The following is a 55,549-nucleotide window of genomic DNA, read 5'->3' as shown; positions in this document are numbered from 1 at the left end:
GCTGCAGCAGCTTCGCCGCGAGCGAGTTGGACCAGCCGGCGGGGGCGAGCCACGCCACGAACGCGTCCAGGCGTTCGCGCACGGCCGGCACGTCGAACGCCCGGTCGATGACCTCGTGCATGCGCCGTTCGAACGCCTCGTCGGGCGCGGTCCAGTGCGTCGACACGGATGCCTCGCGCGACGCCTTGTCGGCGTAGGCGTGCGCCCGTTCGCGCTCGAGCGGCCACGCTCCGACGATCGCCTGCCAGAGCAGGGCGTCGAAGGGGCCGTCGCCGGTGGAACCGGCCGTCGCGCGCAGCCCGTCGAGTTCGAGCGACCAGCGTTCCGGGATCTCGGCGAGCACGTCGATGCGGGCGCGGACGTCTTCGCCGCGCTTCGTGTCGTGGGTCGAAAGGGTCGTCATCGAGTCCGGCCACGCCGCGTGCCGCCGCACCTGGCGGGCGTGGAAGGCCGCGACGTCGATCGCGAACTCCGACGGGTCGCCGCCGACCTCGGTGAGCGATCCGAGGCGCGTGAAGCGGTAGAACGCCGTGTCCTCCACGCCCTTCGCCATGACCATGCCACTCGTCTGCTGGAACCGGACGGCGACCGGATGGGTCGGGTCGGCGAGCACGGGCAGCAGCGCATCGACGGATGCCGCGAGGTCGGGCCGGTGCTCGCGCGCGAGCCGCGCGGCCTCGTCGAGGTGCTCGCGGCCGGCCGGGAGGTACGAGCGGTAGACCGGGAAGCACGCCAGGAGCTCCGCGAGCGCGTCGGCGGCATCGGCCGCTCGGGGGTCGGGCAGCATCCGCTCGAGCCGGAGCACCTCGCTGCGGAGGATGCCGTCGGCGATACCGCGCTTGGTGCCGTGGATCAGCTCGTGCCAGTCGGTCGGGCCGTCGATGCCGGTCTCGGCGCGGAGGCGGGCGTCGAGGGCGTCGAGCGCGGCCTCCCCCGCCGGGTCGACCAGGACCCGGTCGACGTCGGCGAGGGCGTCGTAGCCGGTCGTGCCGTCGGTGCGCCAGTGCGGCGGCAACGGCTCGTCGCCCTCGAGGATCTTCTCGACGAGCACGTAGGCGTCGTCGGTCGCGTCGGCCAGTCGGTCGAGGTAGTCCCCCGGCGCGGCCAGTCCGTCGGGGTGATCGACCCGCAGCCCGTCGGCGAGGCCCTCGCGCACCCAGCGGACGATTTCGGCGTGCGTGCCGTCGAACACGTCGGGGCGTTCCACGCGGAGGCCGGCGAGCTCGTTCACCGCGAAGAAGCGCCGGTAGTTGAGTTCGGCGTCGGCGCGCTGCCAGTTCACGAGCTCGTAGTGCTGTCGCCCGTGCACGGTCAGCGCGTCGGCGCCGTCATCGGCCGAGCCGGGCGCGAGCGGGAACCGGTGCTCGAAGTACCGCAGCTCGCCGTGCTCCACCCGCAGGTCGCCCGCGGCGGCCGCCTCCTCGACCGTGCCGCCGAGCACCGGCAGGCGCACCCGGCCGCCCGTCAGCGCCCAGTCGACGTCGAACGTGTCGGCGTGGGGCGACTCGGGCCCGTGCTGCAGCAGGCTCCACCAGGCCGGGTTCTGCGCGGCATCCGCGACGCCCACGTGGTTCGGGACGATGTCGACCAGGATGCCGCGGCCGCGAGCGTGCGCGGCATCCGCCACCGCCTCGAGGCCCGCCTCGCCGCCGCGCGCCGGGTCGACCCGGTCGTGCGCGACGACGTCGTAGCCGTGGTCGGAGCCCGCGCGCGAGGGCAGGATCGGCGACAGGTAGACCCAGTCGGCGCCGAGGGCGTCGAGGTAGTCGACGACGGATGCCGCGTCGTGCAGGTCGAACGACGGCCTCACCTGCAGCCGGTACGTCGAGCGCGGCGCGCGCCGCGGCGCCCGGCTCACGCGCCGGCCTCGGCCTTCGGGGGCGACCCCTCGCTGGTGGCGGCACCGGCCATCGCCGACAGCGACGCCGCGACCGAGTGGTCGACCTCGTCCGGCTCCGGGTCGCGCTGGCAGAGCACCATCATCGACCGCTGCTCGAGCGCGATCGCCTCGCCCGGCTCGATCGGCCCCGCATCGGCCCGCTTGCCGGCGGTGTCGATGACGACCTCCCACTCCGGCGAGAACTCGTGCATCGGGATCCGGAACTCGACCGTGTCGTCGTGGGCGTTGAAGAGCACGATGAAGTGGCGGTCGACGATCCGTTCGCCGCGCCGGTCGCGCTCGCGGATCCCCTCGCCGTTCAGGAACACCCCGATGGCCTTGCCGAACCCGGCATCCCAGTCCTCGGGCTCCATGGTCGAGCCGTCGGGACGCAGCCAGACGATGTCGGGCACGGGGTCGCCCTCGCCGCGCCGGACGGGCCGGCCGTCGAAGAACCGGCTGCGCCGGAACGTCGGGTGCTCGGCGCGGAGCTTCGCGACCGCCGCGGTGAACTCGACCAGCGGCTGGTCGGCGTGCTCCCAGTCGATCCAGCTCAGCTCGTTGTCCTGCGCGTACACGTTGTTGTTGCCCTGCTGGGTTCGCCCGAGCTCGTCGCCGTGCAGGAGCATCGGCACGCCCTGCGACAGCAGCAGCGTCGTGATGAGGTTGCGCTGCTGCCGCGCGCGGAGGGTGAGGATCTCGGGATCGTCGGTCGGCCCCTCGACGCCGAGGTTGTACGACCGGTTGTGCGATTCGCCGTCGTTGTTGTCCTCGCCGTTGGCCTCGTTGTGCTTCTCGTTGTACGAGACGAGGTCGCGCAGCGTGAACCCGTCGTGCGCGGTGACGAAGTTGATGGATGCCACGGGTCGGCGCCCCGAGTGCTCGTACAGGTCGGCGGAGCCGGTGAACCGCGAGGCGAACTCCCCGAGGGTGGCGGGTTCGCCGCGCCAGAAGTCGCGCACGGTGTCGCGGTACTTGCCGTTCCACTCGGTCCACTGCGGCGGGAAGTTGCCCACCTGGTATCCGCCGGGACCGACGTCCCACGGCTCGGCGATGAGCTTGACCTGCGAGACCACCGGGTCCTGCTGCACGAGCTCGAAGAAGGTCGACAGCTTGTCGACCTCGTAGAACTCGCGGGCGAGGGTCGAGGCGAGGTCGAAGCGGAAGCCGTCGACGTGCATCTCGAGCACCCAGTAGCGCAGCGAGTCCATGATCAGCTGCAGCGAGTGCGGGTGGCCGACGTTCAGCGAGTTGCCGGTGCCGGTGTAGTCCATGTAGTACCGCTTGTCGTCGTCGACGAGGCGGTAGTAGGCGGCGTTGTCGATGCCGCGCATCGAGAGGGTCGGGCCGAGGTGGTTGCCCTCGGCGGTGTGGTTGTAGACCACGTCGAGGATGACCTCGATGCCCGCCGCGTGGAGCGACTTCACCATCCCCTTGAACTCCTGCACCTGCTCGCCGCGCTGCCCGGTCGAGGCGTAGGCGTTGTGCGGCGCGAAGAACGCGATGGTGTTGTAGCCCCAGTAGTTCGACAGGCCCTTCTCCTGGAGGGTGCCGTCGTTCACGAACTGGTGCACCGGCATCAGCTCGATCGCCGTCACGCCGATCTTGACGAGGTGGTCGATGACGGCGGGGTGCCCGATGCCGGCGTACGTGCCGCGGAGCTCGTCGGGGATGCCGGGGAGCGTCTCGGTGAGGCCCTTCACGTGCGCCTCGTAGATGAAGGATGCGGCGTACGGGGTGCGCGGGTGACGGTCGCCGGTCCAGTCGAAGAACGGGTTGGTCACGACGCCGAGCATCATGCTCTTCGCGGAGTCGTCGTCGTTGCGCTTCTCGGGCTTGCCGAACTGGTACCCGAACAGGGACTGGTTCCAGTCCAGCTCGCCGTCGACCGCCTTGGCGTAGGGGTCGAGCAGCAGCTTGTTCGGGTTGCAGCGCAGCCCCTGGCCGGGGTCGTTCGGTCCGTGCACGCGGTAGCCGTACCGCTGGCCGGGCTGCACCTGCGGGAGGTAGGCGTGCCAGATGTAGGCGTCGACATCGATGAGCTCGACCCGCGTCTCGCGACGGCGGTCGTCGAACAGGCACAGTTCGACCTTCTCGGCGACCTCGCTGAAGAGCGCGAAGTTCGTGCCGTTGCCGTCGAACGTCGCCCCCAGCGGGTAGGTGGAACCGGGCCAGGTGTGCATGCATCCCCCAACGGTCAGCTTCAGGTCATCGTAGGCGCCAGCGCGCGGTGCATCGTACGGCGCCGAAACCGGATGATCCGGTTCGGGCAGCGCCGAGACGACGGGACGGCGCGGGCCGGGTGTCGATGCGGTATCGCACCCGGCCCGCGCCGGTCGTGGTTCGCGGATCGGCTAGCGGTCCTCGCCGCAGACGGCCGTGACCTCGCCGGCCGCCTCCTGGACGGCGGTCTGGCGCTCGGCGAGCTCCTCCGGGTCCTGCTCGATCGCGGTGACCGACGGGTCATCCTCGGTCGGTGCCTCCGTGAGGCCGCCCGCGTACTCGCCGACCGCGTCGAGCTCGCTCTTGAAGTCCTCGACGGCGGACTTCAGGTCGTCGTCGTCGCCCGCCTCCTCGACGGCGGCGTCGACCCGCGACTGCGCGTCGCTCAGGTAGGACTCGATCTCGTCGGTCGACGACGCGGATGCGAGCGTGTTCTGCACGCCGTTCGAGACGTCGCGCACCTCGCTCGCGACCGTGGTGCAGGTGTCGCCGCTCGAGCCGGCGGTGTCTCCGCCGCCCTCGGCTGCGCAACCCGACAGGGCCAGGGCACCGGCGAAGACCAGTGCGGCAGGCATGGCGATGCGTCGCATGCGTATTCCTCCGTGTTCTCGTGAAACAGATGGAGTCTACTCAGCGGCACCGACAGGGCCCGGGGGGTTGCGCCCGACGGCCCCGAGCCGTGCGGATACGACGAAGGCCGCCCCTCGGGGCGGCCTCTCATCGAGCGGAGACGGCGGGATTTGAACCCGCGGTCCCCTTACGGGGACTCCACCTTAGCAGGGTGGTGCACTCGACCGGACTATGCGACGTCTCCATGCGCGAACCCGAAGGCGCACGCGACTGCCATCATAACCGGCATCCGCTGCGTTGGCGATTCGGGCACGGATGCCGCGTGGCGGCCTACTGGTCGGCGAGCGTGCGACCGGCCGAGCAGCGGGTCTCGGCGGCGGTCTGGCCGGTGACGTCGGAGGGCAGGGCCTGCTCGGCGGGCTCGGGCGCGGCCGCGCCGGTCTCGCCCGTCTCGGCCTCACCCGTCGCCGCGTCACCGGTCTCGGTCGCGGTCTCGGGCGCAGCCTCGGGCGCGGGCGCGTTCGGGTCGCCGACCGACGCGTACGAGTTGTCCTCGAGCGCGGTCGGGTCGAGCACGATCGGCACGTCCTGCTGGAGGGCGAGGTTGACGGCCTCGGCCGAGTCGGTCGGCATCACCGCGCTCCAGTCCTCGGAGTATGCGGTCGGGTACTGCACGAACGCGATCTTGGCGAGGTCGATGTCCTTCGCCGCCTTGGCGATCGAGACCATCTTGGTCGGTTCGGCGAGCGAGTTGGACAGCTGCATGTTGTCGAGCGCCGCCTTGGCGATCGAGTACATCTTCGCCGGATCGGTGAGCGTGCCGTTCGACTGCAGCTCGCGGGCGAGCGCCGACATGAAGACCTGCTGGTTGGAGATGCGGCCGAGGTCGGACCCGTCGCCGACGCCGTAGCGCGTGCGGAGGAACTGCAGCGCCTGCAGGCCCTTCAGCTCGTGCGAGCCGGCAGCGAGGTAGAGGTCGGTGTGCTCGTCCTCGATGGGCTCCGCCACGCACACCTCGACACCGCCGACGGCCTCCGAGATGGCCGCCGCGCCCATGAACTGCACGATGCCGGCGAACGGCACCGTGACGCCGGTCAGGTCCTCGACGGTCTTCACGACGCACGGCATCCCGCCGTAGTCGAGCACCGAGTTGAGCTTGACGCCGTACTGCTCCCACAGTTCCTCACCCGTCTCGGGGTCGGTGCAGCCCGCGGGCACGTCGACGAGCATGTCGCGCGGGAAGCTCACGACGGACGCGTGCGTGTGGTCCTGCGAGATGTGGAGCAGCAGGTTGACGTCGTTGAGCACGCTCGTCTCGAGGTCGGGGTCGCCGAATCCGTCGCCCTGGCCCTCGCGGCTGTCGCTGCCGATGATGAGCAGGTTCACGCCGCCCTCGATGGCGCCGACGTCGGGGATGCCGTCGAGTGCCGACTCGTTGCCGAGCTCGATCGTCGGCTTGGCGGTCGCGGCGAGGTCGAACGCGGCGTACGCGGCGACGGCCGTGCCCGAGGCGAGGACGACGGCGAGCACCGAGGCGGTCGCCTTCGCGACCGTGCCCCAGACGCCGTTCCGGCGCAGACGGCCGTGGCGGGCGATCGCCGGCGCGTCGTCGGCGCCACGAGTGGTTCGCGGGCGGCTCACTCCGGGGATCTCCTCTCGGCTCGTCGAAGTCGTTGCTGATCAGGGTCTCGTAGTGCGGAGGGCGTGGGATTCGAACCCACGAGGCATTGCTGCCCACCGGTTTTCAAGACCGGCTCCATCGGCCGCTCGGACAGCCCTCCTCGCCGCGCATCGGCGCCCGCTGGGCGGTGCCGAGTGGCGGACAGGCCCCGATTCTAGCCGACGCGCACTTCCGAAAGCCTGCCACGGCGTGCCTGTGGGAGCGCTGAAACGGATGGCGCGCCGCGCCGATCCGGTCGGATCAGCCGGGATTCGCCGTGGCGCAGCGCTCCTCGGCCGCGGTGAGGCCGGTCACGTCCTGCGGCAGCTGCTCCGCGGCGGGCACGGTCGCGGGAACCGTGGGCACGGGCGTGTCGACGGGGTCCGATGCGGGCGGCTGGTTCGCGGCATCCGTCGGCGGCGCGTTCGGGTCGGCCGTGCCGTACGACGCCTCGCTCGTGGCGTTCGGGTCGAACACCACGGGTTCGTCCTGCTGCAGCGCCCGGTTCACGATGTCGGCGGACGACGTCGGCTCGACGGCCGAGAAGTCCCATGTGTAGGCGGTCGGGTACTGGATGAAGGCGATCTTCTCGAGGTCGACGTCGGCGAGCGTGCGCGCGACCGAGATGAGCCGGCCCGGGTCCTGCAGGGACGTCGACAGCGTCATGTTCTGCAGGACGGCCTGCGCGATGCCGTAGAGCTTGACCGGGTCTCGGAGCGTGCCGCTCGACTGCAGGGTCCGGGCCAGCGACGCCAGGAAGGTCTGCTGCACCGAGATGCGGCCGAGGTCGCTGCCGTCGCCGACGCCGTGGCGGGTGCGGAGGAAGGCCAGCGCGTCGTAGCCGGAGATCGTGTGGCGCCCGGCGTCGAGCTTGAGCCCGGAGCGCGGGTCGTCGATCGGGTCGACGAGGCACACCTCGACGCCGCCGACCGCCTCGGACAGCGCCGCCACGCCCTTGAACTGCACGATGCCGCCGACGGGGATGGTGATGCCCGTGAGCTGCTCGACGGTCTTCGCCACGCAGGGCAGGCCGCCCCAGGAGAGCACCTGGTTGAGCTTCACGTCGTAGCCCGCGGGGAGCGTGCTCGAGGCGTCGGCCGGGTCGGTGCACTCGGGCACGTCGACCAGCATGTCGCGCGGGAAGCTCACCACCTCGACGTGCGAGTGGTCCTGGGAGATGTGCAGCAGCATCGTGACGTCGTTGAGCTCGGCCGAATCGATCTCGGGGTCGCCGAACGACCCGTCGGCGGGTCGCTTGTCGCTGCCGACGAGGAGGAAGTTGAGGCCGCCCTCCATCGCGCCGATGTCGGGCACGTCGGCGAGGATCTCCTCGCTCTCGAACACGACGCCGGGCTGCACGCCGCGCACCAGGTTGCCGACGGCGTACGCGCCCACCGCCGTCGCGCTCACGGCGACCACGGCGACCGCGGCGCCGACGACCTTCGCGACCGTGCGCACCGTCGAACGACGGGTGAGACGCCCGTGACGGGCCGGCGGCACGTCGGCCTCGCCGAGCACCGGGGTGCCGGTGTGCGTCCGCGAGGGCGCGGGCGGCACGGGCGTGTCGATCAGCCCGTCACCGGCGGGCGCATCGGGCGCGGGCGCATCGTCGATCGGCGCATCGTCGGTCGCCGTATCGGTCTCGGGCGCATCCGTCGCCGCGTCGCCGTTCGTCGCCGGCGCCGCGCCGTCGCGTTCCGCATCACGCGGACCCGGATCCTCATCGCCCATTCGCGTGTCCCCCACCGTCGATCCTACTCGCGGCGGGGCGGCACGGCCGTCAGGGCAGGGAGTCGAGAACCGCCGCGAGTCCGGCGTCGTCGATCGTGCCGGTCGCCTCGCTCGCGGCCGCCAGCACCTCGTCGGGCGCCTGCCCCATGGCCACGGCGCGGCCCGCCGCCTTCGCCCAGTGGAACATCTCGATGTCGTTGCGTCCGTCGCCGACCGCGATGACCCGGCGCAGGGGCACGTCGAGCCAGCCGCGCACGCGCTCGAGCGCCGTCGCCTTGTTCACGCCGTCGGGGGCGATGTCGAGCCAGGCCGTCCAGCCGACGGCGTAGCTGACGTGGTTGAGGCCCATCTCGTCGACGATCTCGAAGAACTCGTCGAGCTCGTGGTCGATCGACGTCGCGACGACGCGGATGGCGGGCTGGCCGAGCAGTTCGTCGAACTCGACCTTGCGGGCGCGCTCGAGGTTCCAGTCGGTCATGCCCTCGGTGAAGAGCCGGTAGCCGTCGGCCAGCTCGACGAGGAAGCGGCCGCTCGGCAGGACCTCGCGGATCTGCCGCAGCACCGGCGTGGCGTCGAACGTCTCGACGTGCGCCTGCACCCAGCCGTCGGGCGAAGAGGGGTCGCGCCGCATGGTCATGGCGCCGTTCGCGCACACCACGTACTCCGGGTCGAGCTCGAGGTGCTCGAGCACGGGCCTCGTGGTCGACCACGAGCGGCCGGTCGCGAGGGTGACGCGGTGGCCGCGGGCGACGGCGGATGCCACGGAGTCGGCCACGCGCGCGTCGATCGACTCGTCCTCGTGCATGATCGTGCCGTCGACATCGAGCGCCACGAACCAGCGGTCGGCCTCGGTCGCGGGGGCGGGGACGACTCGTCGATCCGCGCTGCGCGGCATCCGCTCGCTCATCGCTCGACGGGGCGGAGCACCTCGAGGCCGCCGAGGTAGCTGCGGAGGGCCTCGGGCACGACGACCGAGCCGTCCTCCTGCTGGTGCGTCTCGAGGATCGCGACGATCCACCGGGTCGTGGCGAGCGTGCCGTTGAGGGTCGCGACGGGCGCCGTCTTCCCGCTCTCGGTGCGGTGGCGGATGTCGAGGCGCCGGGCCTGGAACGTCGTGCAGTTCGACGTGGAGGTGAGCTCGCGGTACGCCTGCTGCGTCGGCACCCAGGCCTCGACGTCGAACTTCCGCGCCGCGCTCGAGCCGAGGTCACCGGCGGCGACGTCGATCACGCGGTACGCCAGGCCGAGCGCCTGCAGCATCTCCTCCTGCCATCCGAGGAGCCGCTCGTGCTCGACCTCGGCGTCGGCCGGGTCGACGTAGGAGAACATCTCGAGCTTGTCGAACTGGTGGACCCGGATGATGCCGCGCGTGTCCTTGCCGTGGCTGCCCGCCTCGCGGCGATAGCAGGTCGACCAGCCGGCGTAGCGGATGGGGCCGTTCGACAGGTCGAGGATCTCGTCGGCGTGGTACCCGGCGAGCGCGACCTCGCTCGTGCCCGTGAGGTAGAGGTCGTCGGCCGGCAGGTGGTAGACCTCCTCGGCGTGCGCGCCGAGGAAGCCGGTGCCCCGCATGATCTCGGGCCGGACGAGCGTGGGCGTGATGAGCGGGGTGAAGCCGTTCGCGACCGCCTTGTCGAGTCCCATGTTCATGAGCCCGAGCTGAAGGCGGGCACCCACGCCCTTGAGGAAGTGGAAGCGCGCGCCCGACACCTTGGCGCCGCGGGCCATGTCGATGCCGTCGAGAAGCTCGCCGATCTCGAGGTGGTCGCGCGGCTCGAAGCCGAACGCGGGGATCTGGCCCACCTCGCGCAGGATGTCGAAGTCCTCCTCGCCGCCGGCCGGCACGCCCTCGATGACGACGTTGCCGATGCGCTGGACGGCCGCACCGAAGGCCTCCTCGGCGGCGCTCGCGTCGGCGTTGGCCTGCTTGACCTTCGCCGCGAGCTCCTGCGCCTGCGCGACCAGGGCGGCCTTCTCCTCCTTCGGCGCCTTCGCGACCTGCTTGCCGAACGCGTTCTGCTCGGCGCGGAGGGTCTCGAACGACGCGATGGCGGCGCGGCGCGCGGCATCCGCGGCCACCGCCTCGTCGACGAGGGCGGCAGACTCGCCGCGCGCCTCCTGCGAGCGCTTGACCAGGTCTGGGTTCTCGCGGAGCAGCAGCGGGTCGATCACCCGTGCAAGTGTAGTCGCGGCATCCGGCGGCACCCCGCGCGGTCAAGCCCCAGGCGCGAAGACGGTCGCACGACTCGCTCGCGGCGACCATGCCCTAGATTCAACCCATGAGGGCTGGCGACGAACAGGTGACGGATGCCGCGGGCGGCAGCAAGCGCGCCGCGGTGATCTTCAACCCGATCAAGGAGGGCGTGGAGGAACTGCGCGCCGTGGTGACCGAGGTCGAGCGCGAGCACGGCTTCGGCCCCACCCTGTGGCTCGAGACGACACCGGAGGACCCGGGCACCGGGCAGGCGCGGGAGGCCGTCGAGGAGGGCGTCGACCTCGTCATCGCCGCCGGCGGCGACGGCACGGTGCGTGCGGCCGTCGAGGGCCTCGAGGACTCGGGCATCCCGGTCGGGCTGATCCCGCTCGGGACCGGCAACCTCTTCGCCCGCAACCTCGACATCCCGGTGAACGACATCCCCGCCGCGGCCGCACTCGCGTTCACGGGCGTCGATCGCGCCGTCGACGTCCTCCGTGCACGCGTGCGGCGACCCGACGGCACCACCGACACCGAGGTCTCGCTCGTCATGAGCGGCATCGGGTTCGACGCCGCGATGATCGCCAACACCGACCCCGACCTGAAGAAGCGCGTCGGCTGGCTGGCGTACGTCGACGCGGGCATCCGCGCCATCCCGAACTCGGCGCCGTTCCGCGTGGCGCACCGCATGGACGACGGCCGCACGCACCGGTCGCGCGTGGCCAGCGTGCTCATCGCCAACCTGGGATACCTCCCCGGCAACATCGAGCTCATCCCCGAGGCGGCCATCGACGACGGCCGGCTCGACGTCGTCCGCCTGCAGCCGCGCAACGTGTGGGGCTGGCTCATGGTGTGGCGGAAGGTCGCGTGGGAGAACCGTGTGCTGCGCAAGACCGCGCTCGGCCGCCAGCTCATCGACCTGACCGGCGGCAACAAGCGTCGCGAGGTGGTCTACGCCAGCGGTCGCACGGTCGACATCGTGATCGACGGCGAGGCGCAGGAGTTCGAGATCGACGGCGAGGAGATGGGCCAGATCACCGCGGCCCGCTTCGCGATCGACCCGAAGGCGCTCGTCGTCCGCGTCGCCGAGCAGACCGCCGAGCGGGCGTCCGAGGAGGCCACGGAACGCGCCACCGAGAAGTCGGCCGCGGGCGAGCCGCCGGCCGACGAGGAACTCGACAGCGAACTCGACGAGGCGGAGCTGGAGGCGGCCGAGGCCGCCGCCGAGGAGGCGGTCGCGACCCAGCCCGTGTCCGGCGAGATCTCGACCGCGGAGATCGCCGCGGCCGACGTGGCGGCGTCCGAGCGGGACGAGGTCGAGCGGTAGCTGCCGGTCAGCCGGCGCGGCCGCGGGACCCCCCGCGTCAGTCCTCCTCGGGCTCGCCGCTCAGGATGCCGCGCAGCCAGTCGCGCGCCTCGATGAAGATGTCGTCCTCGTACTTCGAGTGGTACTGCGCCTCGCGCCGGTCGGCCCGGGCGTACGAGCCGAGGAAGATGACCTTCGGGCTGAAGCGGCGGAGGCCGAGCAGCGCGTCGGCGACCCGCTCGTCCTCCACGTGGCCTTCGAGGTCGACGACGAACCGGTACCGGCCCATCTCGTCGCCGATCGGACGGGACTGCAGCAGCGACAGGTTGACGCCGCGCGTCGAGAACTGCTCGAGCATCGCGAGCAGCGAACCGGGCTCGTCGTCCGGCAGCTCGACGATGAGGCTCGTCTTGTCGGCGCCCGTGCGCGGGGCGATCCGGCGCGACCGGCTCACGAGCACGAATCGGGTCATGGCGTTCGGGTTGTCGCCGATCGACTCGGCGAGCACGTCGACGTCGAGGTGGTCGACGATGCCGGGCGGGGCGACCGCGGCATCCGCCAGACCGTTCTCGAAGAGGGATGCCGCGGCCTGCACGTTGCTCGTCGCCGGGATGTGGCCGTGATCTGGCAGGTGGCGCTCGAGCCAGCCCCGCGACTGCGCGTAGGCGACCGGGTGCGCGTTGACGACGCGGACCTCGTCGAGCCGCGTGCCGGGGCGCGCGACGAGCACGAAATTGACCGGCACGAGGTACTCGCCCACGATGCGCAGCCCCGGCACGGTCGCGAGCGCGTCCTGGGTGGCGGTCACGCCGCCGTCGACGGAGTTCTCGATCGCGATCATCGCGGCGGTCGAGCGCCCGGCGAGCACGTCGGCGAGCGCCTCCCCGACGTTGTTGACGCTGCGCCAGTGCTTGCCGGCGGCCTCGGGCACCTGCTTGAGCGCGGCCTCGGTGAAGGTGCCGGCCGGGCCCAGGTACGAGTACGTCTCGTCGGGTCGTGGCGTCGCGGCATCCGTCATGCGCCCAGCCTACGGCGCACGCTTTTCTCAGGAGTTCTTCGGCGGGTCGGGGCAGGGTGCGGCGTGTTCTCCTGAGAAAGCGGCAGATGCGGCGAACACTCCTGAGAAAGGGATGGTGCAGCGATGACCGAGACGACGGATGCCGCCACGCGGCGTCGCACGCTGCCGACCGACGCCGAGCGGCTCGACGCCCTCGTGCGCATGAAGCGACTCGCGACGAGCCTGCTGCTCGTGGCCGCCGTGGTGTTCGCGTTCGCGTTCGCCCTGCAGGACTCCGTGCCCTGGCTGGGCTACGTGCGCGCCGCCGCGGAGGGCGCCATGGTGGGCGCGCTCGCCGACTGGTTCGCGGTCACCGCGATCTTCCGCCACCCGATGGGCCTGCGGATCCCGCACACGGCGATCATCCCCAACCGGAAGGACGAGATCGGCGCGGCGCTCGGCGCGTTCGTGCAGGACGAGTTCCTGCGCGACGACGTCGTGCGCGACAAGCTGCAGCGCATGGGGCTCGCCCGGCGCGCGGGCGAGTGGCTGCGCGCCCCCGCCAACGCGGAACGGGTCGTCACCGAGGCATCCGTCGCCGGGCGCGGCGTGCTCACCCTGCTCTCCGACGACGACGTCGCCGAGGTGCTCGAGCAGCTCGCCCGGCGGCACCTGCTCGAACCCGAGTGGGGACCTGCGATCGGCCGGGTCGGCGCACGACTGGTCGAGGCCGACCAGCAGCGCGCCGCGGTGGACGCGGTGTTCGAGCGCGCCGAGGCCTGGCTCGCCGAGCACCCGGAGGCGTTCGGGAACATGGTGTCCGAGCGGCTCCCCCGCTGGATGCCGGGCTTCGTCGGCCGGGTCGTGGACGACCGGGCCCACCGCGAGATCGTGGCGTTCGTGGCCGGGGTGCGGGAGGACCCGCGGCATCCGCTGCGCCTCGCCATCGACGAGTGGCTCGCCGAACTCGCGCACGACCTGCAGCACGACCCGGCCGTGATCGCGCGCGTCGAGCAGCTGAAGCACGACCTCGCCGACAGCCCGCGGCTGCGCGAGTTCGCCGGCGAGGCGTGGTCGTCGATCAAGGAGACGGTGACCGCCGCGCTCGACGACCCCGACAGCGACCTGCGCCGCCGGGCTCGCCGCGCGCTCGCCGAGCTCGGCACGAGACTCGCGACCGATGCGGCGCTCGCGGCGAAGGTCGACGCGTGGGTGACGGATGCCGCGACCTACGTCGTCGGCCGCAGCCGGCACGAGATCGCGGGGCTCATCACCGAGACCGTCGAGCGGTGGGACCCCACGGAGACGACCGAGAAGCTCGAGCTGCAGGTGGGGCGCGACCTGCAGGTCATCCGCATCAACGGCACCGTCGTGGGGGCGCTCGCGGGCCTCACGATCCACGCGATCGCGACCACCGTCCAGTCCCTCGCGTGAGCCCCTTCTCAGGAGTTCTGCGTCCGGCGGCGCATGTCGCCGGCGTGTCGTCCTGAGAAACGTTCGGTTCCGCCGCGCCGCTCCTGAGAAGAGTGCGTGGGAGGCGCAAGGGGTGTCGCCGATCCGGAGGGCGCGGCAGGATGGGGGCATGCACGAGCGAGCAGGAACTCCGGCGACCGAATCCGACCTGATCGACGTGGAGGCCCTGCTCAGGGCGTACTACGACCGGCATCCGGATGTCTCGATCCCGGAGCAGCGGGTCGTGTTCGGCACCTCGGGACACCGCGGGTCGAGCCTCAACACCGCGTTCAACGAGGACCACATCCTCGCGATCACGCAGGCCGTCGTCGACTACCGGAACAGCCAGGGCATCACCGGCCCGCTGTTCATCGGCGCCGACACGCACGCGCTCAGCGGTCCCGCCCAGACCACGGCGCTCGACGTGCTCGTCGCCAACGGCGTGCGCGTGCTCGCCGACGAGTTCGACGACTACGTCCCCACGCCGGCGCTCAGCCACGCGATCCTGAAGTGGAACAACGACCCCGCCAGGCGCGCCGAGGGCGAGGCCGACGGCATCGTCATCACGCCGAGCCACAACCCGCCCCAGGACGGCGGCATCAAGTACAACCCGCCGCACGGCGGTCCGGCCGACTCGGATGCCACGAAGTGGATCGCCGACCGGGCCAACGAGCTCATCGCCGGCTCGCTCCGCGAGGTGAACCAGGCGGAGCCGAGCGCCGTCGAGACGTACGACTTCCGCGGCAACTACGTCGAGGACCTGGCGCAGATCATCGACTTCGACGCGATCAGGGCGAGCGGCATCCGCATCGGTGCCGACCCGCTCGGCGGTGCGTCGGTGGGCTACTGGGGCGCCATCCGCGACCGGTACGGCATCGACCTCGAGGTCGTGAACGAGAAGGTCGACACGCGCTGGTCGTTCATGACGCTCGACTGGGACGGCAAGATCCGCATGGACCCGTCGAGCCCGAACGCGATGGCGTCGGTGCTGGCCAACCGCGACCGCTTCGACATCTTCACCGGCAACGACGCCGACGCCGACCGGCACGGCATCGTCACGCCCGACGGCGGCCTCATGAACCCCAACCACTACCTCGCGGTCGCGATCGAGTACCTGTACACGCACCGCCCGGGCTGGCCCGCGGATGCCGCGATCGGGAAAACCCTCGTCTCGAGCTCGATGATCGACCGGGTCGCCGAGGCGCTCGGCCGGAAGCTCGTCGAGGTGCCGGTCGGGTTCAAGTGGTTCGTGCCCGGCCTCCTGGACGGCTCGGTCGCGTTCGGCGGCGAGGAGAGCGCGGGCGCCTCGTTCCTCCGCAAGGACGGCACGGTGTGGACCACCGACAAGGACGGCATCCTGCTGTGCCTGCTCGCATCCGAGATCCGCGCGGTCACGGGCAAGAGCCCCTCGCAGCTGTACGCCGAGCTCGTCGAGCGGTTCGGCGACCCGGCCTACGAACGAACGGATGCCGCGGCATCCGCTGCACAGAAGGCGGCCCTCGGCAAGCTCGACGGCGACGCGATCGCGGCGACGGAACTCGCCGGCGAGCCCATCGTCGCGAAGCTCTCGTCGGCGCCGGGCAACGGCGCGGCGGTCGGCGGCGTCAAGGTCGCGACCGAGCACGCCTGGTTCGCGGCCCGCCCGAGCGGCACGGAGGACGTGTACAAGATCTACGCCGAGTCGTTCCGCGGACCGGAGCACCTGGCCGAGGTGCAGGCCGAGGCGAAGCGGATCGTCGACGCGGCGCTGCAGTCCGCGGGCTGACGCGCGCGCCCTCGACGCCGGCCGGCGGGGCGCCGACCCGGTCGCCTCAAGCGGCCGAGCGCGCGCCCTCGACGAGCGCCTCGTACGCGAGCTCGGGGCCGGGCCGCTCGGCCTGGCGCGCCGCGGCGTCGTCCAGGCGCGACCGCGCGGCGGGGTCGAGGTCGAGCACGCGGCGCAGCGCGACGGCGAGGTCGTCGACGGATGCCGCGTTCGGGTCGAGCGCGACGCCGAACCCGGCACCCTCGATCGACGCCGCACCCGCGAACTGGTCGGTCGAGAACGGCAGCACGACGAGCGGCACCCCGGCGCCGATCGCCTCGGTCACCGAGTTGTTCCCGCCATGCGTGACGGCCGCCGCGGCGTCGTCCAGAAGGCGCACCTGCGGCAGATAGCGGCGCACCAGCCAGTCGGCCGGGACGTCGCCGAGCTCCGCGGCATCCGTCGACCCGGTGGCCACGGCCGCCCGCAGCCCGAGCGTCCGGAGCGCCTCGACGACCCGGCGCAGCACATCGCCGCGCACGGAGAGGAAGCTGCCGAAGCTCACGTAGACGAACGGCCCGGCTCCGGCGATCCACCGCTCGACGTCGTCGTCGACCCGCTCGATCCGCCGGGCCGAGCCGAGGAACCGGTGCGGCGGCAGGAGGTGCCGGCGGTCGTCGTCGGACAGCTCGGCGGGCGAGTTGTACAGCACGAGGGGCCCGTGCTCGGCGAACGCGTCGGCCGTCGGCGGGTGCGACGGGGCGAGCTCGCGGGCGGCGGCGTTCCACTCGGCGGTGAAGCGCGCCGAGACCCGCTCGCAGAGCTCCCGCAGGCCCGCGAGTTCGGCGGGCTCGGGACGGAAGGCCGACGGCCACGCCGGCGGATACCCGTACACCTCGTCGCCGACGGGCAGGGCGGTCGGGTGCCCGAGCACGACGTCGCCGTGCGGAACGCCCCCGGTCTGCAGCCCGAGCCGAGCACTGAAGGCCAGGTGATCGACGATCACGTGGTCGGGACGCACGTCGTCGACGATGCGACGGACGGCCCGGGCCGCCTCGACGGGCCGCCACATGAGATCGGTGAGCCGTTCCGCCGCCTGGTACGCGAGGGTCGGCACGGCCCCTTCCCGGGTCGCGGCGAAGAAGCCCCGCAGCGACTCGCCCTCGTCGACGGGCTGCTCGTCGGCGGCGATGACGCCCGGGTTGCTGCCGCGACCCAGCCTCAGGTCGGCCCGCTCGAGCCCGAACTCCTCGACGATGGCGGCCGTGGCCGGCCCGGTCGCGACGACGACCCGCTCGCCCCGGTCGCGCCACGCGGTGGCGAGCGTGGCGAGCGGCAGAAGGTGGGAGGCGTAGTCGGGGCTGATCACGAGGAGCGTCATGCGACCGCCTCGGTGCGGCGGAGCAGTTCGGCCTCGGCTCGGGCGACGCCGTCGTAGACGCCGGCGAGCGCCTGCGACATCCGCTCGATCGTGAACTCGGCCCGCACCGTCGCCCGGGACAGGTCGGCTCGCGAGTCGTCCCCTGCCGACGCTTCGCCGCCGGCCGTGTCGAGCGCCGCGGAAAGCGCCGCGCGGAGGCGATCCGGCTCGGAGGTCGCGGTGAGGATGCCGGTGACGCCGTCGTCGACGTACGTCGCCGGTCCCCCGCCGTCGGGGGCGACGACGAAGAGGCCGGTCGCCATCGCCTCGAGGATCGCGAGGCCGAACTCCTCCTTCATGCTCGCGCAGGCATACACTCCGCCGGGCGCGGCGAGGTCCGGCAGGCCGACTCGTGCGGCCGCCATCCATCGAGCGGTGACGCCGTTCGGCCGGTGGCCGGCGAGGATCAGTCCGGCGGCGGCGCGATCGGCCGGCGGCACGCAGGCGTCGATGCGGTCGAGCTGCTCGAGCTCGTCGGGTGACGGATGCCGCAGGTCGCCGCCCACGATGAGCAGGTTCGCCCGCGACGCGAGCCCGCTGCCGGCCCACGCCTCGACGAGCGCCGCCATGCCCTTCACGCGGTGGAGCCTCCCGACGCTGATGACGAGCCGGAGTCCACGGCGCTCCGGGGCGAGGTCGGCGACGAGGTCGCGGAGTTCGGCGATCGCCGGTGTCGGCGCACCGCCGTCGGCGTGACCGGTCGCCTCGGCCACGGCCCCCTCGATCGTCGCGAAGTCGACGCCCTCGGGCACGATCGTGTGCCGTTCGGCATGCGCCGTCAGGTCGACGCCGACGAGCCGGAGCAGGTCCTCCTCGAGCCGCGGCCGCGGGAACAGCACCGTGTGGGCGGCGTTCGCCGCGACGCGCTGCACGAGCCGCGCGCGGAACCAGAAGTGCTCGGCCAGGTCGGTGCGCCCGAAGTTCTCGCGCGTGAGACGGCCGGCGCGGTCGAGGGACTCGATGACCCCGTGGGGGTCGGGAGCGAGCGAGAACACCACGGGGATGCCGAGCTCGCGGGCGGCCTCGACGGCGGCGAGCGTCCCCACGTCGGCCATCCGGAGGTGCAGCGCGTCCACGCGCCCGGCCGACCGGAGCACGCGACGGATCGCTCGCTCGGCCGGGACCCGGAGCGGCCACGCCGCCGCGGACGGCACCGGGTCGTGCAGCAGCGGGATGCGGCCGTACACGTGGCCGGCGGCGTCCTCGCGGAGGGCGTCGAGGTCGACGACCGCCTGCCGTGCCGATCCGCGCGAGAGGGTGAGCACGCGCCGGATCCCCGCGTCGGGCGACGCCGCGAGCGCATCGCCGAGCCGGACGAGCAGCGTCGCGATGCCCCCGTTGTCGCCCGCGCCGGCCGCGCTGAGCGCGGGGTCGATGTCGGCGTGCAGGAAGAGCTGCGCGACCGTGATGCCGGAGCGGGCCGTCCGGGTCGCCGCATCGGGCGCGGGTCGGGCGAGGTCCGCCAGCGCGAGGCGGGCCACGTCCGCCAGGAGCCCGTCGCCGTCCGCGAGGCGCTCGAGCTCGGCGAGCGGCTCGGGGCTCGCGGGGCGGTCGCCGAGCGCGGCGATCGCGGCCACGCGGACGGGCTCGGGCTCGGCGGCATCCGTCGCCACCCGCACGAGCGCGGCCGTCGCGATCGGGTCGCGGACGAGGCCGAGCGTCTCGACGAGCCGGGCGCGGGCTGCGGGCTCGCGAACCCCGAGGAGGGCGCCCTCGACGCCGACGACGAGCGGGTCGGCGTTCGACTCGGCCCACTGCTCGAGGGTGCGCTGCGCGAGCATGCCCGTGAAGCCGCCGTCCGTCACCAGGCGGAGCAGCGCGCCCATCGCGTCGGCCCGCGGCAGACCTGATGCGAGCGCCCACGCGGCGTGCTCTCGGAGGAACGCGCGCTCGTCGGACAGCAGGCGCACGAGCAGCTTCGCCGCCCCTGCGTCGAACACCCCGGCGAGGGCATGCGTCGCCGCGATCGCGGTGAGCTCGTCGTCGCCCTGGAAGGCCTGCGCGAGCACGCGCACGGTGCGGAGTCCGGGATCGCGGCTCGCCTCGAAGGCGAGGTCGTCGGCCAGGCGCATCGCATCGACGATGGCCGGCGCTCCCGTGACGGCGTCGAGTGCGGTCTGAACGCCCATCGGTGGTCCCCTCGTCGGCACGCGCGGGCGGGCTCCGCGGCGTGACACCGGTGCGGGCGCCGGAATGCCGCCCCCTCGCGGATCATATGGTCGCGAGGTTGACGATTCGCTACGGCTTGCTGGGAATGCGGTGAGGGCCGGAGGGTCGTTCGCTGGGCGCGGTCGGGCGTCAGCCGACGACGACGGGGCGCCGTGGGCCGCTCGTCGGGCGGCGGTTGCCGACGCGGTCGGCGCGGTGGCGCGGATGCCGCGGGCGCTCCCCCGCGGGCCCGGCGACGAAGGACGAACGGGCCACCTGCGGCCGCCCGGGTGCGACGGCACCGGTGTCGGCCTCCTCGGCGGCGAGGCCGTGGCGGCGCGCTGCCGCCGCGCGGTCCTCGGCGGCCTCCGCGGCGAGGCGGTCCTCGACGAGTCGCCGCTGCTCGAGCAGCGCCGTCTCGATCGACTGGCTCCGCAGGTCGTCGAGCTCGGCGAGCTCGGCGGCGGCTCGGCGGTCGTCGTCGACGTTGGCCCCGGGCAGGGCGAGGTCGAAGCGCGCGGCGGCCTCGGGGTCGGGGGCGCGGAAGGTCGAGCGGCGGAACGTGGGGAGGAGGATCTTACGGGGCACGATGGGCGGGGGTTCTCATGTCGGCATTAAGGGGGACACGACCATGAGACCACGGTGCCGTGTGAGGATCCCTCGCACTGGCTGGGAACCCGGTGAACGCTCAGCCGTACTCGGGGGCCGGCGGGAGGCCGAAGAACTCCTCGAGGGTCGGGATGCCCTGGGTCCGCATCTCGGCCGCGAGGTCCGCGCCGACGTAGCGGAAGTGCCACGGCTCGAACTGGTACCCGGTCACCGCCTGCTTGTCGGCCGGGTAGCGCAGGACGAACCCGAACCGGTGGGCGTTGTCGCGCAGCCACTGCCCCTCGGGCGTGTCGGCGAAGCAGACGTCGAGCGAGCACACGCCCGATTCGGGGCCGATGTCGATGGCGAGTCCGGTCTGGTGCTCGCTGTAGCCGGGGCGTGCGGTGAGGTCGTCGTCGCCGGCGTAGATGCTCTCCTGGGCGCCGAACGAGCGGTAGGCGCTGTTCGAGGCGAGCGCGAGACCGGCCTCCTGTGCGGCGGCATCGAACATGGCGACGACGGCGTCGGCCGCCTCCTGGCGCAGCAGCGGCTCCCAGGTGTGGGCGACGGGCACGGCGACGAGGTCGGCCGGCTCGTAGTCCTGCGGCTGCAGCGGCCGCAGCTTGTCGACGACGACCCAGATGCTCGCGGGGTCGTCGATCGAGTGCGCGCCCTTGTCGAACGCGGGCACGACCGGCTCCGGCGTTGCGGTCTCGGCGGGCGCGGGGCGCTCGGTCGCGGGGGCGAGCGTCGCCTCGGCGGATGCCGCGGGCTCGCCCTCGGCCTCGCGCCCGGCCGTTCCGGCGCCCGTCGCGATGAGCGCGGTGAACGAGCCGATGATCAGGACGACGCTGAGCACGGACGCCACGATGAGTCGTCGTCGCTGCACCTCGGGGCTGGGTCCGGTTCCCTCCGACATCAGCCGGCCAGGCGCCAGTAGTAGACCGAGGCCCCGGGGTGCTCCTCCGTGATGGCCACGTCGACGTCGCGGTAGTCGCTGTCGCGCGTGTGCCCGGCGAAGGAGATCTTCACCTCGCCGTCGTCGCTGCGCTCGATGCGCGTGACGATACCGGTGTGGTCGCGGTCCCCCGAGTCGTCCCAGTCGAACTGGACGAGGTCGCCGAGCTGCACGTCGGCCCGAGCCGAGTCGTCGAGCGGCGTCGCGAGGTCGGGGCGGGTCGAGAGCCAGTCGTGCATCGCCGTGGAGCTGCGCCAGGTCGGGCTGGAGGCGTAGGGGTCGCCGCCGTGGAACCACTCGTCGTCCTGCTCCCAGCCGCGGACGACCAGCGCCTGGCTGGCGAAGTTCACGCAGTCGTTGCCCTCGAGCACGCCCCACTCCTCGTCGTTGTAATCCGACCAGTATGCGAGGACGTACTCGAGCTGCGCCAGCACGGCCGGGTCCGAGGTCTCGTCCGCGACGTACTCGGACTCGACGTCCGTCCGCTCGCCCGAACCCGCGACGCCGGCGCGCGGCACGGAGGCGGCGGCGTCGGGCGACGTCGCCTGCGGCGGCAACGGGGGGATGCCGGCGCAGCCGGTCGCGCACAGCGCGAGCCCCGCGGCGAGGCCGGCGGCGAGGAGGGTTCGGATCACGCGGGCCACGCTAACCGCGCCGGCTCCGAGGACGCCGGGAGCGGCATCCGCTGGGCCTGAGTGCGAGGTGGGCAGACGCCGGGATCGGCGACCCGGCTCCGCCCCGCCGCGGGATGCGGGCTCCATCGGTCACGATCAGGTCACGGCGCGACATCCGTGAGAGCGCTCTCTTGACAAGTGGCATTCCGGCTGCCTAGCATCGGGAACCGTATCGTGAGAGCGCTCTCACCACTGGGTGACGCGTGCTCGCGAGGCCCCCGTCAACCACGCACACAAGGGAGTGACCGTGATGCTTTCACGACGCACCAAGGCGTTCGCGGCCGTCGCCGGCGCCGCTTCGTTCGCCCTCATCGCCACCGGCTGCGCCTCGGGCGCCGACAGCGCCTCGGAGGAGGGCGGCCCGGTCGAGCTGACCATCGCCACGTTCAACGACTTCGGGTACACCGACGAGCTCCTCCAGGAGTACATGGACGAGAACCCGAACGTCACGATCGTCCACAACCGCGCCGCCACCTCCAACGACGCGCGCGCCAACTACTTCCAGAAGCTCGGCAAGGAGGGCCTCGCCGACATCGAGGCCGTCGAGGTCGACTGGTTCACCGAGGCGATGCAGTACTCCGACCTGCTCGCCGAGGTGCCCGACAGCGCCGAGGGCCGCTGGCTCGACTGGAAGGAGGCCGCGGCCACCGACGCCGAGGGCCGCCTCGTGGGCTTCGGCACCGACATCGGCCCGCAGGGCGTCTGCTACCGCGCCGACCTCTTCGAGGCCGCCGGCCTCCCGACCGACCGCGGCGAGGTCGCCGCCCTGCTCGAGGGCGACTGGGAGAACTTCTTCGACGTCGCCGACCAGTACACCGCTGCCACGGGCAAGCCGTTCATCGACTCCGCGAACTCGGTCCTCCAGGGCATCGTGAACCAGCTCGAGACCGCGTACGAGGAGCCGGACGGCACCATCGTCGCGACCGAGAACGCCGACATCGAGGAGGCGTACAACACCGTCGTCGAGCGCGCCGTGCCGATCTCGGCCTACGCCGGCCAGTGGAGCGACGACTGGTTCGCCTCGATGGCCAACGGCGAGTTCGCCGCCATGCTCTGCCCGGGCTGGATGCACGGCGTGATCTCCGGCAACGCGCCCGAGATCGAGGGCTGGGACATCGCCGACGTCTTCCCCGGCGGCGGCGGCAACTGGGGCGGCTCGTACCTGACCGTCCCGGCCAACGGCAAGCACGTCGAGGAGGCGCTGAAGCTCGCCGACTGGCTCACCGCGCCCGAGCAGCAGGTCAAGGCGTTCGCCAACGCCGGCACCTTCCCGAGCCAGACCGAGTCGTACAGCGACGAGGACCTCACCGCCTTCACCAACGAGTACTTCAACGACGCCCCCACCGGTGAGATCGGCATCGCCCGCGCCGAGGCCGTGACCGTCGCGACCTTCAAGGGCCCGAAGTTCTTCCAGTTCCACGACGCCCTGCAGAACGCCGTCACCCGCGTCTTCGACGGCGTCGAGGACCAGAAGACCTCGTGGAACACGTGGGTCACCGAGGTCAGCGCCTTCTAGTCCCCCGCTGACCGGGTGGGGGCCGCGCGCCCGCACGGCCCCCACCCGCCCTCGATCGCCCACCGCACACCCCGGGAGTCCCCGTGACCGCCACCGCCACCAGGCCGCCCGCCGCACCGACGAGCGGACCGCCCCGTCAGCCGCGCGTGATCTCGTTCAGCCAGCGCCTCAGCCGCTGGGACCTGAAGGTCTCGCCGTACCTCTACATCTCGCCGTTCTTCATCATGTTCGCGATCGTCGGGCTCTTCCCGATCGCGTTCACGGCCGTCATCTCGTTCATGGACTGGGACCTGGTCCGCAACTCCGGCGAGTTCATCGGCTTCGACCAGTACGCGTGGATCCTCGGCCAGCCGCAGTTCTGGACCGCCCTGCGCAACACCTTCAGCATCTTCCTGCTCTCGAGCGTGCCGCAGCTCATCGTCGCGCTGTTCATCGCCGCCATGCTCGACCGCAACATCCGTGCCAAGACCTTCTGGCGCATGGGCGTGCTCGTGCCCTTCGTCATGGCGCCCGTCGCCGTCGCGCTGATCTTCAGCAACATGTTCGGCGACAACCACGGGCTCGTGAACAACGTGCTCGCCGACATCGGCGTCAGCCCGATCCCGTGGCACAAGGACCCGTTCTGGAGCCACGTCGCGATCGCGACGATGGTGAACTTCCGCTGGACCGGCTACAACACCCTGATCCTGCTCGCGGCCATGCAGGCGATCCCGCGCGACTACTACGAGGCGGCCAAGGTCGACGGCGCGGGCGCGTTCCGCCAGTTCTGGAGCATCACGCTCCCCTCGCTGAAGCCCACGCTCATCTTCGTGATCATCACCTCGACGATCGGCGGCCTGCAGATCTTCGACGAGCCGCGCATGTACGACCAGTTCGGCCGCGGCGGCGCCGCGCAGCAGTGGCTCACGATCACGCTCTACCTCTACGACATCGGCTGGGGCCAGTGGAACTTCGGCCGGGCGGCCGCGCTCGCCTGGATCCTGTTCCTCATCATCCTGATCATCGGCCTCATCAACCTGCTCGTCACGAGGCGACTCGTGCGCGACGAAGGGCGGCGATAGCCATGACCGCACTCGACACCTCCCCCGCCTCGGCGCCCGCCTCCGAGGCGACGCCGGGCGCAGCCGGGCGGATGCCGCGCGGGCGGGCGCCCCGCGGCCGCCAGCGCACCACGCGCATCCGCGGCGCCCGCGCCGGCTTCTGGGTGTACGGCGGCCTCACGGCCGTGCTCCTGGCCTCGCTGTTCCCCTTCTACTGGTCCTTCCTCATCGGGTCGGGCGACGCGTCGACGCTGAACGACCCCGACATGTCGTGGATCCCCGGCGGGAACTTCCTCAGCAACGCGGCGACGGTCGTCAACGACCCGGCCGTGAACTTCTGGCCCGCGCTGTGGAACTCGATCTCCAGCTCGGCCCTCATCGCGGCATCCGTCGTCGTCACCTCGACGCTCGCCGGCTGGGCCTTCGCCAAGCTGCGGTTCCCCGGATCGAAGCCGCTGCTGGTGTTCGTCGTCGCCACCATGGCCGTGCCGATGCAGCTCGGCGTGGTGCCGCTGTACATCCTGTTCGCCGACCTCGGCTGGACGGGCACGATCGGGGCGATCATCGTCCCGGCCCTCACGAGCGCCTTCGGCGTGTTCTGGATGACGCAGTACCTGCGCCAGGCCGTGCCGGATGAGCTCATCGAGGCCGCACGCGTCGACGGCGCGTCGATGATCCGCACCTTCTGGACCGTCGGCGTCGTCGCCGCCCGGCCCGCTGCCGCCATGCTCGCCCTGTTCACGTTCGTGACGGCCTGGAACAACTTCTTCTGGCCGTTCATCGTGCTCGACCGCAGCGACCCGACCCTGCCCGTCGCGCTCTCGCTCCTGCAGTCCAACCACTTCGTGGACTACTCGATCGTGCTCGCCGGCGTGCTGCTGTCGACCCTCCCGCTGCTGCTGCTGTTCGTCGTCGCGGGCAAGCAGCTCGTTTCCGGAATCATGCAAGGAGCCGTCAAGGGATGACCATCACCACCCACCCCGCCGCCGAACCGACCGCCGCGGCCGTCCGCCGCTTCCCCGAGGGCTTCCTCCTCGGCGCAGCCGCGGCCGCCTACCAGATCGAGGGCGCCGCCCACAAGGACGGGCGCACGGACTCCATCTGGGACGCCTTCAGCCGCGTGCCGGGCGCCGTGGTCAACGCCGACAACGGCGACGTCGCGTGCGACCACTACCACCGCTACCGCGACGACGTCGCGCTCATGCGCGAGCTCGGCCTCAACGCCTACCGGTTCTCGACGTCGTGGGCGCGCGTCCGTCCCGACGGCGGGCCCGTCAACCCGAAGGGCGTCGACTTCTACTCGCGCCTCGTCGACGAGCTGCTCGAATCGGGCATCACGCCGTGGCTCACCCTCTACCACTGGGACCTGCCGCAGGCCCTCGAGGAGCAGGGCGGATGGGCGAACCGCGACACCGCGTACCGGTTCCGCGACTACGCGCTGAGCGTGCACGACGCGCTCGGTGACCGCGTGGACATCTGGACGACGCTCAACGAGCCGTGGTGCTCGTCGTTCCTCAGCTACACGGGCGGTGCGCACGCGCCGGGCCGGCAGGATGTCGCGGCGGGCCTCGCCGCGGCCCACCACCTGCTGCTCGGCCACGGCCTCGCCGTGCAGGCGCTGCGCGAACGCGACGCCTCGCTCGACCTCGGCATCACGCTGAACCTCACGGTCGCGAAGCCCGTCGACCCGGCCCACCCCGGCGACCTCGACGCGGCCCGCCGCATCGACGGGCAGTTCAACCGCGTCTTCCTCGACCCGCTCTTCCGCGGGCACTACGCCGACGACCTCCTCGCGGACGTCGGACCCCTGGGCCTCGACGCGGTCGTCCAGCCCGGCGACCTCGAGGTGATCTCGTCGCCGATCGACGCGCTCGGCGTGAACTACTACCACGGGGAGTACGTGAGCGACCGTCCGGCGGCGAACCCCATCGAGGGGCAGGCGCCGACCGACCGGCCGACCCGGTCGCCGTTCCCCGCCGCCGAGGGCGTCCACTTCCACTCGCAGGGCCTGCCGCGCACGGGCATGGGCTGGGAGGTGCAGCCCGACGGTCTCCGCGAACTGCTTGGCCGGGTGCACCGGGAGTACACCGGGCCGGCCGGGGTGCGCCTGTTCGTGACCGAGAACGGCGCCGCCTACGACGACGAGGTGTCGCCCGACGGCGCCGTGCACGACGTCGAGCGCACCGGCTTCCTGCTGTCGCACCTGTCGTCGATCCTCGACGCGATCGACGAGGGCACGCCCGTGCACGGCTACTTCTACTGGTCGATCCTCGACAACTTCGAGTGGGCCTGGGGCTACGACAAGCGGTTCGGCATCGTCCGGGTCGACTACGAGACCCAGGAGCGCACCATCAAGGACAGCGGCCTGGCGTACCAGGCCGTCATCCGAGACCGCGCGCTGCCCGCGGCATCCGCTCGCTGACCCCCGCCGGACCCCCGGACCCGACCACCGCGTGCCACCCGGAAATAGACTGACGGCATGCAGGGGGTGATCGGGTCCGGGGCGCGTCCGCCCGCGCCGACCCTCGAGATGGTCGCGCGAGAGGCCAACGTGTCGCGTGCGACCGTGAGCCGCGTCGTGAACGGCTCGCCGAAGGTCTCGCCCGAGGTCGTGCGCGTGGTCAACGAGGCGATCGCGAAGCTCAACTACGTTCCCAACCGTGCGGCGCGCTCGCTCGCGAGCCGCACGTCGGGCGCGATCGCGCTCGTCGTGCCCGAGGACACCACCCGGTTCTTCGGCGACCCGTACTTCGCCGCGATCGTGCAGGGCATCACGCGCCGGCTCGATGTCAGCGAGTACCTGCTGAACCTGCTGCTGTCGACGAGCGACCCGACGCGCAAGACCCTCCGGTACCTGCGATCCGGCGTCGTCGACGGCGCGCTCGTGGTCTCGCACCACGAGGGCGACCACTCGCTGCACGAGGCCGCGCACGAGATGCCGATGGTGTTCGGCGGCCGGCCGCCCAACATCACCGACGACGACATCTTCGTCGACGTCGACAACATCGAGGGCGGCATGACCGCCACCGAGCGGCTGCTGGCGATCGGCCGCCGACGCGTGGGCACCATCACGGGTCCGCTCGACATGCCCGCCGCCGTCGACCGGCTCGAGGGCTACCGGCGCGCGGTCGCGACCGCCGGCCTGCCCGATGACGCGGTCGAGACCGCCGACTTCTCGGTCGCCGGCGCGGTGGATGCCACCCGGCGACTCCTCGACCGCGCACCCGACCTCGACGGGCTGTTCGTCGCGAGCGACCTCATGGCCACGGGCGCGCTCTCGGTGCTCCGCGAGCGCGGCCGGCGGGTGCCCGAGGACATCGCCGTGGTCGGCTACGACGACAGCCCCGCGGCCACGTCCTCGGCGATCCCGCTCACGACCGTGCACCAGCCCTCGGAGGAGATGGGCTACCTCATGGCCGACCTGCTCCTGCGCCTGCTCGCCGGCGAGGACGTGCCGCACCGCAACATCATGGCGACGCGCCTCGTGCGTCGCGCGTCGGCGTAGGCCTCAGGCGCCGGCGGCCGCGTCGGTCGGCGTCGGTCGTTCGAAGCGGATGCCGCCGGCCTCCGCGAACCGGCGGCGCATGACGTCGATCGCGTCCGCGTGCTCGTCGATCAGCACGAACCGCCGGTCGAGCGACCGCGCGACGGCGCCCGTCGTGCCGGACCCCGCGAACGCGTCGAGCACCCAGTCGCCGGGCCGGCTCGACGCCTGCACGATCCGACGCAGCACTCCCTCGGGCTTCTGCGTCGGATACCCCGTCTTCTCGCGGCCGGTCGGCGACACGATCGTGTGCCACCACACGTCGGTCGGCAGCTTGCCCGCCGCCGCCTTCTCGGGCGTGACGAGGCCGGGCGCCATGTACGGCTCCCGATCCACGGCGGCCGAGTCGAAGAAGTACCGCTCCGGATCCTTCACGTAGACGAGGATCGTGTCGTGCTTCGTCGGCCAGCGACGCTTGGACTTCCCGCCGTAGTCGTACGCCCAGATGAGCTCGTTGAGGAAGCACTCCCGTCCGAACAGCGCGTCGAGCAGCACCTTGGCGTAGTGCGCCTCGCGGTAGTCGAGGTGCAGGTAGAGGGTGCCGTCGTCGGCGAGCAGCCGCCATGCCTCCACCAGGCGCGGCTCGAGGAAGCCCCAGTAGTCGTCGAACCGGTCGTCGTACCGCATGAGGTCGCCCCGGATGCGCTCGTACCGCTTGCCGGCGAACCCGGTGATGGTGCCGGACGGCGCCGGCGCCGCGGCATCCGTCACGCCCTGCCGCACGTGCCGGGTGGACTGCCGTGACTGCGCCCGCCCCGTGTTGAACGGCGGATCGAGGTAGACGAGCGTGAACGAGCCGTCGGCGAGGGTCGGCAGCACGTCGAGGTTGTCGGCGTGGATGACGCGGTCGGGCTCGGCGACGGGCACCGGTCAAGTCTGCCAGTGCGCACGCCACCGGCCGAAGGTCCCACTCGGCACGGCACGCGCCGCCGTAACGTGGCCCGCCAGGACCCGAACGGAGGAGCGAGGAGCATGATGCGCGCGCTGGTGGTGTACGAGACGATCTGGGGGAACACGGGCGAGCTCGCGCGTGCGATCGCCGAGGGGTTGCGGTCGAGCGAGGGCGTGGACGCGGTCGACGTGGTCGAGGCCGTCTCGGCGGCGGACGAGATCGACCCCGATGTGGACCTCGTGATCGTCGGCGGGCCGACGCACGCGTTCTCGATGACCACCGAGTCCACGCGCGAGTCCGCCCGCCAGCAGGGCGCGACGACGATTCCCGCGCGCGGGATCCGCGAGTGGCTCGACGCGCTCGCCCCGCCGTCGTCGCCGATCGCGGTCGCGACGTTCGACACGCGCACGGTGAAGCCGCGCCTTCCCGGTTCGGCCGCGAAGAAGGCGTTGAAGAAGCTCGTCTCGAAGGGCTTCCGGCCGGTGGATCACCCGGTGACGTTCGGGGTGCACGGCTACTCGGGCCCCGTCGCCGACGGCGAGCTCACGCGGGCGCGCGAGTGGGGGGCGACGCTCGTCGACGCCTAGGGCGCGCTGCGGCGCTGCGACGGCGCGCGGTCCGCGTCAGCGGATGCCGCGCCTCAGCGCTCGACGTCGAGGCGGATGCGACCGCGGAACCGGTCCGGGTCGTCGTCGCCGGCGTCGGCCGCCGCGTAGGAGATGCCCTTGTCGCCGTCGCCGGGCACCGGCGCCGGGACGGGCAGGCGCGCCTGGCGGTCGACCTCGACCTGCGCCTCGTACTTGCGCGGCGCGAACACCTCGTCGCCGATCATGAGGACGGCCGAGCCGCTCGGCTTGCCCTGCTTGGTCTTGTCCGACAGGTCGATCCAGCGCAGGCGCACCGCGAGCGCGCCGAACGCGAGCACCGCGCCGGCGATGAGCAACGCCATCCACCAATCCACCCGGCGAGTCTAACGGCGTGACATCCGCTCACGTTCAGCGGTTCCCCAGCCGGCGCCGCGGGTTTCGCAGGAGGCGACGCCGATCACGGCACGCGCTGCAGCCACTCCTCGGTCGCGAACTTGGAGGCCACCAGCGCCTCCGCTTCGGCGAGCTCGTCGGCGGTCACCGAACCGGACGTCGCACCGTACAGCTCGGCGAACGTCTGCTTCAGCCGTTCGATGATCTCGGCCCGCGCGAGGCCCGTCTGCGAGCGGAGCGGATCGACGCGCTTCGCGGCCGACGCGATGCCCTTGTCGCTGATCTTCTCGCGCCCGATGCGCAGCACCTCGAGCATCTTCTCGTTGTCGAGGTCGTACGCCATCGTCACGTGGTGCAGCACGCCGCCCGACCCGAGTCGCTTCTGCGCGGCGCCGCCGATCTTGCCGGCCGGGCTCGCGATGTCGTTCAGCGGCTGGTACGTCGCCTCGATGCCGAGCGCCCGCAGCCCCTGCAGCACCCAGTCGTCGAGGAACGCGTACGAGTCGGCGAAGCTCATGCCCTGCACGAGCTCGGCGGGCACGTACAGCGAATAGGTGACGACGTTGCCCTTCTCCATCATCATCGCGCCGCCGCCCGAGATGCGGCGCACCACGTCGAAGCCGTACTTCGCCGCGCCGTCGGGGTCGACCTCGTTGCGCACGGACTGGAACGAGCCGATGACGACGGCCGACTCCTCCCATTCCCAGAACCGCAGCGTGGGCTTGCGGCGCCCCTCGCCGACCCGCGTGGCGAGCACCTCGTCGAGCGCGAGGTGCAGGCGCGGCGACACGGCGGGATCGTGCACGATCTCCCACTCGTAGTCGGCCCAGGTGGTGGCATCCGTCAACGCCCGGCGCACGGCGACGGCGACCGCCTCGGGCGAGAAGCCCAGCATGACGGCATCGGGCCGCAGCCCCTTGGTGATCGCCGCGGCGATCTGCTTCGCCTCGGATGCGGCGGGCAGCCCCTCGAGCGCCGCGTTGAGGTCGTCGAGCGCCTCGTCGGGCTCGAGGAAGAAGTCGCCCGCGACGCGCGGGTTGCGGATCGCGCCGTCGACCACGTCGAGGTCGACGACCACGAGCTTGCCGCCGGGAACCTTGTACTCACCGTGCATGGGCCCAGCCTACGGACCCGGGGCCGGGCGTAGGCTCGGGCCAGGTCCGATCCGACGACAGAACGGATGCCGCGATGAGCACGCTCCTCCTCGTCCGCCACGGCGAGACCGTCTGGCACGCCGAGCACCGGTACGCGGGCTCGTCCGACGTGGAGCTCACCGACCACGGACGCGCGCAGGCCGACGAGCTCGCCGAGTGGGCCGCCAGGGCGCGCCTCTCGGCGGTCGTCGCCTCGCCGCTGCAGCGGGCGCGCCTCACGGCGGCGCCGTCCGCGGCCGCCACCGGCCTCGACGTGCGGATCGACCCGCGGCTCGTGGAGATCGACTTCGGCGCGGGCGAGGGCCTCACCCCGGGCGAGCTCGACGAGCGGATGCCGGCGGAGTGGGCGGCCTTCGAGCGGCATCCGGCCCGCCAGCCGATGCCCGCCGGCGAGTCGGGGGTCGAGGGCGTCGCGCGGGCACTGCCGGCGCTGCTCGAGCTCGTGGACGAGTTTCCGCACGGGCGCGTGCTCGTGGTCACGCACGCGACGCTCATGCGGCTCGTGCTGTGCGAGCTGCTCGGCATCGACCCCGACCGCTACCGGGAGCTGTTCCCGGTCGTCGAGAACTGCGCGCCGACGATCCTGCGGTTCGAGGAGCTCGGCGGCGAGCGCCGCGCCCGCCTGCTCGGCTTCAACATCCCGCCCCGCCCCTGACCCGCCATCCGCTCGCTCGGGCACCTCCTTTTCTCAGGACCGGCGGCCGATTCGGCGGGTTTCTCAGGACGACACGCCGCGGTCGGCGTGACCCGTCGGCGTGTCGTCCTGAGAAGGGGGTCAGTCGACGGCGAAGCGCTCGTCGAGCCAGCGGACGAGGTCGGCGCGGACCTCCTCGCGGTTGGTCTCGTTGAAGATCTCGTGGCGGGCGCCGTCGTAGACCACGAGGGTGACGTCGACGAGGCCCGACCGACGGGCGTATGCGTTCGCGAGCCGGACGGCGCTCTGCTCGCCGCCGAGCGAGTCGTCGGAGCCGACCATGATGAGCACGGGCAGCTCAGCGGGCAGCGACCGGCGCGGGCGGCCCACCAGCCGGGCGGCCTCGATGAGTCCGAAGAGCTCCTGCAGCGGGACGGCGGTCGTGTACGGGTCGCGCACGAACGCCTCGGCGACGGCCGGGTCGCGCGACAGCCACTCGAGCCCGGTCGTGCCGAGGTGGCGGTGCCGGCGGTTGAGGTCGCCCGAGTTCATGTGCGGCGGCATCCGGTAGGCCGTGCCGGTGAGGACGACGGCGTCGTACTCCTCGGCGGAGCGGTTGACGATGATCTGCGCCATCAGCGAGCCCCATGAGTGGCCGAGCAGCACGAGGGGCACGTCGCCGCCCTCGGTCTCGCGGATGACGCCCGTGAAGCGGTGCACGTCGTCGATCGCGGCGCGCAATCCGCCGGGACCGAGCCGGCCCATGCGGTCGAGGTCGCCGCCGTGCTGCTCGAACCCGGTCTGGCCGTGACCGCGGTGGTCGTCGGCCCACACCGAGTACCCGGCGGCGTTCAGCTCGGCGACGAGTTCGCCGTAGCGGCCGATGTGCTCGCCGACGCCGTGAACGAGCTGCACGACCGCGACCGGCTCGGGCACGCGCCAGTGCTCGTAGTGGATGCGCACCCCGTACGGATCGGTGAACGTCGCCATGCGCTCATCTTGGCATCGACGCGGGGGTGGTGCGGCGGGCGCCGCGCGGCATCCGCTTTACTTAGCATCGCTAATTTGTTATGCTAAGGAACCCATGGGGACGATCGCCGAGCAGAGCACCGCGCTCCGCATGTCGACGCTGCGACTGGCCCGCCGGCTCCGCGCCGAGCGGGTCGACCCGAGCCTGTCCGACGGGCAGTTCGCGGTGCTGGGCTGGCTGCACAAGCGCGGGCCGCTCACGCTGACGCAGCTCGCCGAGCACGAGCGCGTGTCCGCACCCTCGATGAACCGCACGGTCAACTGCCTCGAGGAGTCCGGCTACCTCGTGCGCGAGGCCGATGAGGCCGACCGGCGGCGCAGCAACATCCGCCTCACCGAGGCCGGCCGCGACATCGTCACCACCACCCTCAAGCAGCGCGACGCGTGGCTCACCACGCGCCTTCGAGACCTGTCGAAGGAGGATCGCGCCACCCTCGCCCGAGCCGCCGAACTGATGGGAGACCTCGCCACCCTGTGAAAGCCATGTTCCGCTCCCTCGCGTCGGTCGACTACCGCATCTGGTTCATCGGCGCGCTCATCTCCAACATCGGCGCCTGGATGCAGGCCACGGCCCAGAGTTGGGTCGTGCTCACCGAGCTGACCGACAACGACGCGTTCGCCGTCGGCATCACGATGGCGCTGCAGTTCGCGCCCCAGCTCCTGCTCGTGCCCGTCACCGGGCTCATCGCCGACCGGTTCGAGCGGCGCAAGGTCCTCATGTTCACGCAGTCGGCGCTCATGGCGCTCGGCCTCGCCCTCGGCGCGCTGCTCATCTTCGGCCACGCCGAGCTGTGGCACCTCTACGTCTTCGCCGGCCTCCTCGGCATCGTCAACGCCGTCGACCTGCCCGCCCGCCAGACGTTCGTCGCCGACCTCGTGTCGTCGTCGAACATGTCGAACGCGGTCGCCCTGAACTCCGCCTCGTTCAACGCCGCCCGCATGATCGGGCCGGCGCTCGCGGGCCTGCTCATCGTCCTCGTCGGCTCCGGCTGGGTGTTCGTCATCAACGCGATCACGTTCGTGGCGGTGCTCGTGGCGCTCGCCAAGCTGCGCGGTTCGAGGCTGCGACGGATGCCGCGGGCGCCGCGCGAGCGCGGCCAGTTCGTCGCCGGCTTCCGCTACGCCGCAGGCCGCCCCGACCTCGTGGTCGTGTTCGTCATCGTGTTCCTCGTCGGCGCGTTCGGCATGAACTTCCCCATCTTCGCCTCGACCATGGCCGTCGAGTTCGGCCGCGGCGCGGGCGAGTACGGGCTGCTGTCGTCGATCCTCGCCATCGGTTCGCTCACCGGCGCGCTGCTCGCCGCCAAGCGCGAGCGCGCCCGCATGCGCGTGATCATCGCGGCGGTCGCGTTCTTCGGCGTCGCCGCGACGGTGGCGTCCGTCATGCCCACGTACTGGCTGTTCGCCGCGTCGACGGTGTTCATCGGCTTCACCGTGGTGACCATGCTGACCACGGCGAACGGCTACGTGCAGACCACGACCGACCCGCTGCTGCGCGGCCGCGTGATGGCGCTGTACATGGCGATCCTCTCCGGCGGCACGCCCATCGGCGCGCCGATCGTGGGCGCCGTGGCGAACGCCTGGGGTCCGCGCTGGGCGCTCGGCGTCGCCGCCGTCGCGGCCGGTATCGCCGCGCTGATCGGGATCGGCTGGCTCATCGTCGCGCGCGGGCTGCGGGTCGTCCGGCATCCGGCCGACGGGTGGATGCCGCGCTTCGGACTCGACTACGCCGAGGCGCCGACCGCGGCGATCGCGGTGCCGGTCACCCGTCCGGTCGCGGTCACCCGGCCGGATGCGACGCCCACGGCGGCGCCGTCCGCGGCGCACGTCGCCGCGCGACGCACCGGCCCGCTCTCCCTCGGGCCGACCCCCGGCCGACCGGCTCGAGCGGGAACGGCACCCGACCGGGCGTGAGCTGCGCGCGGGTGCGGCTGCCGCGCCGGGCGGATCAGTGGCCGTGCGCGAGCTGCTGCAGCGCGACGACGGCGAGACCGAGGGCGACGAGCGCGCCCAGCGCCACCAACTGCTTCCACCACTCGGCGCGCGTGCGGCGCACGGCGACGAACCCGATGAGGCCGAGCGTCACGAGGTAGAGGATCGAGGCGGCTCGCAGCGCGGGCTCGAGATCGAACAGCCCGAACGCGGCGAGTGCCAGCACCACGAGCGGTCCCGCCGCGGAGGCGATCGCGGTGCCCGAGACGCGCAGCATCCGGCCGACCTCCGCCCGGTTGGGGAATCCGCCGTGCACGGCGACGTGGGCGACCACATCGGCGACGAAGCCCGCCGCCGTGATCGCGACGATGCCGATGAACAGCGTGGCGGTGGCGCGCGCCGCCCCGACATGCTCCACGTTCTCGAGCTGCACGAGCACGATCGCGAGACCCGTGAAGCTCGCGTACACGCGTTCCTTCAGCGCCTCGGCGAGTTCCTCGCGCGGCCGCCGCGAGCGCTCCCGGTGAAGCCGGTGGGCTCGACCGTGACGCGCGGGATGGCCCACCACCGCGGCGCCGTCGACGTCGATCGCATCAGGACGACCCGCCGGTGGCGCGGCCACCCCGTCGGACGCCCCCGCCCTCTCGTCCATGAGCGTCACGGTAGCATCCGCCCCGGTCGCCGACGCGGACGTTCTGGGAGGATCGTCGCATGACCGAGACCCGGCCCCTCCTCGTGACCGTGCCCGGCGCGACGCTCCGTCGCGCGCTCGAGCAGACACGCGGCGGCGTGCCCGACGGGGTCGAGCTGGTCGAGTGGGACCTGGCCGGCCCGCCCCCCGGCGCGGCATCCGGTCGCCGCATCGACGTGGTGGTGCCGCCGTACATGGGGGCGTCCGCCCGCCTCGGCGCGCTCGAGGGGCTCGACGTGGGCCTCGTGCAGTCGCAGTCGATCGGGTACGACGACATCGCCGCGGCGCTGCCCCCGGGGCACGTGTTCGCCAACGCGGCATCCGTGCACGAGACCTCGACGGCCGAGCTCGCGGTGGGCCTCGCGATCGCGGCGCAGCGCGGCCTGCCCGACTTCGTGCGAGCGGCGACCGAGGGGCGATGGGCACCGGCGCGCCACGCGAGCCTCGCAGACCGACGCGTGCTCCTCCTCGGCTACGGCGGCGTGGGCCGGGCGATCGAGGCCCGCCTCGCGCCGTTCGAGGTCGAGCTGACGCGCGTCGCGAGCCGTGCGCGCGACGACGACGCCGGCCGCGTCCACGGCATCGACGAACTGTCCGCGCTGCTCCCCCGAGCCGAGATCGTGATCGTGGTCGTGCCGTTGACGGATGCCACGGCCGGCCTCGTCGACGCCGAGTTCCTCGCCGCGCTGCCCGACGGTGCGCTCGTGGTGAACGTCGCTCGGGGGCCGGTCGCCGACACGGACGCGATCCTCGCCGAGGCGTCCAGCGGGCGGCTCCGCTTCGCGCTCGACGTCACCGATCCCGAGCCCCTGCCCGACGGGCACCCGCTCTTCGCGCTGCCGAACGTGCTGATCTCCCCGCACGTCGGCGGCGCCACGACCGCGATGATGCCGCGCATGGCACGGCTGCTGCGAGACCAGATCGAACGGATGCGACGCGGCGAGGAGCCGCGGAACGTCGTGCTCCGCACCTGATCGCCCGAGCGACCGACGCGTCAGCCGACGAGGCGGACCGAGTTGAAGCCGGAGCCGATCGCATTCCCGGTGGTCCACGATGACGGCCCCGTGCGGACGTACCGCCAGAGCACGCCGGACGGGTCGCGCGCGATCAGCACGCGATCACCGCCGGTCACGGCGGTGAAGGTGCACCACCCGGAGCCGATCGCGCCGCTGTTGCGCAGCGACCCGTTGCCGGTGCCGGAGTAGAGGTGCAGGTCGTACCCGCAGGCGATCGTCTGGCCCTCGTCGTTGGCGCTCGGGGTGGAGACGACGTCGGCGCGCCCGTCGAAGTCGAGGTCGCCCGCGCCGACCACGTGCTGGAAATCGGCGAAGCCGGTGCCGATGACTCGCGGCGTCAGCCATCCGCCACGACCGTTGCCGGGGTAGAACAGCAGCTGTCCCTGGGGGTCGCGGGCTGCGACATCGGGCGCGCCGTCGCTGTTGAGGTCGCCGGCGCCGAACACCGAGATGAACCCCTGCCAGCCGCGCCCCGCCTGGTACGGCGCGAGCCACCCGCCGGTGCCGTTGCCGGGGTAGACGAAGAGGTCGCCCGCGGCGTTGATCGCCATCACGTCGGCACGGCCGTCGCCGGTGAAGTCCCCGGGGACGAAGGCGCGGTCGAACCCGCTCCAACCGGTGCCGATCCGCACTCCGCCCGTCAGCGAACCGCTGCCGGTGGCCCGGTACATGAGCAGATCGCCCGACTCGCTGATCGCGAGGGTGTCGTCGATGCCATCACCGGAGAAGTCCCGCTCGGGGCCGGACCCCTGCGCGGCGACCACGGCGGCGACCGGTCCGCCAAGGGGTGCGGCCGTCGCCGGGGCGGCGACGGCGACGAGCGGTCCCACGAGGGCCGCGATGCCCGCGAGGGCGATCAGCGAACGACGATGGCGAGCGTGCGGCAGTGCGGTCATCAGGGTCTCCCGAACGTCCCGGATCCGGCAGGGTTCGCCCAATGTACCCCTGTTCGGGGTACATCCGCATCCGCCAGGACGCGCGGAACCTCAGGTGACGATGCGCAGGTTGCTCCAACCGGTGCCGACGACCACGGGCGAGGCCCACGAGGCGGGTCCGGTGCGCACGTATCGGAGCAGGGTACCGGAGGCGTCGCGGGTGATGAGGACGCGGTCGCCGCCGCCCATCACGGTGTTGAAGGGGCACCATCCCGAGCCGATCGCCCCGGAGCGGGCGAACCCGCCGCGCCCGCTGCCGGAGTAGAGCAGGAGGTCGGCGCCGCTGCCGCAGCCCGGGGCCGGACCCTCGACCTCGCCGTAGGCGACGGCGAGCACGTCGGCGGCTCCGTCGAAGTCCATGTCCCCCGCCGCGGAGAGGAACTTCAGCCGGCCCCAGCCCGAGCCGATCTGGGTGGGAGGCAGCCACCCGCCGGCGCCGTTGCCGGGATAGAGCAGCAATCGACCGGAGGCGTCGCGGCCGATCACGTCGCTCGTGCCGTCGCCGTTGAAGTCGCCCGCGCCGAGGATCGCGGTGAACCCCTGCCAGCCGTAGCCGACGCGACCGCCGCCGAGCCAGCCGCCGTTGCCGTCGCCCCGGTACAGGAAGAGGTCGCCGCCGAGGTCGCGTGCCATCACGTCGGGGCGGCCGTCGCCCGAGAAGTCGCCCACGGCGAAGACGAGGTCGAAGTTGGCCCACCCGTTGCCGACGCGGGTACCCGCGCGAAGCGGACCGGCCTCGGTGCCCCGGTAGAGGAGCAGTTCGCCGGTCCCGCCGATGGCGAGCACGTCGGCGACGCCGTCGCCGTCGAAGTCGCGGTCCGGCCCGCCGTTCGGCACCTGCGGCGCCATCATGGGTCGGACGGGCGCCGTCGCGGGTGCGGCAGCGGGCATCGCGGAGGCCGGGGGGCCGGTGATCGCCGTCGTGAAGAGGAGTGCAGCGCCCGCGCCCGTCGCGAGGAGACGCGCGAACCGGGGAACGGTCGATGGCGGACGGTGCGGCATGACGACCTCCAGCAGGGTTGGGTCCGCAGGGTGCGTCCACGATACCGGCGTGGTACCGGTGCCGCCATGATCCGGGCGCGCGAGCCCTGAGGCGGCGCCGACCACGGCCGGGGCCTACGATCGGGGGACACCCCGACGGAAGGTCGACATGGCCACTACGGCAGAACCCCGGGTCGCGCTCTACTTCGACTTCGACAACATCGTCATCTCCCGGTACGACCAGTTGCACGGCGACAGCTCGTATCGCAAGGACACCAGCCGCACCAAGACGGTCGCTCCCGGCACCCAGGCGTGGAAGCGCCTGCAGCAGGCCACGGTCGACATCGACGCCGTGCTCGACTTCGCGGCGACGTTCGGCACGATCGCGATCGCCCGCGCCTACGCGGACTGGTCGACGCCGGTCAACGCCAGCTACCGCGGCCAGCTCATCGACCGCGCGGTCGACCTCGTCCAGCTGTTCCCGCTCTCGGCGACGAAGAACGGCGCCGACATCCGCCTCTCGGTCGACGCGATCGAGGACCTCTTCATGATCCAGGACCTGTCGCACATCGTGATCGTCGCGGGCGACTCGGACTACGTCGCCCTCGCGCAGAAGGCCAAGAAGCTCGGCCGCTACGTCGTCGGCATCGGCGTCGCCGGCGGCACGAGCCGAGCGCTCACGGCCGCCTGCGACGAATACGCCGACTACGACGCGCTGCTGGCCACGGATGCGGCGGTCGCGGACGACGAGGACCGCGCCACGTCGAGAGGCGCCGAGCCGAAGTCGTCGACGACCGGCGCGCCCGAGCCCGGGCCGGCAGCCGAGCCGACGCCCGCGCCCGCGCGCCGTCGGCGCGCCTCGTCGAAGTCGGTGACGGATGCCGCATCCGTTGACGCGGCGCCCGAGAGCACCGCGCCCGCCGAGGCGGCGGCGCCCAAGGGCTCCCCCAGGGCGGTGCAGTTCGTCGCCCCCGTCGAGCCCGCTGCGGACGACGCGGCCGCCGGCACCACGCGCAACCCGGGTCGGCTGCTCCTCAAGGCGCTCGAGCTGCTGCGCGCGAAGAACGACCAGGAGTGGCAGGGGTCGAGCGCCGTCAAGAACCAGATGCTGCGCATGGACCCGTCGTTCCAGGAGCGACGGCTGGGCTTCCCGACGTTCACCGACTTCCTGAAGTCGCGCGGCGGCGTCGTCGAACTCGACGAGACGCCGGGGAACAACCGGGTGCGCATCCGCCCGAAGAAGGGCTGATCGGAGGCGGCCCGCAGCCGGCTCAGCGTTCCGAGTCGGGCTTCCCGGTCGGGCCGTAGATCACGATCGCCACGATGGGGATGATCAGGAACCACAGCCACGACCACACGAAGCCGCCGGCGAACCCGAACAGGAAGAACAGCGCCAACGCGAGGAACGGCGTGAGCGCCATCACCGTGTCGCCGACCCGTCCGCCGAGCGCGCGGGAGGTGCGCGCCGGCCCGGCCGCGAGTGCGGCGGAGGCGGGCGGCGGCGGGAGGGGCGGCCCCGGCGTCCCGGTGGCGGCCGACGCCGCGGGGGCTGCGGCCCACGGCTCGGACTCCCACGAGGGTCCGGCCGAGGGCAGGTCGGCGAACAGCGGCACGAGGTCGCCGCGCGTCACCGCCGCGCGCGCGGCGGCGGCGCGTTCGTCGAACTCGGGCGAGGTGATCCGGCCCTCGACGTGGAACTCGGAGAGCCGCGTGACGGCCTCCTCCCGCTCCGCGGTGCTCAGTCGTTCGTCGGGCCGGTCCGGGTTGGCGTATCCGCTCATGCGCCCAGCGTGCCCGATCCGCTCGGGCGCGCGAAGGGGCGAACGGCCCGCGGTCGATGCGCGCGGCCGTCCGCCCCGAAGCGCGGGTCAGGCGCCGACGCCGGTCGCGTTCGCGCCCGGCTCGTCCTCGGTGCCGCCCTCGAGCGCGCCGCTCGCGTCGGGCACGCCCGGGACCTCGCCGTCCTCGGTGGGCGGCGGCTGGATGTTGTACGACGACATGTCGTCCGGGGGCGTGTCCTCGTCGCCGCCCTCGGCCGGCTGGTCGGGGTGGCGGCGCTCGTCGGGGGCACCGCCCTCGCCGAAGCCCTCGGCGGGTTCCTGCGGGTGCTCGCCGCCCCGGGGCGTGTTGATGTCGCTCACGTTCGCACTCCCTCCGCGGCGCGGGCGCGCCGTCGCTCCCAGTCTGCGCGGGCCGGCTGACGGCTGTCAGGGGGTTGCGCGACCGGCCCGTCGGGCTGAGGATCGACCCGGCCGGGTCCGACCGCATCGGCTACGGTGTCAGACGAGACGTCGGAACGAGGGGGGATGGTGCAGCGCCAGGTCCCGAACCCGCGTGAGCTCGCCGAGCTCCTGCGGTTCAAGCGACCCACGCTGAACCCGACCGATCGCCGCCTCGAGCGGGCGCTCACGATCGCCGACCTGCGCGACATCGCGAGGCGCCGTACGCCGAAGGCGCCGTTCGACTACACCGAGGGTGCGGCCGAGGGCGAGATCTCGCTCGCGCGCGCACGGCAGGCATTCCTCGACATCGAGTTCCACCCGTCGATCCTGCGGAACGTGCCCGTCGTCGACACGAGCCGCGAGGTCCTCGGCGGCACGAGCGCGCTGCCGTTCGGCATCGCCCCCACGGGCTTCACGCGCCTGATGCAGGCCGAGGGCGAGGAGGCCGGGGCCGCTGCGGCCGGCGCGGCCGGCATCCCGTTCACGCTCTCCACGCTCGGCACCACGTCGATCGAGGGCGTGAAGGCGGCGAACCCCACCGGGCGCAACTGGTTCCAGCTCTACGTCATGAAGCAGCGCGAGATCTCGTACGGCCTCGCCGAACGCGCGGCCGCGGCCGGGTTCGACACGCTGCTCTTCACCGTCGACACCCCGGTCGCCGGCGCACGACTGCGCGATCGGCGCAACGGCTTCTCGATCCCGCCGCAGCTCACCCTGGGCACGATCCTGGACGCCCTCCCCCGCCCGGGATGGTGGATCGACTTCCTCACCACGCCCAAGCTCGAGTTCGCCTCGCTCTCCTCCACCGGCGGAACCGTGGCCGAACTGCTCGACGCGGCGATGGACCCGACCATCTCGTTCGCCGACCTCGACGAGATCCGCGAGCTCTGGCCCGGGAAGATCGTCGTCAAGGGCGTGCAGACCGTCGAGGACGCCAAGCTCCTCGCCGACACCGGCGTCGACGGCATCGTGCTCTCCAACCACGGCGGCCGCCAGCTCGACCGCGCGCCCGTGCCGTTCCTGCTCCTGCCCGACGTGGTGCGCGAGGTCGGCGACGACCTCGAGGTGCACCTCGACACCGGCATCATGTCCGGCGCCGACATCGTGGCATCCGTCGCCCTCGGCGCCCGCTTCACCCTCGTCGGCCGCGCATACCTCTACGGCCTCATGGCGGGCGGTCGCCGCGGCGTGGACCGCGCGATCGACATCCTGCGCAGCGAGATCGTGCGCACCATGAAGCTGCTCGAGGTCGCGACGCTCGACGAGCTGACCCCGAAGCACGTGACCCAGCTCACCCGGCTCGTTCCCATCGCGCGGCCCACGGCGCTGGCCGCCGAGGCCGCGTCCGAGCGGATGCCGGTGCAGCTGTGAGCGGCGGAGGCGCAGCGCGCCGCTTCGCGATCGGGTCGTACACCCCCGACGGCCCGGGACCCGGGCTGCACCTCGTCGAGCGGTCCGCCGACGGCGAGTGGCGGGTCCTCGCGTCGGCCGAGGCGTCGAACGCGTCGTTCGTCGCACGATCGGGTGACCTGCTCGTCGCGGTCGGCGAGGACGAGTCCGGGTCGGTCTCGACCTTCCACGCCGTCGGCGACGCGATCGAACCGGTCGACTCGGTCGAGCACGGCGAGACGCACCCGTGCCACGTCGCCGTCGATGCGGCGGCGGGGGTCGTGCTCGTCGCCAACTACGGCAGCGGCTCGGTCACGGCGGTGCCGGTCGACGCGGCGGGGTGGCTCGGCCGGCCCTCCACGCTGGCGCTGCCCCCGCGAACCGGCCCGGTGGCCGACCGGCAGGAGGCACCCCATGCGCACCAGGTCGTCCCCACCCCGTGGGGCACGCACGTGGTCAGCGACCTCGGCGGCGACGCCGTCCACGAGTTCGTCATCGACCCGGCCGAGACGACGGATGCCGCGACGGCGACCCTCCGCATCGTGCGCACCATCGAGCTCGCGCCGGGCACGGGCCCGCGCCACCTGCTCGTCCGCGACGGCGTCCTCCACGTCGTCGGCGAGCTCGACGGGCGCCTCCACTCGTTCGAGGTCGACGCGACCTCGGCACGCGCGGCCGGCACCGAGCCCGCCGTGGTCCGGCCGCCTGCCGATGATGACGACGTCGTCCAGCCGTCGCACCTCGACGTGGCCCCCTCGGGACGGCAGTTCACCGTGACGGTCCGCGGTCGCGACGCGGTGTCCGTGTTCGATGCGACGGATGCCGCGCACCCGCGCGTTGCCGCCGAACACCCCATCGGCGCCCGCTGGCCGCGCCACCACGCGCACCTCGACGACCGGACGGTCGTCGTCGCCGCTCAGGAGGGCGATGCGCTCGTCGAGGTGGACCTCGTCACGGGCGGGACGCGCCGCGCGCTCGACCTCACCGCGCCCGCCTGCATCCTGCCGCTCGACTGAGCGACGGCGCGGCATCCGCTCAGTCGGCGTCGATGAGCTCGAGCAGCTTCTTCGCGGCGTCGCGGATGTCGTCGTGGCCGTACTGGCCCGCCCGGCTCTCCAGGGAGATCACGGCGCAGCGGTGCACCTTCGAGAAGTCGCCGTACGGGAACGTATAGGCGCCCTTCGTCTCGTCCTTCTCGTCGTCGTCGACCCCGAGGTGCCAGTGCCGGTACTCCGTCCACCCCTCGCGGTCGATGAAGCGGTTCTCGTCGGCAGCGGCGGGCGCGTGCTCGCTCCAGTCGTCGCGCTCGTCGCGCACCACCCGGCCGTCGCGGACCAGCGACCGGGCATGCCGCAGCGCCGTCTCGTTCAGCCGGGTGGCCACGTCACGCCGCCCGCTTCATCCGGCGGACCCGCGTCTTCGCCGTCTTACGGGCCTGCTTCTGGTCGGTGGGCGTGGTCAGTCCGGCGAGCGCGGTGCGGAACGCGCTGAACACGGCCATGCGCGACGGCTGCTTCACCTGCGCCCGCTGCTGCTTGATCGTGCCGGACCGGCTGCCCTTCTTCGACGCGTCCTTCGACGATGCGCGGCCGCCCGCGGTGCCGTAGCGCACCGAGACGCGCTCGAGCCGGGCCGACGAGCGCCGGGCGACGCGCTTGGCGGCGTGGGGACGATCGGATGTCGCACGCTTCGCGTCGTCGATCCGGGCCTGCTCGGCCTTCGCCGCGGCCTTCACCTTCGACTTGGCCGGTTCCGGCAGCGAGGAGGCGAGCTTGCTCGTCTCCTTGCCGGCCTTCCGAGCTTCCTTCACGGCACGCTTCGCGGCCCGTCGGGCCTCGCGGTCGGTCGTGGTCTTCGTCATGCGCGATCCTCCTCCTACTTCTTCAGCACCCGCAGCGCGGAACCCTTGTGCGCGGCACGCGCGCCGGTCTTCTCGCTCTCGACGATGAACGCGGGTTCGTCGGAGTTCGCCGTGAACCGCTGCCCCTCGAACGTGAAGTCCGACGTGCGGCGCTCGACGACCCTGCCCCTGGTGCGTCCCTGCGACGTGGCCCAGCTCACCCGGTCGTTGACGGCGACCATGCACTCCCCTTCGCGTCGCGGCGGACCGGTGCCGGCCGCCTCCTCGTGAGGCTACGCCGGGCGGCAGCCGCACCCAACCCCTTGACGGGTCGCGGCGACGCCGTGCGCGGGCACGCGCGCCGTGCCTACGATGACGCCATGGACGTGCCATCGATGTGGAACCTCGACGGTCGCGTGGCGATCGTCAGCGGCGCCGGCAGCCCGCACGGCATCGGATTCGCGACCGCCCGTGCGCTCGGCGAACTGGGCGCCGGGCTCGTGCTCACCGCCACGAGCGAGCGCGTGCACGAGCGTGCCGAGGAGCTCCGGCGGGCGGGGATCACGGCGACCGCGATCATCGCCCGCCTCGACGTCGAGGAGCAGGTCGAGGACCTGGCCGCGGAGCTGGCCTCCGCCGGCATCCGCCCCACCATCGTCGTGAACAACGCGGGCATGATCGCCTCGGGGGATCCGGAGATGCTGCACGGCGACGGCACCATGAGCCTCGCCGACTGGAATGCGCACCTCGCGATGAACCTGACCACGGCGTTCCTGCTGACCCGTGCGATGCTCCCGGGCATGCGCGACGTCGGGTGGGGCCGCGTCGTCTGCATCTCGAGCGTCTCGGGCCCGCTGATGGCGTCGCGCGGGGACGTCGGCTACGCCACCGCCAAGGCCGGCATGCTCGGCTACGTGCGGGCGCTCGCGGTCGACGAGGCGGTCTTCGGCATCACGGCGAACGCCGTCGCGCCGGGCTGGATCGCCACCGCGAGCCAGCTGCCGAGCGAGGCGGAGGAGGGGATGCTCGTCCCCGTCGCCCGCAGCGGCCGCCCCGACGAGGTGGCCTCCGCGGCCGCGTGGCTCGCGACGCCCGGGGCCTCGTACGTGACCGGCCAGCTCATCGCCGTCGACGGCGGCAACACCGTCGCCGAGGAGCGGCGCTGAGTCACGCGGTCCGGCCGGGGTCGGTCATGCCGGCACGGTCTGTGGCGGTGGCGCTCGGCCACACGTACGGCAGGTCGGGCGGCACGTCGGCGGCCGTCTCGGCGTAGTACACCGGGTCCTTGCGGAGCAGGTTCGACCGGTGGGAACGGTGGAAGGCCTCGTCGCCGACCCACGGCGGGACGACGATGTCGCCCGCGCGGTACCGCTTCCCGTCCGCCGCCACCACGTCGAGCTCGACCAGCGTCTTCGGCCGGCACGTGTCGGCGTGACCGCGACGCTCCCACTCGTCGCAGACGGCGTCCTGGTAGGCCATGAGCGCCGGTCGATGGCCGCGCCACATCTTCACCACCGGATGGTGCCGCCAGCCGTAGCCCGGGATCGTCAGCGCGCGCATCACCTGCAGGGTCTCGACGCGCTGCTTGCCCAATCGCACCGAGTCGAGCGCGGCCGCGCTGCGATCGAAGTCGGCGAAGGGGAGGAACGTCTGCATCGCATGCCTCCCCCGCGCCCGCGGCGCCTCGCGTCCGCGGCGCCTCGCGTCCGCGGCGCCTCGCGTCCGACCACGCTAGGCGTGGAAGGGCGACGGGCGCGACGGGTTGACTCCGCCGCGCCCACCCCGGTTCAGTTGGCGAGCCGGAGGCCGTTCCAGCCCGAGCCGATGAGCGTCGAGCCGCGCCATCCGCCCTGCCCGTCGCCGCGGTAGAGGAAGAGCCGGCCGAAGGAGTCCCGCGCGATCAGGTCGGGTACCCAGTCACCCGAGAAGTCACCGGCTCCGGCGATGGCGGTGAAGCCCTGCCAGCCGGAGCCCACCTGGCGCTTGGGGAGCCAGCCGCCCGAACCGTTGCCGGGGTAGAGCCAGAGCCGGCCGGCCGAATCGCGCGCGAGCACGTCGACGTGCTGGTCGCCGTCGAAGTCGCCGGGTCCGATGAGGGCGGTGAACCCCTGCCAGCCGGACCCGATCACCCTGGGTCGGTCGCGGAAGCCGTCGACGCCGTTGCCCGGGTAGAGGAGGAGTGCGCCGGCCCGATCGCGCGCCATCACGTCGACGAAGCCGTCGCCGTCGAAGTCACCCGGGGCGAACACGCTCGTGAAGCCGCCCCATCCGGGGCCGAGCTTGACGGACCCCGCCCACCCGCGATTGCCGTTCCCCCGGTACAGCCACAGATCGCCGGCCGTCGACCGCCCGATCAGGTCGGTGTACCCGTCGTTGGAGAAGTCGCCGACCGGGAAGACGATGTCGAGGGTGTTCCACCCGAAGCCGACCTGGTCGCCGGGGGCGGCCCACCCGCCGTTGCCGTTCCCGGCGTACATCAGCAGCTTGCCGGTCGAGTTGATCGCCAGGACGTCGTCCCGCCAGTCGCCGGAGAAGTCGCGGTTCGGCCCGTCGACCGCGCGCTCGAGCCGGAGGTCGACGCGCTGCTCCTGCCCCTCGTTGACGAGGACCACCCCGGACGGCGCCAGCCCGACGCCGCGCTCGGTGACGGCGAACCCCCGGACCACGTAGTAGTCCGGACCCAGCCCGCTGAACGAGAAGGTGCCGTCGGCGGCGACCTCCGCCTCGGCGACGTTCACCCAGTCCCCGCGGTCCCAGTCGTAGACGTGCAGCCAGACGTACTGGTCGAGTGCCACGAGTCCCGCCGGCAGGCCGGTCATCCGGCCGGTGATCGTCGAGACGAGCTGCATGACCGCGTCGATCCCCTCGACCACGGCGCCCTCTCCCAACTCGATGGGCACGGGCGCACGGTACTCCGTGGCCCGCTGCCAGAACTGTGTCGCGTACCGCTCCTGCGGATCGACGAACTCCACGATCCAGCGGTCGGCCACCTCGTCGATGCCGGAGATCTCCCACCGGCCGTCCGCCCCGGACACGACCTGCCGCATCGCGACCGGGATCTCCGGCTGGTCGTCCGAGTACCCGTACGCGGTGACGGTGATCCCCGCGAGCGGCGCATCGTCCATGTTCTGCACCGCGCCGCGCAGGATCGCACCGTCGGCGACGACCTCGGAGGCCGCGGACGACGTGTCGACCGCGTGACCCGTCGCGCTCGTCGCGCCGTCGGGCGCCCCGTCCAGCGGCCCCGGCGGCGCGGCGGGCGACTCGACGGCCGCCGCCTCGAGGAGCGCAGCCGGATCCCGATCGGGTTCCGATACGGCCGAGGCCGGGGCCGCGGCGAGCTGCAGGGTGGTGAGGATGAGCGCCCCGCTGAGGAGGCCGGACAGGGTGCGGGACAGGGCCGCAGATCTGCGCGACATCGTCGCCTTTCCGCACACGTGGTGTTCGGGAGCCACGCTGCTAGCGCGAACGTAGCAGCGCCGGACCGCCCCGCGAGGCCACCGCCGCACTTGTCACCCGAACGGGGGGCGCAAGAGGCGCCCCGAGGTCACTCCCGCGCGGCACCCGGCATCGGACGGCGGCGGTCCGGCGCGTGGGCACCCGCCCGCCGTCCGCGTCCGAACCGCAGGGCCAGCCCCCACCGCGTCACGCGGAGCATCGCCTCGAGCACGATGTCGACGCTCATCTTCGAGCTGCCTCGCTCGCGCTCGACGAACGTGATGGGCACCTCGACGATGCGCAGCCCGGCGAGCGCCGCGTGCCACGTCATGTCGACCTGGAACACGTATCCGCGGGTGTGCACCTCCTCGAGGTGCAGGTCGCGCAGCGCCTCGGCGCGGAAGACCCGGTAGCCCGCGGTCGCGTCGCGCACCGGCAGGCGCAGCATCCACCGGGAGTAGGCGCTTCCCGCGCGCGAGAGCCAGATGCGACGCGTCGGCCAGTTCACGACCGCACCGCCGGGCACCCAGCGCGAGCCGATGACGACGTCGGCGGGCCGGCCCGCGGCATCCGTCGACTCGAGGCCCGCCAGGAGCTGCGGCAACTGCTCGGGCAGGTGCGACCCGTCGGCGTCGAGCTGCACCACGGGGTCGTGTCCGCGCGCGAGGGCCCAGTCGAACGCGGCGAGGTACGCGGCGCCCAGCCCGGCCTTGCCCGCCCGGTGCAGCACGTGCACCGCGGCATCCGCTCGCGCCAGCTCGTCGGCGAGTTCGCCGGTGCCGTCGGGCGAGTTGTCGTCGACCACGAGCACGGATGCCGCCGGCACCGCCGCACGCACGCGCGCGACGATCTCGGCGAGGTTGTCGCGCTCGTTGTAGGTGGGGATCACCACCAGCGGCCCGGTCATGCGTGGCTCCTCAGGTCGCGACGGCACGAGTGGAATCGTACCCGCGCTCCGCACGGGGTCCGAACCCGCGGATGCCGCCGCCGACCCCCAGTCCGGGGCGCCCGCCATAGCACGCCGGGGTGTGCGACCGGCCGGTCGGCGCCCACCCTTGCCCGGGGGCCCGCGGGGTGCTGGACTTGCGCCACACCACACCACGCACCAGGGGGACGTATGCCGTACATCGAAGTGGGAACCGAGAACTCCGCACCGATCGAGCTCTACTACGAGGACCACGGCGTCGGCCAGACCGTCGTGATGATCCACGGCTACCCGCTCGACGGGCAGTCGTGGGAGAAGCAGCAGCGGGCCCTGCTCTCGTCGCGCCACCGCGTGATCACCTACGACCGCCGCGGGTTCGGCCGGTCGAGCAAGCCCGCGACGGGCTACGACTACGACACGTTCGCCGCCGACCTGAAGGTCCTCCTCGACACCCTCGACCTCACAGAGGTCGCGCTCGTCGGGTTCTCGATGGGCACGGGCGAGGTCGCACGCTACCTCGGCGCCCACGGCAGCGCCCGCGTCGCGAAGGCCGCCTTCCTCGGGTCGCTGCAGCCGTACCTGCGGCAGAGCGACGACAACCCCGCCGGAGCGGCACCCGACTTCGACGGGCTGAAGGCGCAGGCCGAGGAGGACCGGTTCGCCTGGTACGACTCGTTCTTCGAGAACTTCTACAACCTCGACGAGAACCTCGGCTCTCGCATCTCGGAGGCGGCCGTGCGCGGCAGCTGGGCGACCGCGGCGCAGGCCTCGTGGTACGCCGCGTCGGCGTGCGTCGACACCTGGCTCACCGACTTCCGCGGCGACATCGAGCGCATCGACGTGCCGTCGCTCATCCTGCACGGCACCGCGGACCGGATCCTGCCCATCGACGCGACCGCCCGGGAGTTCGCGAAGCGCCTCCCCGCCGCGCAGTACGTCGAGATCCCGGGCGCCCCGCACGGCCTGCTGTGGACGCACGCCGACGAGGTCAACGCGGCGCTGCTGACGTTCCTCGCGGACTCGCTCGAGTAGCGGGCTAGCCGCGCAGCGCCTCCACCAACTGGGCCTTCGGCATGCGCGAGTAGCCGGTCAGTCCGCGCTCCTTGGCGATCGCGCGCAGCTCGGCGACGGTCTTCTTCGCGAGGTCGTCGGCGGATGCCGCGCTGGCCGAGCGCTTCGGCGCGGCCGGCTGCTTCGGGGCGGCGGGCTTCTTCGCGGCGGCCGCCTTCTTCGGGGCGGCCGGGGCCGACTCGGCGGCGGCCGGCTGCGGTGCCGCCGCGGCACGGGCCGCAGCCGTCGCCTCCTCGGGCGTCGTGTCGGCGGGCTCCGCCCGGGTCGACGTCGAGCCGTCGGCCGTGCCGCGCTTGCGCAGCTTGTCGAGGCTGCGCTCGAGGTCGCGGACCTTCGCCCGCGCCGCCTTGTCGGCCTGCTTCGCGAGCCGCGCCGCTTCGGCGACGGCGGCCTTCGCGGCCTCGACGGCCTTCGCGGCGGCCTTCTGGGCGGACCTCGCCGCCGTGTCGGCCTGCGCCGCGGCATCCGTCGACGAGCTCGTTGACGCGGCCTTCGCCTTCGCGCCGGACTTCTTGTCGGACTTCTTGTCGGCCTTCTTGCGCGCCATCGTCGCACCTCCGGTCATCGCGATCCTGGGTCTCGCTGCATCGTAGCGCGGCGGTCGCGGGGGCGCCGGGCGACGACCTCGGCCCGGCACGCGAACGGGCGGATGCCGCGGGCTCGCACCCGTGGCATCCGCCCGCTCGATCAGCCGACTGCGGTGCGTTCGCTCAGCGACGCAGCTCGAGCGTGCAGCACTTCACGCCGCCGCCGCCGAGCAGCAGCTCGGACAGGTCGACGCCGATGGGGTGGTAGCCGGCGTCGCGGAGCTGCTGCTCGAAGCCCTTGGCGCGTGCGGCGATGACGACATTGCGGCCGTCGCTGTAGGAGTTGAGGCCGAGCACCGCGGCGTCCTCCTCGGAGACGAGGATCGCGTCGGGGTATCGCTCGCGGAGGATCTCGAGCGACGGCTCGTCGAACGCGCTCGGCAGGTAGGCGATGTGCTCCTGGCCGGGGCGGGAGTCGAGCACGGCGATCGCGGTGTCGAGGTGGTAGAAGCTCGGGTTGACGAGGTTCAGCGTGACGACCTCGCGGCCCGTGATGCGGCGCAGCTCGTCGTGGCTCGACGAGTCGCTGCGGAAGCCGGTGCCCGCGAGGATCACGTCGCCGACCAGGAGGAAGTCGCCCTCGCCCTCGTTGGTCTCGACGGGCTCGCGCACGTCGAAGCCGGCCTGGCGGAACCAGTCCATGTACGCGGGGCCCTCGGCCGCGCGCTGCTCGTGGGTGAACTTCGCCCCGTAGGCGATGCCGTCGATCACGGTGCCGCCGTTGGCCGCGTACACCATGTCGGGCAGGCCCTCGACGGGGTCGATGAGGTGCACGTCGAACCCGAGCCCGACGTAGGTGTCGTGCAGCACCTGCCACTGCTGGACCGCGAGCGCGGTGTCGGTGGGCTTGGCCGGGTCCATCCACGGGTTGATCTGGTAGACCACGGTGAAGTGCTCGGGGCGGCACATCAGCACGGTCTTCTTCGACGGGGTGCGCTCGGGTGCGGCGGTTCGGGTCTCGGTCTCGATCACAGTCGACATCTCACTCCTCATGAGGTGTTCGGGAGCCGAGCACGGCGGCGCGCCGCCGACCCGGCCGGTGGGGTGTCGGCGGACCAGGTCGCTCTTGTCGAGCCCCGACGGCGTGCTCGGGATGCACGCGCGGCGGGACGCCACCTCCAGTGTGCGACGAACCGGACGGGAGTTCTCGGCATCGTGCACAGGATCCGTGCGCGTTGGGCCACCCGACGCAACGAATCACGGGTGACGGCTGGCGCCGCCGCGTGTTTCCGCCGCATTCGCCCGCGTCGAGCGCGCACCGATCGTGCGCGGCGCGCGGCCGGGTCCGGGCCTGGCGGTGGTTGCCGCCGGTGGTCGCGCTCGGGCAGGCTGAGCGGAGTCCGGTCCCTGCGCCGGCAGGACGAGGAGACCGGATGTCGAACGCCGAGCGCATCGCCGAACTCCAGCGCATCGCGTACGGGGCCGGGGCGAGCGACGCGGAGCGGCGACGCGCGATCGACGCCCTCGAGGCCGTGCGTTCGGGTGCCGTCGGCTCCGCCGACCCCGAGCCGCCGGCATCGAGCTCGCTCGGAGGCACGGCACCGGACGACGGGGCGCCGACCGCCGAGGCGGCCGGAGCGACGCCGCCCGCCGAGGGCCACGTCGACGACCCCGTCGCGGAAGATCCGGACCCCCTCGGGATCGGCGCGCTCGGGGGCGCGTCGTCGCCGTCGGTCATGCGGACCGTGGGCGTGCCGACCGCCGTCCTCGTGGGGGCGATCGCGCTCGCGATCGGGTTCAGCGCGGGCTGGGCGACGGCGTCGATCGCCGCCGCCGAACTCGTCGCCGAGGGCGTCGACGGCCAGGGCCAGGACGACGTCACGTTCCCCCTCGGGCTCGAGCCGCCCAGCACGCTCGTGGGCCCGATCGACGAGACGCCGGTGGCCGACGTGTTCGAACGCGAGCCGACGGCCGCCGACCTGGCCGTGGACCCGTCGTTCTTCGCGGCCGGCGACCTCATCCCCGAGAGCCTGCGGCTGCTCGCCACCCGGTCCGACGGCGTCGCCGTGTGGGCGGCGCGCAGCTCCTCGGGCGACCTGTGCCTGCTCCTGCGGGTCGACGAGGTGAGCGGCGGGAGCACCTGCACGGTCGATCGCATGTTCCCGTCCGAGGGCCTCGCCATGCAGACCTTCATCCAGTCGCGCGGGTTCTACGCCGTCTCGCTCGAGCCGACCGGCGACCTGCGGATCAGCGTCGAGGGCGTCCGGGCCTCGTCGGGCACCTGACGCGGGCCGAGGGCGGACGTTCGGACCCGTGGCTCGGAGCTGGCGCCCGGAGCTGGCGCCCGGAGCGGTCGCACATCCGATTCCCAACGTCGCGTCGCATGCTGGACCGGTCGGCCCGGCCGGCAGGACGACGGAGTTCCCATGCACGATGACGACGACCTCGACCAGCGGATCGCGCGGTTGCAGCGACTCGCGTACGGCGCGGACGCCTCCGATGCCGATCGTGCCGAGGCAGCGGCCGAGCTCGCCGCCCTGCGCACCGGCGGCGGCGATGGCGACCCCGACGGCCCGCCGCTCACCCCGGAGCCGTCCGCCGCCTCGGACGACGGCCGGCCCGCCGAGGCGGACCGCGCCGACCGGTCGGGCGCCGACCGCACCGGCCGCCCGACCCGATGGGGCCTGCGTCGCGTGCTCGCGTCGTCGTCGGCGGCGCTCGTCGTGGGCGTCGCGATCGGCTGGGGCGTCGGGGGCGCCATCCCGTCGTCGGAGGGAGCGGATGTCGGCGTGCCGGTGACCGAGACCGCGGCCTGGGACGTGTTCGATCGGCCGGCCACCGACGGCGACTTCGTGCGGCATCCGCCACCGCTCATCGACATCGACGCCGACGACTCGACCCGCCGGTTGCTCCTGACGCGCTCCGACGGCGTCCGGCTCGTCGCGGTGCGCACCGCGGACGGCGAGAACGCGTGCCTCATCCTCGCCCTGCCGGTGGGCCGGCCCGCGACCGCCTGCACGACGGAGGGTCGCTTCCCGCGCGAAGGCCTCCGCGCGGAGATCTCGGTGCAGGGCGTCGGCGTCTACCTCGCCGGCTGGACGCCGGACGGCCGTGCGGAGGTCAACGCCGCGGCGGCGCCCACCGGCTGACCGTCACATCCCATTCCCAACCTCCCGGCGCATGCTGGGCGACCAGACCGGCAGGACGACGGAGTTCCCATGCCCGACCACGACGACCCGGACGAGCGCATCGCCCGACTGCAGCGCGCGGCGTTCGGCGCGAACGTGCCCGACGCGGAGCGCGAGGCGGCCGCACGCGAGCTCGAGGCCCTGCGGTCCGCCGGTCCGAGCCGACCAGTGGCCGCCCCCGAGCCGACGGCCGGCGGCGAGCCCCGCGCGGAATCCCCGGCGGACCGCGCCGACGACCGCGAGCATCCGACCTCCGCGCCGTCGCGGACCACCCTCATCGCGGCGACCGCGGTCGCCCTGCTCGTCGGACTCGCCGCGGGGCTGACCGTGGATGCCGTCATTCCCGAGCCCGATGAGCCGGGCTCGGTGCCGACCTCGGAGACCGCGGCGTGGCGGGTGTTCGACGCGCCGGTGCCGAACGGCGACCGCGTCCGCTACCCGGCACCGCCCGTCGAGGTGGATCTCGACCGCGACAGCCGGCGCCTGCTCGCCGCGCGCTCGGACGGCGTCCGCGTGGTCGCGGTCCGGAGCGAGGACGGCCGGGACGCGTGCCTGGTGCTCGTCGTGCCGTCGGGTCCGTCGGCCGCGTCGTGCACGTCCGACGGCCGGTTCCCGCCCGACGGGCTCGTGGTGCGGACCGAGCAGCCGGACACGGGCACCTTCAGCGCCACGTGGGATGCGAACGGTCGCGTCTCGCTCGGCCCCGAGGAGCCGGAGGGGTCGGCGGGCTGAGCCGCCCGCGGCATCCGCCCGCTACGCGGCGTCGACCCCGACCGCGTCGTTGCGACGGTCGCGCCACGCGAGCCAGTGCTGCACGGGCGCGTCGTCGTAGTCGGGCCCCGAGATGCCGAGCGTGAACAGGCGAACGCCCGCGTCGTAGAGCGCGTCGGCGTGGTCGTCGTCGAGGCGGCCGCGCGAGAGCTCGTTCGACACGGTGATCTCGGAGACGTCGCGCCCGACCCGCTCGCCCCAGCGGGCGAGCACGTCGAGCTTGTGCGCGATCGCGTCGGGTCGCACGAACGAGTGCCAGATGTCGGCGTGCTCGGCCACGAGCCGCAGCGTCTTCTGCTCGCCCTGCCCGCCGATCATGATCGGGATCTCGCGGGTCGGACCGGGGTTCAGCTTCGCCCAGCGCGCCTTCACCCGCGGGAGGGCCTCGGCCAGGTCGTCGAGCCGGGAGCCGACCGTGCCGAACTCGTAGCCGTACTCGTCGTAGTCGCGCTCGAACCAGCCAGACCCGGTGCCGAAGATGAAGCGACCGGTGTCGCCGCCCTTCGCGCTGATGTGGTCGAGCGTGCGGGCCATGTCGGCCTGCAGGTCGGCGTTGCGGTACGAGTTGCAGTTGACGAGCGTGCCGAACTCGACGCGCTCGGTCTGCTCGGCCCACGCGCCGAGCATGGTCCACGCCTCGAAGTGCAACCCGTCGCGGTCGCCGGAGAGCGGGAAGAAGTGGTCCCAGTTGAAGACGACGTCGACGCCGAGGTCCTCCATGCGCAGCACCGCGTCGCGGATCTGCCCGTAGGTCGCGTGCTGGGGCTGCAGCTGGATGCCCAGGCGGGCGGGTGCGGTGAGGCTCATGGTTCGAGCGTAGGTCGGCGGTGAGCGGCATCCCACCGTGTCAGCCGAGGGCGAACGGATGCCGCGGCGCCGGCGCGGGGCGCCGCGGCATCCGGGGAGCGGGAGCTACCCCTGCGCTCGCTCCCTCGTCGGCACCGCCGGAGCGGTGGCCGGGTCCGCAGCGGCGTCCGCGCTCCCCTCGTCGACGGCCGCCTCCTCGCGGAGGTCGAGCATCGGCACCGGGCGGCGGAACCCGCGCGTGACGAAGCCGAGCAGCACCAGGCCGAGGGCGAGCCAGATCAGGCCGACGACGAACGTGCGACCCGACAGGCTGGTCCAGAGCCACACCGTGAGACCGAAGCCGATGAGCGGCAGCACGAGGTTGCTCACGACGGCCGCGCCGGAGCGCTCACGACGGTCGATGAAGTAGTGCTTCACGACCGTGAGGTTCACGACCGAGAAGGCGATCAGCGCGCCGAAGCTGATCATCTCGACGAGGAGGCCCAGGTCGATGACGACGGCGAACAGCGAGATCGCCGAGACGACGAGGATCGCGACGACCGGCGTGCGGAACCGCTCGGACAGCCGACCGAAGACGGCCCGCGGCAGCACCCGGTCGCGGCCCATCGCGTAGAGGATGCGCGCGACGGACGCCTGCGAGGTCAGCGCCGAGCCCGTCGCCCCGGCGATGTAGGCGGCGGTGAAGAAGATCGCGAGGAACTGCCCGCCCGCGGCGCCCATGACGTCGAGCGCGGCCGAGTCGACATCCGTGAACGCGTTCGACGGGAACGCGAGCTGCGACAGGTACGAGAGCAGGATGAAGATGACGCCGGCCGCGATGGTCGTGATCATGATGGCGCGCGGCACCGAGCGCGTGGCGTCCTTCGCCTCCTCGGCGAGCGTCGAGACCGCGTCGAACCCGAGGAACGACAGGCAGAGCACCGCGGCGCCCGCGAAGAGCACCCCCGTGCCCTCCACGGTGCCGTCGCCGGTGAAGGGCGCGACCGGGTCGACCTCGCCGGTGCCGCCGATGGAGACGAGGCTCAGCACGATGAAGGCGGCGATGAACAGGGTCTGCACGGCGATGATCACGAAGTTGGCGCGCGCGACCGACAGGATCCCGACCACGTTGAGCACGGTCACGAGCGCGATGGTCGCGACGATGAAGACCCACTGCGGCACGGCGGGGAAGGCGGCGTTCAGGTAGATGCCGATCACGAGGTAGTTGATCATCGGCAGGAACAGGTAGTCGAGCATGAGCGACCAGCCGGCGAGGAAGCCGACGCCGGGCCCGAAGGTGCGCTGCGCGTAGACGTACGCCGAGCCCGCGTACGGGTAGGCGGCGGCCATCCGGGCGTACGAGCGGGCAGTGAAGAACATGGCCACGAGCGTGATCGCGTAGGCGAGCGGCACGCGCCCGCCCGTGAGCTGCGTGACGATGCCGTAGGTCGTGAACACGGTGAGCGGCACCATGTAGACGAGGCCGAACAGCACGAGCGAGGGT

General features: G+C 72.6%; 53 protein-coding genes and 2 tRNA genes (2 of these 55 only partly in view). 21 read left to right on the top strand and 34 right to left on the bottom strand.

What is annotated here, in order from left to right; genetic code table 11:
• From treY to serS, 9 genes are all read right to left on the bottom strand, one after another.
• A protein-coding gene (gene treY, locus RH861_RS02685; protein ID WP_310519635.1) for a malto-oligosyltrehalose synthase crosses the window boundary here: on the bottom strand, nt 1–1,858 show its 5' portion. It extends 539 nt beyond the left edge of the window; only the first 1,858 of its 2,397 coding nucleotides appear in the window; the start codon lies at nt 1,856–1,858; the stop codon falls past the left edge of the window.
• The gene (gene glgX, locus RH861_RS02680; protein WP_310519634.1) at nt 1,855–4,062 is read right to left on the bottom strand and encodes a glycogen debranching protein GlgX; all 2,208 of its coding nucleotides are present in this window, start codon (nt 4,060–4,062) and stop codon (nt 1,855–1,857) included. Before glgX ends, treY begins: the two co-directional genes overlap by 4 nt.
• Before the next feature lie 171 nt (nt 4,063–4,233).
• Nucleotides 4,234–4,692: a hypothetical protein gene (locus RH861_RS02675; protein WP_310519633.1), complete on the bottom strand. Its 459-nt coding sequence runs from the start codon at nt 4,690–4,692 to the stop codon at nt 4,234–4,236.
• A gap of 135 nt (nt 4,693–4,827) precedes the next feature.
• Nucleotides 4,828–4,916: transfer RNA gene (locus RH861_RS02670), tRNA-Ser, on the bottom strand.
• An 86-nt stretch (nt 4,917–5,002) separates the two neighbouring features.
• Nucleotides 5,003–6,313: an LCP family protein gene (locus RH861_RS02665; protein ID WP_310519632.1), complete on the bottom strand. Its 1,311-nt coding sequence runs from the start codon at nt 6,311–6,313 to the stop codon at nt 5,003–5,005.
• A 55-nt stretch (nt 6,314–6,368) separates the two neighbouring features.
• A tRNA-Ser gene (locus RH861_RS02660) sits at nt 6,369–6,453 on the bottom strand.
• 140 nt (nt 6,454–6,593) lie between these two features.
• On the bottom strand, nt 6,594–8,078 hold the full coding sequence (locus RH861_RS02655) for an LCP family protein (RefSeq protein WP_310519631.1): 1,485 nt from the start codon (nt 8,076–8,078) through the stop codon (nt 6,594–6,596).
• Between the two features lie 34 nt (nt 8,079–8,112).
• Entirely contained in the window at nt 8,113–8,958 is an 846-nt protein-coding gene (locus RH861_RS02650; RefSeq protein WP_310519630.1) for an HAD family hydrolase, read from the bottom strand.
• Between the two features lie 8 nt (nt 8,959–8,966).
• Complete coding sequence (gene serS, locus RH861_RS02645) at nt 8,967–10,235, bottom strand: serine--tRNA ligase (protein WP_310519629.1); 1,269 nt, start codon at nt 10,233–10,235, stop codon at nt 8,967–8,969.
• Between the two features lie 107 nt (nt 10,236–10,342).
• Here serS and RH861_RS02640 point away from each other — a divergent pair, with 107 nt between their 5' ends.
• Nucleotides 10,343–11,584 (top strand): diacylglycerol/lipid kinase family protein, encoded by a 1,242-nt coding sequence (locus tag RH861_RS02640; protein WP_310519628.1) that lies wholly within the window; start codon nt 10,343–10,345, stop codon nt 11,582–11,584.
• Between the two features lie 37 nt (nt 11,585–11,621).
• Here the strand turns inward: RH861_RS02640 and pheA are convergent, their stop codons facing one another.
• The gene (pheA, locus tag RH861_RS02635; protein ID WP_310519627.1) at nt 11,622–12,581 is read right to left on the bottom strand and encodes a prephenate dehydratase; all 960 of its coding nucleotides are present in this window, start codon (nt 12,579–12,581) and stop codon (nt 11,622–11,624) included.
• 123 nt (nt 12,582–12,704) lie between these two features.
• On the opposite strand from pheA, the gene RH861_RS02630 reads away from it, so the two are divergent.
• Together RH861_RS02630 and pgm are read left to right on the top strand one after the other, a co-directional pair.
• Nucleotides 12,705–13,994: a DUF445 domain-containing protein gene (locus tag RH861_RS02630; protein WP_310519626.1), complete on the top strand. Its 1,290-nt coding sequence runs from the start codon at nt 12,705–12,707 to the stop codon at nt 13,992–13,994.
• A 148-nt stretch (nt 13,995–14,142) separates the two neighbouring features.
• Entirely contained in the window at nt 14,143–15,777 is a 1,635-nt protein-coding gene (pgm, locus tag RH861_RS02625; protein WP_310519625.1) for a phosphoglucomutase (alpha-D-glucose-1,6-bisphosphate-dependent), read from the top strand.
• 46 nt (nt 15,778–15,823) lie between these two features.
• On the opposite strand, the gene RH861_RS02620 is transcribed toward pgm, so the two are convergent.
• From RH861_RS02620 to RH861_RS02600, 5 genes are all read right to left on the bottom strand, one after another.
• Nucleotides 15,824–17,137 carry a nucleotide disphospho-sugar-binding domain-containing protein gene (locus tag RH861_RS02620; protein ID WP_310519624.1) on the bottom strand — a complete coding sequence of 438 codons (1,314 nt, stop codon included), beginning with the start codon at nt 17,135–17,137 and terminating at the stop codon, nt 15,824–15,826.
• Nucleotides 17,134–19,305, bottom strand: a complete 2,172-nt coding sequence (locus tag RH861_RS02615) for a glycosyltransferase (RefSeq protein ID WP_310519623.1) — start codon at nt 19,303–19,305, stop codon at nt 17,134–17,136. The genes RH861_RS02620 and RH861_RS02615 overlap by 4 nt, the downstream gene beginning before the upstream one ends.
• 169 nt (nt 19,306–19,474) lie before the next feature.
• Nucleotides 19,475–19,912 (bottom strand): hypothetical protein, encoded by a 438-nt coding sequence (locus tag RH861_RS02610; protein WP_310519622.1) that lies wholly within the window; start codon nt 19,910–19,912, stop codon nt 19,475–19,477.
• 100 nt (nt 19,913–20,012) lie between these two features.
• Nucleotides 20,013–20,831, bottom strand: a complete 819-nt coding sequence (locus RH861_RS02605; RefSeq protein WP_310519621.1) for a M15 family metallopeptidase — start codon at nt 20,829–20,831, stop codon at nt 20,013–20,015.
• Complete coding sequence (locus RH861_RS02600) at nt 20,831–21,505, bottom strand: amidase domain-containing protein (RefSeq protein WP_310519620.1); 675 nt, start codon at nt 21,503–21,505, stop codon at nt 20,831–20,833. The genes RH861_RS02605 and RH861_RS02600 overlap by 1 nt, the downstream gene beginning before the upstream one ends.
• Nucleotides 21,506–21,794: 289 nt before the next feature.
• Here RH861_RS02600 and RH861_RS02595 point away from each other — a divergent pair, with 289 nt between their 5' ends.
• From RH861_RS02595 to RH861_RS02575, 5 genes are all read left to right on the top strand, one after another.
• A complete protein-coding gene (locus RH861_RS02595) occupies nt 21,795–23,060 on the top strand; it encodes an ABC transporter substrate-binding protein (protein ID WP_310520269.1) in 1,266 nt (421 codons plus the stop codon).
• 83 nt (nt 23,061–23,143) lie between these two features.
• Nucleotides 23,144–24,121 carry a carbohydrate ABC transporter permease gene (locus tag RH861_RS02590; protein ID WP_310519619.1) on the top strand — a complete coding sequence of 326 codons (978 nt, stop codon included), beginning with the start codon at nt 23,144–23,146 and terminating at the stop codon, nt 24,119–24,121.
• Between the two features lie 2 nt (nt 24,122–24,123).
• Nucleotides 24,124–25,065, top strand: coding sequence for a carbohydrate ABC transporter permease (locus RH861_RS02585; RefSeq protein WP_374760943.1), 942 nt, complete (start codon nt 24,124–24,126; stop codon nt 25,063–25,065).
• Nucleotides 25,062–26,522 (top strand): GH1 family beta-glucosidase, encoded by a 1,461-nt coding sequence (locus tag RH861_RS02580; RefSeq protein ID WP_310519618.1) that lies wholly within the window; start codon nt 25,062–25,064, stop codon nt 26,520–26,522. Before RH861_RS02585 ends, RH861_RS02580 begins: the two co-directional genes overlap by 4 nt.
• A 57-nt stretch (nt 26,523–26,579) precedes the next feature.
• A complete protein-coding gene (locus RH861_RS02575; protein ID WP_067948178.1) occupies nt 26,580–27,605 on the top strand; it encodes a LacI family DNA-binding transcriptional regulator in 1,026 nt (341 codons plus the stop codon).
• A gap of 3 nt (nt 27,606–27,608) precedes the next feature.
• Here RH861_RS02575 and RH861_RS02570 read toward each other — a convergent pair whose 3' ends face one another.
• Nucleotides 27,609–28,511, bottom strand: a complete 903-nt coding sequence (locus RH861_RS02570; RefSeq protein WP_310519617.1) for a DNA-methyltransferase — start codon at nt 28,509–28,511, stop codon at nt 27,609–27,611.
• A 105-nt stretch (nt 28,512–28,616) separates the two neighbouring features.
• Between RH861_RS02570 and RH861_RS02565 the strand changes: the two genes are divergently transcribed.
• Nucleotides 28,617–29,123 (top strand): flavodoxin family protein, encoded by a 507-nt coding sequence (locus RH861_RS02565; protein WP_231878591.1) that lies wholly within the window; start codon nt 28,617–28,619, stop codon nt 29,121–29,123.
• Between the two features lie 53 nt (nt 29,124–29,176).
• Here RH861_RS02565 and RH861_RS02560 read toward each other — a convergent pair whose 3' ends face one another.
• Nucleotides 29,177–29,497, bottom strand: a complete 321-nt coding sequence (locus tag RH861_RS02560) for a hypothetical protein (RefSeq protein ID WP_248597924.1) — start codon at nt 29,495–29,497, stop codon at nt 29,177–29,179.
• Nucleotides 29,498–29,580: 83 nt separating this feature from the next.
• Nucleotides 29,581–30,630 carry a lipoate-protein ligase LplAB gene (lplAB, locus tag RH861_RS02555; protein ID WP_310519616.1) on the bottom strand — a complete coding sequence of 350 codons (1,050 nt, stop codon included), beginning with the start codon at nt 30,628–30,630 and terminating at the stop codon, nt 29,581–29,583.
• Between the two features lie 74 nt (nt 30,631–30,704).
• On the opposite strand from lplAB, the gene RH861_RS02550 reads away from it, so the two are divergent.
• Nucleotides 30,705–31,325, top strand: a complete 621-nt coding sequence (locus RH861_RS02550) for a histidine phosphatase family protein (protein WP_248597922.1) — start codon at nt 30,705–30,707, stop codon at nt 31,323–31,325.
• Nucleotides 31,326–31,445: 120 nt separating this feature from the next.
• Here RH861_RS02550 and RH861_RS02545 read toward each other — a convergent pair whose 3' ends face one another.
• On the bottom strand, nt 31,446–32,294 hold the full coding sequence (locus tag RH861_RS02545) for an alpha/beta fold hydrolase (protein ID WP_310519615.1): 849 nt from the start codon (nt 32,292–32,294) through the stop codon (nt 31,446–31,448).
• Between the two features lie 94 nt (nt 32,295–32,388).
• On the opposite strand from RH861_RS02545, the gene RH861_RS02540 reads away from it, so the two are divergent.
• The gene (locus RH861_RS02540) at nt 32,389–32,811 is read left to right on the top strand and encodes a MarR family winged helix-turn-helix transcriptional regulator (protein ID WP_310519614.1); all 423 of its coding nucleotides are present in this window, start codon (nt 32,389–32,391) and stop codon (nt 32,809–32,811) included.
• A 5-nt stretch (nt 32,812–32,816) separates the two neighbouring features.
• Nucleotides 32,817–34,247: an MFS transporter gene (locus tag RH861_RS02535; RefSeq protein WP_310519613.1), complete on the top strand. Its 1,431-nt coding sequence runs from the start codon at nt 32,817–32,819 to the stop codon at nt 34,245–34,247.
• Between the two features lie 34 nt (nt 34,248–34,281).
• Here RH861_RS02535 and RH861_RS02530 read toward each other — a convergent pair whose 3' ends face one another.
• Entirely contained in the window at nt 34,282–34,917 is a 636-nt protein-coding gene (locus RH861_RS02530) for a hypothetical protein (protein WP_310519612.1), read from the bottom strand.
• Between the two features lie 59 nt (nt 34,918–34,976).
• Between RH861_RS02530 and RH861_RS02525 the strand changes: the two genes are divergently transcribed.
• The gene (locus tag RH861_RS02525; RefSeq protein ID WP_310519611.1) at nt 34,977–35,930 is read left to right on the top strand and encodes a 2-hydroxyacid dehydrogenase; all 954 of its coding nucleotides are present in this window, start codon (nt 34,977–34,979) and stop codon (nt 35,928–35,930) included.
• 20 nt (nt 35,931–35,950) lie between these two features.
• Here RH861_RS02525 and RH861_RS02520 read toward each other — a convergent pair whose 3' ends face one another.
• Nucleotides 35,951–36,868 carry an FG-GAP repeat domain-containing protein gene (locus RH861_RS02520; protein WP_310519610.1) on the bottom strand — a complete coding sequence of 306 codons (918 nt, stop codon included), beginning with the start codon at nt 36,866–36,868 and terminating at the stop codon, nt 35,951–35,953.
• 90 nt (nt 36,869–36,958) lie between these two features.
• Complete coding sequence (locus tag RH861_RS02515; RefSeq protein WP_310519609.1) at nt 36,959–37,909, bottom strand: FG-GAP repeat domain-containing protein; 951 nt, start codon at nt 37,907–37,909, stop codon at nt 36,959–36,961.
• 148 nt (nt 37,910–38,057) lie between these two features.
• Here RH861_RS02515 and RH861_RS02510 point away from each other — a divergent pair, with 148 nt between their 5' ends.
• Nucleotides 38,058–39,137: an NYN domain-containing protein gene (locus tag RH861_RS02510; protein WP_310519608.1), complete on the top strand. Its 1,080-nt coding sequence runs from the start codon at nt 38,058–38,060 to the stop codon at nt 39,135–39,137.
• Between the two features lie 22 nt (nt 39,138–39,159).
• On the opposite strand, the gene RH861_RS02505 is transcribed toward RH861_RS02510, so the two are convergent.
• Nucleotides 39,160–39,669, bottom strand: a complete 510-nt coding sequence (locus RH861_RS02505) for a DUF1707 SHOCT-like domain-containing protein (protein WP_310519607.1) — start codon at nt 39,667–39,669, stop codon at nt 39,160–39,162.
• Between the two features lie 87 nt (nt 39,670–39,756).
• On the bottom strand, nt 39,757–40,029 hold the full coding sequence (locus tag RH861_RS02500) for a hypothetical protein (protein ID WP_067946763.1): 273 nt from the start codon (nt 40,027–40,029) through the stop codon (nt 39,757–39,759).
• A 165-nt stretch (nt 40,030–40,194) separates the two neighbouring features.
• Between RH861_RS02500 and RH861_RS02495 the strand changes: the two genes are divergently transcribed.
• Nucleotides 40,195–41,481, top strand: coding sequence for an alpha-hydroxy acid oxidase (locus tag RH861_RS02495; RefSeq protein WP_310519606.1), 1,287 nt, complete (start codon nt 40,195–40,197; stop codon nt 41,479–41,481).
• The gene (locus tag RH861_RS02490; RefSeq protein ID WP_310519605.1) at nt 41,478–42,515 is read left to right on the top strand and encodes a lactonase family protein; all 1,038 of its coding nucleotides are present in this window, start codon (nt 41,478–41,480) and stop codon (nt 42,513–42,515) included. Before RH861_RS02495 ends, RH861_RS02490 begins: the two co-directional genes overlap by 4 nt.
• A gap of 19 nt (nt 42,516–42,534) precedes the next feature.
• On the opposite strand, the gene RH861_RS02485 is transcribed toward RH861_RS02490, so the two are convergent.
• The 3 genes from RH861_RS02485 to RH861_RS02475 are packed head-to-tail and all read right to left on the bottom strand — an operon-like array spanning nt 42,535 to nt 43,581.
• On the bottom strand, nt 42,535–42,882 hold the full coding sequence (locus RH861_RS02485) for a hypothetical protein (protein WP_310519604.1): 348 nt from the start codon (nt 42,880–42,882) through the stop codon (nt 42,535–42,537).
• A 1-nt stretch (nt 42,883) separates the two neighbouring features.
• Nucleotides 42,884–43,360: a hypothetical protein gene (locus RH861_RS02480; protein WP_310519603.1), complete on the bottom strand. Its 477-nt coding sequence runs from the start codon at nt 43,358–43,360 to the stop codon at nt 42,884–42,886.
• A gap of 14 nt (nt 43,361–43,374) precedes the next feature.
• Complete coding sequence (locus tag RH861_RS02475) at nt 43,375–43,581, bottom strand: hypervirulence associated TUDOR domain-containing protein (protein ID WP_310519602.1); 207 nt, start codon at nt 43,579–43,581, stop codon at nt 43,375–43,377.
• Between the two features lie 138 nt (nt 43,582–43,719).
• On the opposite strand from RH861_RS02475, the gene RH861_RS02470 reads away from it, so the two are divergent.
• Nucleotides 43,720–44,505, top strand: a complete 786-nt coding sequence (locus RH861_RS02470; RefSeq protein ID WP_310519601.1) for an SDR family NAD(P)-dependent oxidoreductase — start codon at nt 43,720–43,722, stop codon at nt 44,503–44,505.
• Between the two features lies 1 nt (nt 44,506).
• Here RH861_RS02470 and RH861_RS02465 read toward each other — a convergent pair whose 3' ends face one another.
• The 3 genes from RH861_RS02465 to RH861_RS02455 form a co-directional block, all read right to left on the bottom strand.
• A complete protein-coding gene (locus RH861_RS02465; protein WP_310519600.1) occupies nt 44,507–44,995 on the bottom strand; it encodes an MSMEG_6728 family protein in 489 nt (162 codons plus the stop codon).
• A gap of 131 nt (nt 44,996–45,126) precedes the next feature.
• Nucleotides 45,127–46,758, bottom strand: a complete 1,632-nt coding sequence (locus RH861_RS02460) for an FG-GAP repeat domain-containing protein (RefSeq protein WP_310519599.1) — start codon at nt 46,756–46,758, stop codon at nt 45,127–45,129.
• A gap of 128 nt (nt 46,759–46,886) precedes the next feature.
• Entirely contained in the window at nt 46,887–47,684 is a 798-nt protein-coding gene (locus RH861_RS02455) for a polyprenol monophosphomannose synthase (RefSeq protein ID WP_310519598.1), read from the bottom strand.
• A 210-nt stretch (nt 47,685–47,894) separates the two neighbouring features.
• Between RH861_RS02455 and RH861_RS02450 the strand changes: the two genes are divergently transcribed.
• Complete coding sequence (locus RH861_RS02450; protein WP_310519597.1) at nt 47,895–48,734, top strand: alpha/beta fold hydrolase; 840 nt, start codon at nt 47,895–47,897, stop codon at nt 48,732–48,734.
• 4 nt (nt 48,735–48,738) lie between these two features.
• Here RH861_RS02450 and RH861_RS02445 read toward each other — a convergent pair whose 3' ends face one another.
• On the bottom strand, nt 48,739–49,338 hold the full coding sequence (locus RH861_RS02445) for a Rho termination factor N-terminal domain-containing protein (RefSeq protein WP_310519596.1): 600 nt from the start codon (nt 49,336–49,338) through the stop codon (nt 48,739–48,741).
• Between the two features lie 145 nt (nt 49,339–49,483).
• On the bottom strand, nt 49,484–50,341 hold the full coding sequence (ddaH, locus tag RH861_RS02440) for a dimethylargininase (protein WP_248597906.1): 858 nt from the start codon (nt 50,339–50,341) through the stop codon (nt 49,484–49,486).
• Between the two features lie 392 nt (nt 50,342–50,733).
• Between ddaH and RH861_RS02435 the strand changes: the two genes are divergently transcribed.
• The 3 genes from RH861_RS02435 to RH861_RS02425 all read left to right on the top strand — a co-directional run bounded on the left by RH861_RS02435 (nt 50,734) and on the right by RH861_RS02425 (nt 53,220).
• The gene (locus RH861_RS02435; protein WP_310519595.1) at nt 50,734–51,585 is read left to right on the top strand and encodes a hypothetical protein; all 852 of its coding nucleotides are present in this window, start codon (nt 50,734–50,736) and stop codon (nt 51,583–51,585) included.
• A gap of 141 nt (nt 51,586–51,726) precedes the next feature.
• A complete protein-coding gene (locus tag RH861_RS02430) occupies nt 51,727–52,449 on the top strand; it encodes a hypothetical protein (RefSeq protein WP_310519594.1) in 723 nt (240 codons plus the stop codon).
• Between the two features lie 69 nt (nt 52,450–52,518).
• The gene (locus RH861_RS02425) at nt 52,519–53,220 is read left to right on the top strand and encodes a hypothetical protein (RefSeq protein WP_310519593.1); all 702 of its coding nucleotides are present in this window, start codon (nt 52,519–52,521) and stop codon (nt 53,218–53,220) included.
• A 21-nt stretch (nt 53,221–53,241) separates the two neighbouring features.
• Here the strand turns inward: RH861_RS02425 and RH861_RS02420 are convergent, their stop codons facing one another.
• Nucleotides 53,242–54,066 carry an LLM class F420-dependent oxidoreductase gene (locus RH861_RS02420; protein ID WP_310519592.1) on the bottom strand — a complete coding sequence of 275 codons (825 nt, stop codon included), beginning with the start codon at nt 54,064–54,066 and terminating at the stop codon, nt 53,242–53,244.
• 105 nt (nt 54,067–54,171) lie between these two features.
• Nucleotides 54,172–55,549, bottom strand: the 3' portion of a protein-coding gene (locus RH861_RS02415; protein WP_310519591.1) for an APC family permease. Its footprint extends 83 nt past the window's final position; only the last 1,378 of its 1,461 coding nucleotides appear in the window; the start codon falls outside the window, past its right edge — the gene reads right to left on this strand; it ends in the stop codon at nt 54,172–54,174.

This window comes from Agromyces indicus, assembly GCF_031432295.1.
Taxonomy (GTDB): Bacteria; Actinomycetota; Actinomycetes; order Actinomycetales; family Microbacteriaceae; genus Agromyces; species Agromyces indicus.
Note: the sequence above shows the minus strand (reverse complement) of the source record. Positions and strands in the feature narration are given on the sequence as shown.

What these genes read in the sequence shown, in the direction of transcription:
- glgX (WP_310519634.1), bottom strand. Translation starts at nt 4,062, where the DNA reads ATGCACACCTGGCCCGGTTCCACCTACCCGCTGGGGGCGACGTTCGAC.
- RH861_RS02675 (WP_310519633.1), bottom strand. Translation starts at nt 4,692, where the DNA reads ATGCGACGCATCGCCATGCCTGCCGCACTGGTCTTCGCCGGTGCCCTG.
- RH861_RS02650 (WP_310519630.1), bottom strand. Translation starts at nt 8,958, where the DNA reads ATGCCGCGCAGCGCGGATCGACGAGTCGTCCCCGCCCCCGCGACCGAG.
- RH861_RS02640 (WP_310519628.1), top strand. Translation starts at nt 10,343, where the DNA reads ATGAGGGCTGGCGACGAACAGGTGACGGATGCCGCGGGCGGCAGCAAG.
- pheA (WP_310519627.1), bottom strand. Translation starts at nt 12,581, where the DNA reads ATGACGGATGCCGCGACGCCACGACCCGACGAGACGTACTCGTACCTG.
- RH861_RS02630 (WP_310519626.1), top strand. Translation starts at nt 12,705, where the DNA reads ATGACCGAGACGACGGATGCCGCCACGCGGCGTCGCACGCTGCCGACC.
- pgm (WP_310519625.1), top strand. Translation starts at nt 14,143, where the DNA reads ATGCACGAGCGAGCAGGAACTCCGGCGACCGAATCCGACCTGATCGAC.
- RH861_RS02620 (WP_310519624.1), bottom strand. Translation starts at nt 17,137, where the DNA reads ATGACGCTCCTCGTGATCAGCCCCGACTACGCCTCCCACCTTCTGCCG.
- RH861_RS02615 (WP_310519623.1), bottom strand. Translation starts at nt 19,305, where the DNA reads ATGGGCGTTCAGACCGCACTCGACGCCGTCACGGGAGCGCCGGCCATC.
- RH861_RS02605 (WP_310519621.1), bottom strand. Translation starts at nt 20,831, where the DNA reads ATGTCGGAGGGAACCGGACCCAGCCCCGAGGTGCAGCGACGACGACTC.
- RH861_RS02595 (WP_310520269.1), top strand. Translation starts at nt 21,795, where the DNA reads ATGCTTTCACGACGCACCAAGGCGTTCGCGGCCGTCGCCGGCGCCGCT.
- RH861_RS02585 (WP_374760943.1), top strand. Translation starts at nt 24,124, where the DNA reads ATGACCGCACTCGACACCTCCCCCGCCTCGGCGCCCGCCTCCGAGGCG.
- RH861_RS02580 (WP_310519618.1), top strand. Translation starts at nt 25,062, where the DNA reads ATGACCATCACCACCCACCCCGCCGCCGAACCGACCGCCGCGGCCGTC.
- RH861_RS02575 (WP_067948178.1), top strand. Translation starts at nt 26,580, where the DNA reads ATGCAGGGGGTGATCGGGTCCGGGGCGCGTCCGCCCGCGCCGACCCTC.
- RH861_RS02565 (WP_231878591.1), top strand. Translation starts at nt 28,617, where the DNA reads ATGATGCGCGCGCTGGTGGTGTACGAGACGATCTGGGGGAACACGGGC.
- lplAB (WP_310519616.1), bottom strand. Translation starts at nt 30,630, where the DNA reads ATGCACGGTGAGTACAAGGTTCCCGGCGGCAAGCTCGTGGTCGTCGAC.
- RH861_RS02550 (WP_248597922.1), top strand. Translation starts at nt 30,705, where the DNA reads ATGAGCACGCTCCTCCTCGTCCGCCACGGCGAGACCGTCTGGCACGCC.
- RH861_RS02545 (WP_310519615.1), bottom strand. Translation starts at nt 32,294, where the DNA reads ATGGCGACGTTCACCGATCCGTACGGGGTGCGCATCCACTACGAGCAC.
- RH861_RS02540 (WP_310519614.1), top strand. Translation starts at nt 32,389, where the DNA reads ATGGGGACGATCGCCGAGCAGAGCACCGCGCTCCGCATGTCGACGCTG.
- RH861_RS02535 (WP_310519613.1), top strand. Translation starts at nt 32,817, where the DNA reads ATGTTCCGCTCCCTCGCGTCGGTCGACTACCGCATCTGGTTCATCGGC.
- RH861_RS02530 (WP_310519612.1), bottom strand. Translation starts at nt 34,917, where the DNA reads ATGGACGAGAGGGCGGGGGCGTCCGACGGGGTGGCCGCGCCACCGGCG.
- RH861_RS02525 (WP_310519611.1), top strand. Translation starts at nt 34,977, where the DNA reads ATGACCGAGACCCGGCCCCTCCTCGTGACCGTGCCCGGCGCGACGCTC.
- RH861_RS02520 (WP_310519610.1), bottom strand. Translation starts at nt 36,868, where the DNA reads ATGACCGCACTGCCGCACGCTCGCCATCGTCGTTCGCTGATCGCCCTC.
- RH861_RS02515 (WP_310519609.1), bottom strand. Translation starts at nt 37,909, where the DNA reads ATGCCGCACCGTCCGCCATCGACCGTTCCCCGGTTCGCGCGTCTCCTC.
- RH861_RS02510 (WP_310519608.1), top strand. Translation starts at nt 38,058, where the DNA reads ATGGCCACTACGGCAGAACCCCGGGTCGCGCTCTACTTCGACTTCGAC.
- RH861_RS02505 (WP_310519607.1), bottom strand. Translation starts at nt 39,669, where the DNA reads ATGAGCGGATACGCCAACCCGGACCGGCCCGACGAACGACTGAGCACC.
- RH861_RS02495 (WP_310519606.1), top strand. Translation starts at nt 40,195, where the DNA reads ATGGTGCAGCGCCAGGTCCCGAACCCGCGTGAGCTCGCCGAGCTCCTG.
- RH861_RS02480 (WP_310519603.1), bottom strand. Translation starts at nt 43,360, where the DNA reads ATGACGAAGACCACGACCGACCGCGAGGCCCGACGGGCCGCGAAGCGT.
- RH861_RS02475 (WP_310519602.1), bottom strand. Translation starts at nt 43,581, where the DNA reads ATGGTCGCCGTCAACGACCGGGTGAGCTGGGCCACGTCGCAGGGACGC.
- RH861_RS02470 (WP_310519601.1), top strand. Translation starts at nt 43,720, where the DNA reads ATGGACGTGCCATCGATGTGGAACCTCGACGGTCGCGTGGCGATCGTC.
- RH861_RS02465 (WP_310519600.1), bottom strand. Translation starts at nt 44,995, where the DNA reads ATGCAGACGTTCCTCCCCTTCGCCGACTTCGATCGCAGCGCGGCCGCG.
- RH861_RS02460 (WP_310519599.1), bottom strand. Translation starts at nt 46,758, where the DNA reads ATGTCGCGCAGATCTGCGGCCCTGTCCCGCACCCTGTCCGGCCTCCTC.
- RH861_RS02455 (WP_310519598.1), bottom strand. Translation starts at nt 47,684, where the DNA reads ATGACCGGGCCGCTGGTGGTGATCCCCACCTACAACGAGCGCGACAAC.
- RH861_RS02450 (WP_310519597.1), top strand. Translation starts at nt 47,895, where the DNA reads ATGCCGTACATCGAAGTGGGAACCGAGAACTCCGCACCGATCGAGCTC.
- RH861_RS02445 (WP_310519596.1), bottom strand. Translation starts at nt 49,338, where the DNA reads ATGACCGGAGGTGCGACGATGGCGCGCAAGAAGGCCGACAAGAAGTCC.
- ddaH (WP_248597906.1), bottom strand. Translation starts at nt 50,341, where the DNA reads ATGTCGACTGTGATCGAGACCGAGACCCGAACCGCCGCACCCGAGCGC.
- RH861_RS02435 (WP_310519595.1), top strand. Translation starts at nt 50,734, where the DNA reads ATGTCGAACGCCGAGCGCATCGCCGAACTCCAGCGCATCGCGTACGGG.
- RH861_RS02430 (WP_310519594.1), top strand. Translation starts at nt 51,727, where the DNA reads ATGCACGATGACGACGACCTCGACCAGCGGATCGCGCGGTTGCAGCGA.
- RH861_RS02425 (WP_310519593.1), top strand. Translation starts at nt 52,519, where the DNA reads ATGCCCGACCACGACGACCCGGACGAGCGCATCGCCCGACTGCAGCGC.
- RH861_RS02420 (WP_310519592.1), bottom strand. Translation starts at nt 54,066, where the DNA reads ATGAGCCTCACCGCACCCGCCCGCCTGGGCATCCAGCTGCAGCCCCAG.